Source organism: Nocardioides sp. F233, assembly GCF_057813895.1.
The window spans coordinates 1-45,279 of the sequence record NZ_JBVASH010000012.1 but is presented as its reverse complement, the minus strand read 5'-3'; the positions used below and the strand labels follow the sequence as shown (position 1 = coordinate 45,279).

At 72.0% G+C, this 45,279-nt stretch carries 45 protein-coding genes and 1 riboswitch; of the genes, 35 read left to right on the top strand and 10 right to left on the bottom strand.

Annotated features, from left to right (window positions below):
- Positions 1–142: 142 nt before the first annotated feature.
- A complete protein-coding gene (locus ACZYRU_RS26830; protein WP_488960164.1) occupies positions 143–817 on the bottom strand; it encodes a class I SAM-dependent methyltransferase in 675 nt (224 codons plus the stop codon).
- Between the two features lie 59 nt (positions 818–876).
- Here ACZYRU_RS26830 and ACZYRU_RS26825 point away from each other — a divergent pair, with 59 nt between their 5' ends.
- The gene (locus ACZYRU_RS26825) at positions 877–2,868 is read left to right on the top strand and encodes an acyl-CoA dehydrogenase family protein (RefSeq protein ID WP_488960163.1); all 1,992 of its coding nucleotides are present in this window, start codon (positions 877–879) and stop codon (positions 2,866–2,868) included.
- Here the strand turns inward: ACZYRU_RS26825 and ACZYRU_RS26820 are convergent.
- Positions 2,865–4,115, bottom strand: a complete 1,251-nt coding sequence (locus ACZYRU_RS26820) for an alpha/beta hydrolase fold domain-containing protein (protein ID WP_488960162.1) — start codon at positions 4,113–4,115, stop codon at positions 2,865–2,867. The two genes, ACZYRU_RS26825 and ACZYRU_RS26820, sit on opposite strands and share 4 nt — an antisense overlap.
- Before the next feature lie 65 nt (positions 4,116–4,180).
- On the opposite strand from ACZYRU_RS26820, the gene ACZYRU_RS26815 reads away from it, so the two are divergent.
- On the top strand, positions 4,181–5,614 hold the full coding sequence (locus tag ACZYRU_RS26815) for a WS/DGAT/MGAT family O-acyltransferase (protein WP_488960161.1): 1,434 nt from the start codon (positions 4,181–4,183) through the stop codon (positions 5,612–5,614).
- Here ACZYRU_RS26815 and ACZYRU_RS26810 read toward each other — a convergent pair.
- Entirely contained in the window at positions 5,574–6,491 is a 918-nt protein-coding gene (locus tag ACZYRU_RS26810; RefSeq protein WP_488960160.1) for an alpha/beta fold hydrolase, read from the bottom strand. The genes ACZYRU_RS26815 and ACZYRU_RS26810 overlap by 41 nt on opposite strands.
- A 33-nt stretch (positions 6,492–6,524) precedes the next feature.
- Here ACZYRU_RS26810 and ACZYRU_RS26805 point away from each other — a divergent pair, with 33 nt between their 5' ends.
- The 5 genes from ACZYRU_RS26805 to ACZYRU_RS26785 are packed head-to-tail and all read left to right on the top strand — an operon-like array spanning position 6,525 to position 11,137.
- Positions 6,525–8,684 (top strand): acyl-CoA dehydrogenase family protein, encoded by a 2,160-nt coding sequence (locus ACZYRU_RS26805; protein ID WP_488960159.1) that lies wholly within the window; start codon positions 6,525–6,527, stop codon positions 8,682–8,684.
- Positions 8,681–9,196 (top strand): FAS1-like dehydratase domain-containing protein, encoded by a 516-nt coding sequence (locus tag ACZYRU_RS26800; protein WP_488960158.1) that lies wholly within the window; start codon positions 8,681–8,683, stop codon positions 9,194–9,196. Before ACZYRU_RS26805 ends, ACZYRU_RS26800 begins: the two co-directional genes overlap by 4 nt.
- On the top strand, positions 9,193–9,582 hold the full coding sequence (locus ACZYRU_RS26795) for a Zn-ribbon domain-containing OB-fold protein (protein WP_488960157.1): 390 nt from the start codon (positions 9,193–9,195) through the stop codon (positions 9,580–9,582). The genes ACZYRU_RS26800 and ACZYRU_RS26795 overlap by 4 nt, the downstream gene beginning before the upstream one ends.
- Positions 9,579–9,968 (top strand): MaoC family dehydratase, encoded by a 390-nt coding sequence (locus tag ACZYRU_RS26790; RefSeq protein WP_488960156.1) that lies wholly within the window; start codon positions 9,579–9,581, stop codon positions 9,966–9,968. The genes ACZYRU_RS26795 and ACZYRU_RS26790 overlap by 4 nt, the downstream gene beginning before the upstream one ends.
- The gene (locus ACZYRU_RS26785; RefSeq protein WP_488960155.1) at positions 9,965–11,137 is read left to right on the top strand and encodes a lipid-transfer protein; all 1,173 of its coding nucleotides are present in this window, start codon (positions 9,965–9,967) and stop codon (positions 11,135–11,137) included. The genes ACZYRU_RS26790 and ACZYRU_RS26785 overlap by 4 nt, the downstream gene beginning before the upstream one ends.
- A 7-nt stretch (positions 11,138–11,144) precedes the next feature.
- On the opposite strand, the gene ACZYRU_RS26780 is transcribed toward ACZYRU_RS26785, so the two are convergent.
- A complete protein-coding gene (locus ACZYRU_RS26780; protein WP_488960154.1) occupies positions 11,145–11,639 on the bottom strand; it encodes a cupin domain-containing protein in 495 nt (164 codons plus the stop codon).
- 82 nt (positions 11,640–11,721) lie between these two features.
- A riboswitch (FMN riboswitch) is annotated at positions 11,722–11,851 on the top strand.
- Between the two features lie 123 nt (positions 11,852–11,974).
- Here ACZYRU_RS26780 and ribD point away from each other — a divergent pair.
- The 7 genes from ribD to ACZYRU_RS26745 are packed head-to-tail and all read left to right on the top strand — an operon-like array spanning position 11,975 to position 16,958.
- Complete coding sequence (ribD, locus tag ACZYRU_RS26775) at positions 11,975–13,003, top strand: bifunctional diaminohydroxyphosphoribosylaminopyrimidine deaminase/5-amino-6-(5-phosphoribosylamino)uracil reductase RibD (protein WP_488960166.1); 1,029 nt, start codon at positions 11,975–11,977, stop codon at positions 13,001–13,003.
- Complete coding sequence (locus tag ACZYRU_RS26770) at positions 13,003–13,617, top strand: riboflavin synthase (RefSeq protein WP_488960153.1); 615 nt, start codon at positions 13,003–13,005, stop codon at positions 13,615–13,617. The genes ribD and ACZYRU_RS26770 overlap by 1 nt, the downstream gene beginning before the upstream one ends.
- A 1-nt stretch (position 13,618) precedes the next feature.
- Complete coding sequence (locus ACZYRU_RS26765; RefSeq protein WP_488960152.1) at positions 13,619–14,857, top strand: bifunctional 3,4-dihydroxy-2-butanone-4-phosphate synthase/GTP cyclohydrolase II; 1,239 nt, start codon at positions 13,619–13,621, stop codon at positions 14,855–14,857.
- Between the two features lies 1 nt (position 14,858).
- A complete protein-coding gene (ribH, locus tag ACZYRU_RS26760) occupies positions 14,859–15,347 on the top strand; it encodes a 6,7-dimethyl-8-ribityllumazine synthase (RefSeq protein ID WP_488960151.1) in 489 nt (162 codons plus the stop codon).
- A gap of 45 nt (positions 15,348–15,392) precedes the next feature.
- The gene (locus tag ACZYRU_RS26755; RefSeq protein ID WP_141798548.1) at positions 15,393–15,656 is read left to right on the top strand and encodes a phosphoribosyl-ATP diphosphatase; all 264 of its coding nucleotides are present in this window, start codon (positions 15,393–15,395) and stop codon (positions 15,654–15,656) included.
- 10 nt (positions 15,657–15,666) lie between these two features.
- Positions 15,667–16,509, top strand: a complete 843-nt coding sequence (gene hisG, locus ACZYRU_RS26750) for an ATP phosphoribosyltransferase (RefSeq protein ID WP_488960150.1) — start codon at positions 15,667–15,669, stop codon at positions 16,507–16,509.
- A gap of 14 nt (positions 16,510–16,523) precedes the next feature.
- A complete protein-coding gene (locus tag ACZYRU_RS26745) occupies positions 16,524–16,958 on the top strand; it encodes a PH domain-containing protein (protein WP_488960149.1) in 435 nt (144 codons plus the stop codon).
- Here ACZYRU_RS26745 and ACZYRU_RS26740 read toward each other — a convergent pair.
- From ACZYRU_RS26740 to ACZYRU_RS26725, 4 genes are read right to left on the bottom strand one after another with little or no spacing between them, the layout of a single operon-like run.
- A complete protein-coding gene (locus tag ACZYRU_RS26740) occupies positions 16,955–17,842 on the bottom strand; it encodes an aldose 1-epimerase family protein (RefSeq protein WP_488960148.1) in 888 nt (295 codons plus the stop codon). The genes ACZYRU_RS26745 and ACZYRU_RS26740 overlap by 4 nt on opposite strands.
- 10 nt (positions 17,843–17,852) lie before the next feature.
- Positions 17,853–18,581 (bottom strand): hypothetical protein, encoded by a 729-nt coding sequence (locus ACZYRU_RS26735; protein WP_488960147.1) that lies wholly within the window; start codon positions 18,579–18,581, stop codon positions 17,853–17,855.
- Between the two features lie 44 nt (positions 18,582–18,625).
- Entirely contained in the window at positions 18,626–19,168 is a 543-nt protein-coding gene (locus ACZYRU_RS26730) for a uridine kinase family protein (RefSeq protein WP_488960146.1), read from the bottom strand.
- Entirely contained in the window at positions 19,146–20,384 is a 1,239-nt protein-coding gene (locus tag ACZYRU_RS26725) for an amino acid deaminase/aldolase (protein WP_488960145.1), read from the bottom strand. Before ACZYRU_RS26725 ends, ACZYRU_RS26730 begins: the two co-directional genes overlap by 23 nt.
- A gap of 34 nt (positions 20,385–20,418) precedes the next feature.
- On the opposite strand from ACZYRU_RS26725, the gene ACZYRU_RS26720 reads away from it, so the two are divergent.
- The 11 genes from ACZYRU_RS26720 to ACZYRU_RS26670 all read left to right on the top strand — a co-directional run bounded on the left by ACZYRU_RS26720 (position 20,419) and on the right by ACZYRU_RS26670 (position 33,405).
- Complete coding sequence (locus tag ACZYRU_RS26720) at positions 20,419–20,946, top strand: SseB family protein (RefSeq protein WP_488960144.1); 528 nt, start codon at positions 20,419–20,421, stop codon at positions 20,944–20,946.
- Positions 20,947–21,224: 278 nt separating this feature from the next.
- The gene (gene infC, locus ACZYRU_RS26715) at positions 21,225–21,899 is read left to right on the top strand and encodes a translation initiation factor IF-3 (RefSeq protein ID WP_488960165.1); all 675 of its coding nucleotides are present in this window, start codon (positions 21,225–21,227) and stop codon (positions 21,897–21,899) included.
- 31 nt (positions 21,900–21,930) lie between these two features.
- Positions 21,931–22,125 carry a 50S ribosomal protein L35 gene (gene rpmI, locus ACZYRU_RS26710; RefSeq protein ID WP_028654205.1) on the top strand — a complete coding sequence of 65 codons (195 nt, stop codon included), beginning with the start codon at positions 21,931–21,933 and terminating at the stop codon, positions 22,123–22,125.
- A gap of 42 nt (positions 22,126–22,167) precedes the next feature.
- A complete protein-coding gene (gene rplT / locus ACZYRU_RS26705) occupies positions 22,168–22,554 on the top strand; it encodes a 50S ribosomal protein L20 (protein WP_141798554.1) in 387 nt (128 codons plus the stop codon).
- A gap of 2 nt (positions 22,555–22,556) precedes the next feature.
- The gene (locus ACZYRU_RS26700; protein ID WP_488960143.1) at positions 22,557–23,360 is read left to right on the top strand and encodes a TrmH family RNA methyltransferase; all 804 of its coding nucleotides are present in this window, start codon (positions 22,557–22,559) and stop codon (positions 23,358–23,360) included.
- A gap of 53 nt (positions 23,361–23,413) precedes the next feature.
- Entirely contained in the window at positions 23,414–24,853 is a 1,440-nt protein-coding gene (locus tag ACZYRU_RS26695) for an MFS transporter (RefSeq protein ID WP_488960142.1), read from the top strand.
- Between the two features lie 8 nt (positions 24,854–24,861).
- Positions 24,862–25,899 (top strand): sensor histidine kinase, encoded by a 1,038-nt coding sequence (locus ACZYRU_RS26690; protein WP_488960141.1) that lies wholly within the window; start codon positions 24,862–24,864, stop codon positions 25,897–25,899.
- A 4-nt stretch (positions 25,900–25,903) separates the two neighbouring features.
- Positions 25,904–26,503, top strand: a complete 600-nt coding sequence (locus ACZYRU_RS26685; protein ID WP_488960140.1) for a DinB family protein — start codon at positions 25,904–25,906, stop codon at positions 26,501–26,503.
- 224 nt (positions 26,504–26,727) lie between these two features.
- The gene (pheS, locus tag ACZYRU_RS26680; RefSeq protein WP_488960139.1) at positions 26,728–27,825 is read left to right on the top strand and encodes a phenylalanine--tRNA ligase subunit alpha; all 1,098 of its coding nucleotides are present in this window, start codon (positions 26,728–26,730) and stop codon (positions 27,823–27,825) included.
- Position 27,826: 1 nt separating this feature from the next.
- Complete coding sequence (pheT, locus tag ACZYRU_RS26675; protein WP_488960138.1) at positions 27,827–30,304, top strand: phenylalanine--tRNA ligase subunit beta; 2,478 nt, start codon at positions 27,827–27,829, stop codon at positions 30,302–30,304.
- A gap of 194 nt (positions 30,305–30,498) precedes the next feature.
- Entirely contained in the window at positions 30,499–33,405 is a 2,907-nt protein-coding gene (locus tag ACZYRU_RS26670; protein ID WP_488960137.1) for an ATP-binding protein, read from the top strand.
- On the opposite strand, the gene ACZYRU_RS26665 is transcribed toward ACZYRU_RS26670, so the two are convergent.
- The gene (locus ACZYRU_RS26665; protein ID WP_488960136.1) at positions 33,387–34,220 is read right to left on the bottom strand and encodes an ABC transporter permease; all 834 of its coding nucleotides are present in this window, start codon (positions 34,218–34,220) and stop codon (positions 33,387–33,389) included. The two genes, ACZYRU_RS26670 and ACZYRU_RS26665, sit on opposite strands and share 19 nt — an antisense overlap.
- On the bottom strand, positions 34,220–35,227 hold the full coding sequence (locus ACZYRU_RS26660; protein WP_488960135.1) for an ATP-binding cassette domain-containing protein: 1,008 nt from the start codon (positions 35,225–35,227) through the stop codon (positions 34,220–34,222). The genes ACZYRU_RS26665 and ACZYRU_RS26660 overlap by 1 nt, the downstream gene beginning before the upstream one ends.
- 81 nt (positions 35,228–35,308) lie before the next feature.
- Between ACZYRU_RS26660 and argC the strand changes: the two genes are divergently transcribed.
- Genes argC through argH form a run of 10 tightly spaced genes read left to right on the top strand, consistent with a single transcriptional unit; the run spans position 35,309 to position 44,920 of the window.
- On the top strand, positions 35,309–36,355 hold the full coding sequence (gene argC / locus ACZYRU_RS26655; protein WP_488960134.1) for an N-acetyl-gamma-glutamyl-phosphate reductase: 1,047 nt from the start codon (positions 35,309–35,311) through the stop codon (positions 36,353–36,355).
- Complete coding sequence (locus ACZYRU_RS26650; protein WP_488960133.1) at positions 36,352–36,789, top strand: ACT domain-containing protein; 438 nt, start codon at positions 36,352–36,354, stop codon at positions 36,787–36,789. Before argC ends, ACZYRU_RS26650 begins: the two co-directional genes overlap by 4 nt.
- A 26-nt stretch (positions 36,790–36,815) precedes the next feature.
- Complete coding sequence (argJ, locus tag ACZYRU_RS26645; RefSeq protein ID WP_488960132.1) at positions 36,816–37,967, top strand: bifunctional glutamate N-acetyltransferase/amino-acid acetyltransferase ArgJ; 1,152 nt, start codon at positions 36,816–36,818, stop codon at positions 37,965–37,967.
- A complete protein-coding gene (gene argB / locus ACZYRU_RS26640; protein WP_488960131.1) occupies positions 37,964–38,902 on the top strand; it encodes an acetylglutamate kinase in 939 nt (312 codons plus the stop codon). The genes argJ and argB overlap by 4 nt, the downstream gene beginning before the upstream one ends.
- The gene (locus ACZYRU_RS26635) at positions 38,899–40,116 is read left to right on the top strand and encodes an acetylornithine transaminase (protein WP_488960130.1); all 1,218 of its coding nucleotides are present in this window, start codon (positions 38,899–38,901) and stop codon (positions 40,114–40,116) included. Before argB ends, ACZYRU_RS26635 begins: the two co-directional genes overlap by 4 nt.
- Positions 40,113–41,039: an ornithine carbamoyltransferase gene (argF, locus tag ACZYRU_RS26630; protein ID WP_488960129.1), complete on the top strand. Its 927-nt coding sequence runs from the start codon at positions 40,113–40,115 to the stop codon at positions 41,037–41,039. Before ACZYRU_RS26635 ends, argF begins: the two co-directional genes overlap by 4 nt.
- Position 41,040: 1 nt before the next feature.
- Positions 41,041–41,571 (top strand): arginine repressor, encoded by a 531-nt coding sequence (locus ACZYRU_RS26625; protein ID WP_488960128.1) that lies wholly within the window; start codon positions 41,041–41,043, stop codon positions 41,569–41,571.
- Positions 41,568–42,998 (top strand): argininosuccinate synthase, encoded by a 1,431-nt coding sequence (argG, locus tag ACZYRU_RS26620; protein ID WP_488960127.1) that lies wholly within the window; start codon positions 41,568–41,570, stop codon positions 42,996–42,998. Before ACZYRU_RS26625 ends, argG begins: the two co-directional genes overlap by 4 nt.
- Positions 42,998–43,474 carry an NUDIX hydrolase gene (locus ACZYRU_RS26615; RefSeq protein ID WP_488960126.1) on the top strand — a complete coding sequence of 159 codons (477 nt, stop codon included), beginning with the start codon at positions 42,998–43,000 and terminating at the stop codon, positions 43,472–43,474. Before argG ends, ACZYRU_RS26615 begins: the two co-directional genes overlap by 1 nt.
- 18 nt (positions 43,475–43,492) lie before the next feature.
- Positions 43,493–44,920 carry an argininosuccinate lyase gene (gene argH, locus ACZYRU_RS26610; protein ID WP_488960125.1) on the top strand — a complete coding sequence of 476 codons (1,428 nt, stop codon included), beginning with the start codon at positions 43,493–43,495 and terminating at the stop codon, positions 44,918–44,920.
- Positions 44,921–45,279 lie beyond the last annotated feature (359 nt).

Sequence of the window (45,279 nt, the reverse complement as noted above, 5' to 3'; positions counted from 1 at the left end):
AGACACCATCACCGAACCGTCACCACAACGGCAGCGGGTCACCGAAGCGAAGAGTCACGACCACAGCAGCAGAACCAAGGCCACCCTGCCAGCCAACCTCAGGCCGGCCACGAAAACCCTCACAGCGGAGCGAGCGCCCAACTTACAGAGCCTCTCCAGCCGCTCCTGAGGTGCGCTGCAGGACACGGAGGGAGCCGGTGACGGCGACCTCCGTGTACTGGCCGCTTGCCAGGGCGGGCAGGTAGATCTGCTCGTACGGTGGCCGCCCGCCGTCCGCGGGGTCGGGGAAGACGTCGTGGATGGCGAGGTAGCCGCCCGCCTCGACCCAGTGCGCCCAGCCGGCGAAGTCGGCGCGGGCCGGCTCCTCGCCGTGCCCGCCGTCGATGAACAGCAGCGAGAGCGGCGTGCGCCAGTGGGCGGCGACGGTCGTGGACTGGCCGACGACCGCGACGACGTGGTCCTCGAGGCCGGCGCGGGCGATGTTCTTGCGGAACTGCCCGAGCGTGTCCATCAGCCCGAGCTCGGGGTCCACGACGCTGGCGTCGTGGTGCTCCCAGCCGGCCTGGTTCTCCTCGGAGCCGCGGTGGTGGTCGACGGTGAACACGACGGCGGTCTCGCCCGTCGTGGCCGTGACCTGCTGTGCGGCTGCGCCCAGGTAGATCCCGGACTTGCCGCAGTACGTGCCGACCTCGAGCGCGGGCCCGTGGGGGAGTCGCTCGAGCGCGATCCGGTGGAGCAGGGCGCCCTCGTCCTCGGGCATGAAGCCCTTCGCGGCGCGGGCGTGGTCCAGCAGGTCGGACGGCATGGTGTCGGTCACCCGTGCACTCTAGTAGAGTTAGAACGCGTTCTAGTTTTCGTACTGGCGGGAGAACATCAATGTCGATCGGCATCACCGACGAGCAGGTCGAGCTCGCCGACAGCCTGCGCAAGTGGGCCGCGAGCCTGTCCCCGCTGGAGGCCGTCCGCGCCGCCGAGGGCGACGTTGCTGCGGACTTCGCGCCGATCTGGGCTGCGATCGAGGAGATGGGCGTCCACTCGATCGCGGTCCCCGAGGCGGCCGGCGGTGGCGGCGGCACGGTGCTCGACCAGGCGGTCGCGATCGAGGCCTGCGCCCACGAGCTGCTGCCCGGCGGACTGCTCGGCGCCGCGATCGGCAGCACCCTGGCCGGAGCGCCCGGGCGGCACGGCGTCCAGCTCGACGACGACGGCGTCGTGTGGGACGGCGGTACGGCGGGCCGCGGCACGCCCGAGCCCGGCATCGATCTCTCGGCGCGACACGCCCGCGGCACCGGTCCCGGGCTCACCGACCCCGCCGCGCGGCGCACCGCGATCACGTTCGCTGCCGCCGAGGCGGCCGGCGTGACCCGGTGGTGCCTGGAGGCGGCGGTCGACTACGCCAAGGTCCGCGAGCAGTTCGGCCAGAAGATCGGCGCCTTCCAGGCGATCAAGCACCTGTGCGCCCAGATGCTGGAGACGGCCGAGGCCGTCACCGCGGCAGCCTGGGACGCGGCCGCGGCGGCCAACGGGGCCGACGAGGAGCAGTGGGCCTTCGCGGTCGACGTCGCCCACGTGACCTGCTTCGACGGTGCCGTCGAGGTCGCCAAGGCCTGCATCCAGGTCCTCGGTGGCATCGGCTTCACCTACGAGCACGACGCCCACCTCTACCTGCGCCGCGCGCTCACCCTGCGCGCCCTCGTCGGTTCGGCCGATGCCGCGGCCGAGCGGGTGACGGCGGCTGCCGTCACCGGAGTACGACGCCGCGTGGACGTCGACCTCGAGGGTCGCGACCTCGCGATCCGGCCGCAGGCTCGCGCCACTGCCGAGCGGATCGCTGCGCTTCCTGCGGCTGAGCAGCGGGCGGCGCTGGTGGACGCCGGCTACCTGACGCCGCACTGGCCCACACCCTACGGCCTCGGTGCCGACCCGACCACGCAGATCGTCATCGACCAGGAGCTCGGCCGCACGGGCGTCGTACGCCCGGACCTGGTGATCGCGGGCTGGGCCGTCCCGACCATCCTCGCCCACGGCACCGACGCGCAGCGCGAGCGGTTCGTGCGGCCCTCGCTGCTCGGCGAGCTGACCTGGTGCCAGCTGTTCTCGGAGCCCGGTTCCGGCTCCGACCTCGCCTCGCTGCGCACCCGCGCGGTGAAGGTCGACGGCGGTTGGTCGCTGACCGGCCAGAAGGTGTGGACCTCGGTCGCCGAGCGTGCCGACTGGGGCATCTGCCTGGCCCGCACCGACGCCGACGTCCCGCAGCACAGGGGCATCACGTACTTCCTCGTCGACATGCGCGCCTCCGGGATCGAGGTCCGTCCGCTGCGTGAGATCACCGGCGAGGCGCTGTTCAACGAGGTGTTCCTCGACGAGGTCTTCGTCCCCGACGAGTACGTCGTCGCTGAGCCCGGCGACGGCTGGAAGCTGGCCCGCACGACGCTCGCCAACGAGCGCGTCGCCATGGCCAGCGCCCGGCTCACCAAGAGCGTCGAGCGCGCCGTCGAGCTCGCCGCCTCCCGTGACCTCGGCCCGGTCGAGCGCGTCGAGGTCGGCCGCCAGGTGGCGCTGGCGACGGTCTGCGCCCTCCTCGGCGTCCGCACCACCCTGCGTGCCCTCGGGGGCCACGGCCCCGGTGCCGAGTCGAGCGTCGCCAAGCTGCTCGGCGTACGCAGCCGCCAGGACTCCTCCGAGCTCGTGGTCAAGCTCCAGGGCGACGACCTCGCCCTGCTCGGCACGATCGGCAAGGAGTCCGACGACCCGCTCGCGGCCGACGTCTGGGAGCAGCTCAACACCCGCTGCCTGTCCATCGCCGGCGGTACGACGCAGATCCTGCGCAACGTCGCGGGCGAGCGGATCCTCGGGCTGCCGCGCTAGGAGACGGGCGCGGCCCGCTCCCGCCGCCAGCCGTTCCAGTGCCAGTGCAGGAACCGGTCGGTCGCGCGCACCAGGTGCTGCGAGCGGATCGACGGGAAGATGTCGAAGGCGTGCTGGGCGCCGGGCAGCTCGGCGTAGGTCACCGTCCGCTTGGACGTCGACCGCAGCGTCTCGACGAACGCGCGCGCCTGACCGACGTCGACGAGCGTGTCGCGCGAGCCGTGGATGACGAAGAAGTCCGGTGCGTCGGCCGTGACCCGCACCAGCGGGCTGGCCTCCTCGAAGACCTCGCGCTGGGAGCGCGGCGACTTCTTGAACACGATCGGGGCGAGGAACTTGTCGCGCATCAGCTCGGCGGTGCGCAGCCCGCTCGCGCCGGCGAGGTCGTAGACGCCGTAGTAGGGGACCGCGGCCTGGACGCTGGTGTCGGCCGACTCGAAGCCCGGCTGGAACTCCGGCGCGTTCGGGGTGACTGCCGCGAGGGCCGTGAGGTGGCCGCCGGCGGAGCCGCCGGTGATCGCGATGTACGACGGGTCGCCGCCGAACTCCGCGATGTGCTCGCGGATCCACGCGATCGCGGCCTTCACGTCGACGATCTGCGCCGGCCACGGGTCGCGCGGCGCGAGCCGGTAGTTGATCGCCACGCAGACCCAGCCCTTGGCGGCCATGTGCTGCATGAGCGGCAGGCCCTGCTGGTCCTTGTTGCCGATCGTCCAGCCGCCGCCGTGGACCTGCAGCAGCACCGGCGCCCCGGCGGCCGGGGTCACCTCGGACGTGTAGACGTCGAGCACCCCCCGCCGGCCGTACGGCGCGAACGGGATGTCGCGGTGCACCTCGATCCCGGCCCGGCGGGCCGCCTTCCCGAACGCGAACGGGTTGGCCAGCCGCCGCCACGGGGTGGCGAGGTCGGCCGGGGTCGGGCGCGCGTCGAGCTGCTCGACGTACTCCACCCCGAGACCTTCGACGAGCGCGTTCTCGGCGTCGTCGACCGCCTGCCGGCTCTGCTTGATCAGGTACGCCAGGCCCGCGCCGGACAGACCGGCCAGGGCCAGGCCCCGCCAGTCGCGCCGCGAACCGGTCGCGTGTGCGGCGGCATCGGCGGCGGTCAGGCCGAGGACGTGCGGTGCGAGCTCACCGGTCAGCCATCCGGCGAAGAAGGCCGGGATGCCGGCGCGGAAGCCGGGGACGGGGCGGATGGCATTGGCGGTCAACGCCGCCGTGACGAGCTGGCGCCGTACGAATCCCATGACGCGAGAGTATCCGGCTCGTTGTGAGAAACTGGTACCCGTTCTAGTTTTCATGGGGGTCAGCAATGGATCGGCTGTCGGGACTGGATGCGAGCTTCCTCTACCTGGAGACGCCCGCTCAGCTCATGCACGTGTGCGCGGTGATGGTGCTCGACCCGGCGACGATGACGACGCCGTACACGTTCGCCGCGATGCAGCGCGAGATCGAGGTCCGCGTTCGCGACGTCCCGGGGTTCACCCGCAAGGTCCGCGGCGTGCCGCTCGGCCTCGACCACCCGGTGTGGGTGCGTGACAAGAACTTCGACATCGAGCGCCACGTGCACCGCCTCGCACTGCCGACGCCCGGCGGGTACGCCGAGCTGATGGACCTGTGCGCCCACCTCGCGTCGTTGCCGCTCGATCGCTCGCGCCCGCTGTGGGAGATGTGGGTCATCGAGGGCTACCGGCCCGAGGGGGACGACGGCGAGCCCGAGGACGAGAAGGTCGTCGTCTTCGCCAAGATGCACCACGCGACCGTCGACGGCGTCTCCGGCTCCAACCTGATCTCGCACCTGTGCTCGCTCGAGCCCGACTCGCCGCCGCTGGTGCCCGAGAACACCCCGCACCCGCGCGATCCCGGTCGTGGCGAGCTGCTCGGCCGCGCCGTCATCGGTACGGCGACCCGCCCGGTCACCCTGGTCAAGGTGCTCAAGCCCTCGGCCCAGCTGGTCACCAAGAGCATCGGCCGCGCCCGGCAGGGGACCGCCATGGCAGCGCCGTTCTCGGCCCCGCGGACCTCCTTCAACGGCACCATCACCTCGCACCGCTCGATCGCGATGGCCGACCTCGACCTCGAGGAGATCCGCCGGATCAAGAAGGTCACCGGCACCACGGTCAACGACGTCGTGCTCGCCGTCTCCGGCGGCGCGCTGCGGGCCTACCTCGTGGAGCGCGACGAGCTGCCCGAGTCCTCGCTGCTGGCCACCGTCCCGGTGAGCGTGCGCGACAGCTCGCGCCGCTCGACCGGCGCCAACAAGGTCTCCGCGCTGTTCACCAAGCTCGGCACCGACATCGACGACCCGCTGGAGCGGCTGCGGATGCTGGCCGAGCGCAACCAGCACGCCAAGGAGCACCACAACGCGATCAGCGCCGACGCGCTGCAGGACTGGGCGGAGTTCGCGGCGCCCCGGACCTTCGGGCTCGCCGTGCGCGCCTACGCCAACCTGCGTCTCGCCGAGAAGCACCCGGTCGTGCACAACCTGGTCATCTCGAACGTGCCCGGCCCGCCGGTCCCGCTCTACTTCATGGGCGCCCGGATCGACGCGCTGTGCCCCCTCGGCCCGGTCTTCCACGGCGCCGGCCTCAACGTGACCGTGATGTCGAACGCCGGCCAGATGCATGTCGGCGCGATCGCCTGCCGCGAGTCGATGCCCGACACCGACGCGCTCGTGCGGCACTTCCCGGCCGAGCTGGCCCGGCTCACGGCTGCGGTCGACGGAAGTCCCGACGCCGCGCGTTGACGGTCGCGGCCGCCTCGACGAAGCGCGGCACGAACTTCCCGGCGCCGAGCACGCAGCCCGCGTGCCCGTCGTCGACCTCGTGCACGGTGGCGCCCGGGATGGCCCGGGCCAGCGCCAGCTGGCGCGGGGTCGGGATGACCCGGTCGCGCATCATCGCGACCACCGCGGTCGGTACGTCGATCCGCGAGAGCCACGGTCGCGAGTGGTGCTGGCCGAGTGCGGCGAGCGCCTGCCCGACGGCCCACGGGCTGGTGGAGCGGAACTCGCGCAGCGCCCACTCGTGCAGGTCGGAGACCTCGAGGTCGACGCCGCGGGCGGCGGCGCGGGCGGCGCGGACCGCCGTACGGGACCGCGACACGCCGCGCAGCGCGACCATCGTGGAGCCCATGCCGAGGAAGAAGCCGCGCTCGGCGGCGGTGAGCTGGAAGCGGTCGGTGGTCGCGCCGAGCACCAGGCCGTGCACGAGCGAGGGGTGCTGACGCCACACCCGCTGGGCGACGATCGAGCCCATCGAGTACCCGCCGACGATCACGTCCTGCAGGTCGAGCACGTCGATCAACGCGGCGACGTCGTCGGCGCAGTCGACCAGGCTGAACTCCTCGCTCTGGATGCCACGCCCGTGCCAGCGCTGGTCGAGCGTCACGACCCGGAAGCGCCGGGACAGCGGCTCGATCGCGGGGAACCAGGTCAGCAGGCCGGTCGTGCCGAGCGCGTGCAGCAGCACGATGGTCGGCGACTCCGGGTGCGGTCCCGGCGTGTCGGTCACGTACGTCGACCCGCCGCGCCCCGGGAGCTCGACCATCCGTCCGGACGGGATCCGGGTCGGCGGCAGCTCCACGCGCCGGCGCGCGACGTCGATCAGTGAGACGGCACCCATGCGGGCCAGACTAGAACACGTTACAGTTTCCCTGTGGATGCAGAGGCGATCAACGCAGTTCGTGCCGTCGTCGGCGAGGTGCTCGAGCGAGACTCCGACGCCCGGGACTGGGCGGCCTGGGCCGGAGCCGGACTGACCTCGCTGCCCGTTCCCGAGGAGCAGGGTGGCGAAGGACTGGGGCTCGCGGAGGTCGCCGTCCTGCTGCGCGAGACAGGCCGGGCCGCCGTTCAGGTGCCCGTCTGGGAGACGCTGTGCTGCGGCGCGCTCACCCTGGCCGACCACGGCACCGACGCACAGCGCAAGGAGCTGCTCCCGGGCATCGCTGCCGGAGAGGTCGTCGTGACGCCCGCGCTGCGCGGCGAGGCGACGTACGCCGACGGCGTGGTCAGCGGCCGCAAGCTCGCCGTCACCTTCGCCGAGCAGGCCGCCCGCCTCCTCGTGGTCGCGCGCGACGGGGACGACGAGCTCGTCGTACTGGTCGACCCCGCCGGTCCCGGCGTCACCCTGCTGCCCGCGAGCGCGTCCAGCGCCAGCCCCCAGCACACCGTCGTCCTCGACGGCGCGCCCGCCGAGCCGCTCGCGGACGGTGCCGCCGCACGCCTGCGCGACCTGGCCCGCGCGGGCCTCGCCGTCACCGCGGCCGGCGTGCTCGCCGGCGCCCGCGACCTGACGGCCGACTACGTCAAGGGCCGTCAGCAGTTCGGCCGCGCGCTCGCCGAGTTCCAGGCCGTCTCCCTGCAGATGGCCGATGTCTACGTCGCCTCGCGCACCCTCGACCTGGCCGCCGACAACGCCGTGTGGCGCGTCGCGGAGGGCCTGCCTGCCGAGGACGACCTCGCGGTCGCCGGCTACTGGGTGAGCCAGGTGGCGCCGTACGCCTTCCGCACCTGCCACCACCTGCACGGCGGCATGGGCGTCGACATCACCTACCCGCTCGTCGCGCTGACGACGTGGGGCACCGACCTCGCCCACGCGCTCGACACGACCGCGGCCGACGTCCCGGTCGAGGGCGCCGGCGCCAAGAACCTCGAGCTCACCGACGACCAGCGCGCCCTCAAGGCGCGGCTGCGCGACTACTTCGGCGGCGTCGCGGCCGAGTTCGACGGCATCCACGACCCCGACCCGGTCGAGGGCGCCTGGAACCGGCACGGACCGACGTACGAGCGGATGATCCGCCGGCTCGGCACCGACGGCTGGATGGGCGTCGGCTGGCCGAAGGAGTACGGCGGCCACGGACTCGGCGAGGTCGAGCAGACGATCTTCGCCAACGAGGCGCAGTACGCCGACGTGCACCTGCCGTCGGTCACCCTGCAGACCGTCGGGCCGACGCTGATCAAGTACGGCACCGAGAAGCAGAAGGACCTCTTCCTGGAGCGCATCCTCAAGGGCGACGTGCACTTCGCGATCGGCTACAGCGAGCCCGACGCCGGCACCGACCTCGCGTCGCTGCGCACGACGGCCAAGAGGGACGGCGACCACTACGTCGTCAACGGCCAGAAGATGTGGACCACCGGCGGTCATCAGGCCGACTACCTGTGGCTCGCGGTCCGCACCGATCCGGACGCCCCGAAGCACAAGGGCATCTCGATCCTGATCGTGGACACCAAGGACCCCGGCTACAGCTGGACGCCGATCATCACGGCCGACGGCTCCCACCACGTCAACGCCACGTACTTCAACGACGTCCGGGTCCCCGTCGACATGCTGGTCGGCGAGGAGAACCAGGGCTGGAAGCTGATCACCACGCAGCTCAACCACGAGCGGGTCATGCTCGGCCCCGCCGGCCGGATCGAGGGCCTGCGCGACCGGGTCGTGCGCTGGGCCGGGGCGGCCGGCGTGCTCGACCGCTCCGACGTGCGGGACGTGCTGGGACGGGCCACCGCGGTGTTCCGGATCAACGAGCTGCTCAACTGGGAGGTCGCCCGCGCGGCGGCCGCCGGCGAGATCAAGGTGGCCGACGCGTCCTCGTCGAAGGTGTTCGCCTCCGACCAGGTGCAGCACCTGCTCGCCGACCTCATCTCGCTCGTGTACCGCCACGGTGACGCGGGGGACACGGAGACGAAGGACGTGCTCGACTACCTCGACGCGCAGGCCAAGCGGAACCTCGTGCTCACCTTCGGTGGCGGGGTCCAGGAGGTCCAGCGCGAGCTGATCTCGATGTTCGGCCTCGGCCTGCCGCGGGTGCCGCGATGAGCGCCGAGCTGGTGGATGCCGCCGTCCACGAGAAGGTGATGGCCGAGGCCGAGCGGATCAAGGGCTGGGGCGAGGCCGCCGAGCGGGTCGCCCGCGACGAGGTCAACCAGCCGACGATCAACAACTGGCTGGAGGCGATGGGCGTCGACAACCCGCGCTTCAAGGCGGGCGAGGCGCCGCCGTCGATGGCCCAGGTGTGGACGATGTACGGCCTCGGCGGCAAGCCGTCCGAGGACGACCCCCTGCACTCGATGATGCGGGTGCTCACCGACGCCGGCTTCACCGCCGTGCTCGGCACCAACTGCGAGCAGTCCTACGACCGCTACCTGACGGTGGGGGAGAAGGTGCGCGTCACCACCGCGCTCGACTCCGTCGTCGGCCCCAAGGCCACCGGGATGGGCGTCGGGTACTTCGTGACCTCGCGCAACACCTGGTACGTCGGAGACGAGCGGGTCGCGACCATGCTCTTCCGGGTCCTCAAGTTCATCCCGCGCGCGAAGGCGGACGCGTGAGCGGCCCCGTTCGCCCGGTCGTCAACCGGGACAACGCCTACTTCTTCGAGGGTACGGCGGCGGGTGAGCTGCGCATCCAGAAGTGCAACGCCTGCGGCGTGCTGCGCCACCCGCCCGGTCCGGCCTGCCCGGACTGCGGTGCGTTCGACCGGGGCTACGTCGTCGCCGCCGGCACCGGCACCGTGTTCTCCTACCTGGTCCACCACGCCCCGCAGGTGCCCGGCAAGGAGCTGCCGCTGGTCATCGCGCTGCTCGACCTCGACGAGGGCGTGCGGATGGTGGCCGAGATGACCGGTCCCGTCGAGATCGGCGACCGTGCGAGCGTCGGCTGGAACGTGGTCGACGACGACCTGACCCTCCCGATCTGGACGAAGGTGGACCGATGAGCGCCGTGCTGAAGGTGGGGGACCGGCTTCCCGAGTGGAGCCTGCCCATCACGCCGACCCTCGTGGTCTCGACCGCGATCGCGACCCGCGACTTCCAGGACGTCCACCACGACCGCGACATCGCGCAGGGAGCCGGCTCGAAGGACATCTTCGTCAACATCCTCACCTCGACGGCGCTCTGCGAGCGCTACGTGACCGACTGGGCCGGCCCCGACGTGCAGATCCGGGGCATCGCGATCCGGCTCGGCGCCCCGGCGTACCCCTATGACACGTTCACCTTCTCCGGCGAGGTCACCTCCGTCGAGGACGGTGTCGCCACGATCAAGGTGGTCGGCGCGGTATCGCTCGGCGACCACGTCATCGGAACCGTGACGGTGGCCGCATGAGCGAGCGCACCCTCTCCGGCAAGGCCGCCATCGCCGGCATCGGCGCGACCGAGTTCTCCAAGGAGTCCGGCCGCTCCGAGCTCCAGCTCTCGGTCGAGGCCGTGCGCCACGCCCTGGCCGACTGCGGCCTCACGCCCGCCGACGTCGACGGCCTGGTCACCTTCACGATGGACACCTCGTCCGAGATCGCGGTGGCCCGCGAGCTCGGCATCCCCGAGCTGCGCTTCTTCAGCCGGATCAACTACGGAGGCGGCGCGGCCTGCGCCACCGTCCAGCAGGCCGCGATGGCCGTCGCCACCGGTGTCGCCGACGTGGTCGTCGCCTACCGCGGCTTCAACGAGCGCTCCGGCGACCGGTTCGGCCAGGTCTCCAACTGGGCCGCCGCGCAGGTCAACACCAACGGCCTCGACAATGCCTGGACCTACCCGCTCGGCCTGTCCACGCCGGCCGCCACGGTCGCCATGCAAGCCCGCCGCTACATGCACGAGTACGGCGCCACCTCGGCCGACTTCGGTCGCGTCGCCGTCGCCGACCGCAGGCACGCCGCCACGAACCCGGCCGCGTTCTTCTACGGCAAGCCGATCACCCTCGAGGACCACCAGGCCTCCCGGATGATCGCCGACCCGCTGCACCTGCTCGACTGCTGCCAGGAGTCCGACGGCGCGGTCGCCCTCGTCATCGTCTCGGCGGAGCGGGCCAAGGACCTCGCCCAGCGGCCGGCGTACATCGCCGCCGCCGCGCAGGGCTCGGGCAAGGACCAGTTCGTGATGACGTCCTACTACCGCGACGACATCGGCATCCCCGAGATCGGCGTCGTGGGCCGCGAGCTGTGGAAGCAGTCCGGGCTCACTCCGGCCGACATGCCGATGGCGGTGCTCTACGACCACTTCACGCCGTACGTCCTCATGCAGCTCGAGGAGCTCGGCTTCTGCGGACGCGGAGAGGCCAAGGACTTCGTGCAGGACGGCGCCATCGAGGTCGGCGGCCGGCTGCCCATCAACACCCACGGCGGGCAGCTCGGCGAGGCCTACATCCACGGCATGAACGGCGTCGCCGAGGGTGTGCGCCAGATCCGCGGCACCTCGGTCAACCCGGTCGCCGACGCCCACCACGTGCTGGTCACCGCCGGCACCGGTGTGCCGACGAGCGGGCTGATCCTCTCGGCCTGATCCGGGACTAGGCCTCCTCGACCCAGACGTTGTCGTGCTCGCGCATGAACGCGTCGTACTCCTCCGGCGTCCACTCCTCACCCCGGGCCAACCGGTCGAGACCCTCGAAGTAGGGCTCGCGCGGCGCACCCGGTGCGAAGTGCAGCAGCATCGACGCCGGGGCGCCGGACTCGTTGCGGAAGCCGTGGATGCCGCCGGGCGGCACGTGCAGGAAGTCGCCGGGGCGCGCGGTCATCCACTCGGTGCCGGTGTGGATCCGGACCTCGCCCTCGAGGACGTAGAAGGACTCGGAGATGCTGCGGTGGAAGTGGGGGCTCGGGCCGCTGACCGCCTCGGAGAACTCCCACCGGTAGAGCCCGAACAGCCCGCCGGTCGCCTCGCCGCGCGCGAGGTGGTGGACCCGGTTGCCGTTGGGGTAGACCAGGTCGGGGCCGTCGGAGTTGGGGCGGACCCAGGCCGAGACCTCGCCATCGCCGTCGTACAGGGGTGGGGGATACGACATGCGGCGACGCTACCCACGCCTCCCAGTGAGCGGACCCACAGCCCGCGGCGTGTCGTGATGTGCCACCATGGGTCCCAAGAGCTCGCGTGCTCTGGGGTCGGTGAGAATCCGAACCGGCGGTGACAGTCCGCGACCCGATCGCAGCCAGTGATCGGTTGATCAGGTGGAACTCCTGGACCGACGGTCAAAGTCCGGATGGGAAGTGCACGCACGAGTGTCCGACGGACGCCCCGCTGTGGGCGCCCGCCGTACGCCAGGCAAGCCCCGGAGTCCGCGTCCAGGACGACGAGAGGCGGTGGCCGGTGGCGGAGACGTTCACCCGTGAGTACGACGCGATGCGTCGTGCGCTCGCACTGGCAGTGACCCCCGGGGTGCCGTTGCACCCCAACCCGCGGGTGGGCTGCGTGCTGCTCGGTCCCGACGGCAGCATCGTCGGGGAGGGCTACCACCACGGCGCCGGTACGCCGCACGCCGAGGTCGAGGCGCTGAAGGTCGCCGGCGAGCGGGCCCGCGGCGCGACCGCGATCGTGACGCTGGAGCCGTGCAACCACACCGGCCGCACCGGACCCTGCTCGCAGGCGCTGATCGCCGCCGGCGTCGCCCGCGTGGTCATCGCGCAGCGCGATCCCAACCCGCAGGCCGCGGGCGGCATGGAGACGTTGCTGGAGGCGGGCATCGAGGTCGACGCCGGCCTGCTCGCCGACGAGGCTGCCGAGGTCAACCGGTCCTGGACGTTCGCCCACCGCAACGGCCGGCCGTTCGTGACGTGGAAGTTCGCCACCACCCTCGACGGGCGCAGCGCCGCCGCCGATGGCACGTCCCGGTGGGTCTCCTCACCGGCCGCCCGCCGCGACACCCACCTGCTGCGCGGTCTGTGCGACACGATGCTCGTCGGGACCAACACCGTCGAGGTCGACGACCCGCAGCTCACCGTCCGCGGCGACGACGACCAGCCGGTCGGCGAGCAGCCGCTGCGCGTCGTGATGGGGGAGCGCGACCTCGCCGAGGACCGCCGCGTCCTCGATGACGCCGCACCCACGGTGCACCTGCGCACCCGCGACCCCGAGCAGGCCCTGCGCACCCTGTACGCCGACCACGACCGCCACCACGTCTTCCTCGAGGGTGGGCCGACCCTGGCCGCCGCCTTCCTGCACGCGGGGCTGGTCGACGAGGTCGTCACGTACGTCGCCCCGATGCTGCTCGGCACCGGCCGCTCCGCCGTCGGGGACCTCGGAATCGGGACCATCGCCGACGCGTTGCACCTGCGGCTCGTCGACACGACCGTGGTCGGCGAGGGCGCCGACGCCAACGTGCGCATGATCATGAGGCCCACCACGGCCAGGAACAAGGAAGGAACCGCCTGATGTTCACCGGCATCGTCGAGGAGCTCGGTACCGTCACCGCCGTCGAGGACCAGGGGGACGCCATCCGGCTCACCATCGCCTCCGACGTGACGCTGTCCGACGCCGGCCTCGGTGACTCGATCGCCGTCAACGGCTGCTGCCTGACGGTCGCCGAGCGCACCGACACGACCTGGACCGCCGACGTGATGGCTGAGACGCTCGCCAAGACCAGCATCGGCAGCCTGACCGCTGGCGACCGGGTCAACCTCGAGCGCGCGGTCACCGCCGAGAAGCGGTTGGGCGGCCACGTCGTGCAGGGCCACGTCGACGCCGTCGGCGAGGTCGTGGCCCGCACCCCCAGCGAGCACTGGGAGATCGTCGAGATCAAGATGCCCGACGAGCTCGGCCGCTACCTCGTCGACAAGGGCTCGATCACCGTCGACGGCACCTCGCTCACCGTCGTCGAGGCCGGCGACCACACCTTCACCGTCAGCCTGATCCCCGAGACCCTGGCCCGTACGACGCTCGGCTTCCGCGCCGTCGGCGACCAGGTCAACCTCGAGGTCGACGTCATCGCCAAGCACGTGGAGAAGCTCGTCCGTGCCTACACCAGCACCAGCAGCAAGGAGAACTGACATGTCGGTGCGACTGGACCCCGTCGAGCGCGCGATCGCCGACATCGCCGCGGGCAAGGCCGTCGTCGTCGTCGACGACGAGGACCGCGAGAACGAGGGCGACATCATCTTCGCCGCCAGCAAGGCGACGCCGGAGCTGATGGCCTTCACGATCCGCTACTCCAGCGGCGTCATCTGCGCCCCGATGCCCGGCGCCATGCTGGACCGGCTCGAGATCCCGCTGATGACTCCGCACAACAAGGACGCCTACCGCACGGCGTACACCATCTCGGTCGACGCCCGCGACGGCGTCAGCACCGGCATCTCCGCCGCTGACCGCGCCCACACCGTGCGCGTGCTCGCCGACTCCGCGACCGAGCCGTGGGAGCTGACCCGCCCGGGCCACGTGTTCCCGCTGCGCTACCGCGAGGGCGGCGTGCTGGTCCGCCGCGGCCACACCGAGGCCGCCGTCGACCTGTGCCGTCTCGCCGGCCTGACCCCGACCGGTGTGCTGGTCGAGGTCGTCAACGACGACGGCACGATGAAGCGCGCCCCCGAGCTGCGTGCGTTCGCCGACGAGCACGGCCTGGCGATGATCTCGATCGAGGACCTGGTCCGCTACCGCCGCCGCGTCGAGACGCACGTGGTGCGTGAGGCCGAGACCAGCCTGCCGACCAGCCACGGCGACTTCACCGCCATCGGCTACACGATCACCGTCGACGGCAGCGAGCACGTCGCTCTCGTGTACGGCGACCCGGCCACCCTCGCCGAGGGCGGCCCGGTGCTCACCCGGGTGCACTCGGAGTGCCTGACCGGAGACGTGTTCGGCTCCAGCCGCTGCGACTGCGGCCCCCAGCTCAACGAGGCGATGGACCGCATCGTCGAGGAGGGCCGCGGCGTGGTCGTCTACCTGCGTGGCCACGAGGGCCGGGGGATCGGCCTGGTCGCCAAGCTGCAGGCCTACCAGCTGCAGGACGGCGGCCGCGACACCGTCGACGCCAACCTCGACCTCGGCCTGCCCGCCGACGCCCGCCACTACGGCGCGGCCACGCAGGTCCTCAAGGACCTCGGCGTCTCCGACGTGCGGCTGCTGACCAACAACCCCGACAAGGTCACCTCGCTCGAGGACTACGGCATCACCGTCACCGAGCGGGTCCCGCTCACGCCCCACCCCAACGGGCACAACCTGGCCTACCTCGTCACCAAGCGCGACCGGATGGGCCACGACCTGCCCGACCTCGACCTCGAAGGAGTCAACTGACATGGCCGGACACGGCGCCCCCGACATCGCCCCCACCGACTGCCACGACCTGCGGGTCGCGGTCGTCGCGGCGAGCTGGCACACCGAGGTCATGGACGGCCTGATCGCCGGTGCCCAGCGGGCGTTCGCCGACCACAGGATCGAGGCGCCCGTCGTCGTCCGGGTCCCCGGCACCTTCGAGCTGCCGGTCACCGCGGCGGCCCTCGCGCCGTCGTACGACGCCGTGATCGCGCTCGGCGTGGTCATCCGCGGTGGCACGCCGCACTTCGAGTACGTCTGCAGCGCCGCCACCGACGGCCTCACCCGGGTCTCGCTCGACCACCACACCCCGATCGGCTTCGGCGTGCTCACCTGCGACGACGAGGCCCAGGCGCTGGACCGCGCCGGGCTCGAGGGATCCCGCGAGGACAAGGGCTACGAGGCCGCCTCGGCCGCGCTGCAGACCGCGGCCACGCTGAAGAAGATCCGCTCGCGCGGTTACACGGGCTGAGACCGGCCACGGTCGGCCTGCGGCCACGCCGTAGGCTGACCTCCCGTGAAGACGTTCGACGAGCTGTTCGCAGAGCTCAGCGAGAAGGCACAGACGCGGCCCGAGGGATCCGGCACGGTCCGGCAGCTCGACGCCGGCGTCCATGCGATCGGCAAGAAGCTGATCGAGGAGGCCGCTGAGTCCTGGATGGCCGCCGAGCACGAGGGCAAGGACGCCACGGCGCTGGAGATCAGCCAGCTGCTCTACCACGCCCAGGTCCTCATGATCGCGAGCGGTCTCTCGCTCGACGACGTCTACGCACACCTCTGAGGTAACACACATGCTCAAGATCGCCGTCCCCAACAAGGGGGCCCTGTCCGAGGCTGCCTCCGGCATGCTCCGCGAGGCCGGCTACGCCCAGCGCTCGGACTCCAAGCAGCTCACCAAGATCGACCCCGACAACGAGGTCGAGTTCTTCTACCTGCGCCCGCGGGACATTGCGCTGTACGTCGGCGAGGGCACCCTCGACGCCGGCATCACCGGCCGCGACCTGCTCCTCGACTCGCACTCGACGGCCGCCGAGTCGCTCCAGCTCGGCTTCGGCCGCTCGAAGTTCCGCTTCGCGGCGCGTCCCGGCACTGCCGAGAAGGTCGAGGACCTGGCGGGCATGCGGATCGCGACGTCGTACGACGGCGTGGTCAAGCGCTACCTCGCCGAGCGCGGCATCGAGGCATCGGTCGTCCGCCTCGACGGCGCGGTCGAGACCAGCATCCAGCTCGGTGTGGCCGACGTGATCGCCGACGTCGTGGAGACCGGCTCCACCCTGCGCGCAGCGGGCCTGGAGGTCTTCGGCGACGTCATCCTCGAGTCCGAGGGCGTGATGATCACCCGCGAGGGCGCCGACGCGAGCGCGCTCGAGGTCTTCACCCGGCGCCTGCAGGGCGTCCTGGTCGCCCGCGCCTACGTGATGATGGACTACGACATCCGCGCCGAGAAGGTCGAGCAGGCGATCGCCCTGACCCCCGGCATCGAGAGCCCCACGGTCAGCCCGCTTCATCGCGAGGGCTGGGTCGCGGTCCGCTCGATGGTGCAGCGGGCCAGCGCCCAGCGGGTGATGGACGAGCTGTTCGCCCTCGGCGCCCGCGCGATCCTCACCACCGACATCCACGCCTGCCGGCTCTGACGATGTCGTCCGACGTGCCCACGTTGCCGCGGACCTGGCGGCCGTTCGGTCCCCGGATGGCCGCCGCGGTCTTCGCGGTGGTCCTCGTGGGTGCCTTCGCCTGGCTCTGGGTGAACTTCGACGACCAGACGAAGGCCGCCGTCAACAACCTGGAGAAGGCGACCGTCATCTTCTTCATCCTGCTCGGCCTGGCGCTGCTCAACGCGCTGGCCCGGTCCCGGGTCGTCGCCCGCGAGGACGGGCTCACCGTCGTCAACGGCTACCGCACCCGGCGCTTCGCGTGGGGCGAGGTCGGCACCGTCCGGTTCCCGCAGGGCGCACCGTGGCCGCACCTCGACCTCGGTGACGACGAGCGGGTCTCCCTGCTCGGCATCCACGCCTCCGACGGCACGCGTGCTGCCACGGCGATCCGCGAGCTGCGTGCGGTCGTGGCGGCCCACCAGGGCTAGAGGGCCCGGATCCCCCACGAGGCGGCGTACGACGCCCCGGGCGCCAGCACCACCAGGTCGTCACCGGAGTTGAACGCGTCCGGGGGAGCGGTCATCGGCTCGACCGCGACGCTCACCCGTGGGGTCGGGGTGTCGTCGCCGGTGTAGACCTGCAGCCACCGGTGGTTCTCGTCGACCCACAGCGCCACGCCGGTGTCGCCGGACAGCAGCGTCACCGTCGCCCGGCCGTCGGCGCCGCGGGCCAGGTCGGTGACCGCGTGGTTGAGCACGGTGCCGCCCAGCGGTGAGGTGACCAGTCCGTCGGCCGAGGCCCGGCCGGTGGGCAGCAGCCGCTCCGGATCCACCTCCAGCACCGTCGCCGCGTCGAGCTCGATCGTCCACCCGTCGCACGGCCCCGGCCCAGCCAGCAGGTACGGGTGGGCTCCCGACGCGTACGGCGCCGCCGTCGTCGCCAGGTTCGTCGCCGCCTGCGTCACGGTCAGCCCGTCCGGGCCCAGCGCATAGGTCGTCGTCAGCGCCAGCGCCCACGGGTAGCCCGTCTGCGCGGGCAGGAAGTACGACAGCTCGACCCGGTCCTCGGCCGCGGACACGGGCGTCCACGACACCCACCGCACCAGCCCGTGCGAGGCAATGCCCCGCTTCGGCTCGGTCAGCGCGAGCTGCTGCGTCGACCCGTCGAACGTGTAGCGCCCGTCCCGGATCCGGTTCGGCCACGGCACCAGCAGCTGCCCCCGCCCACCCGACGGCATCGCGTCCTGCGCGAAGCCGTCGACGAGCTCGCGGCCGTCGTACGTCAGCGACCGCAGCGCACCGCTGCCCTGCGTGACCACGGCGCGGTAGCCGTGGGAGGAGAGGACGTGCTGCTCGCCGGTGGGTGCGGTCACGCGGCCGAGCCTAGAGGGAGTAGTACGCCTTCAGGCTCAGGGCGTGCTCCACGCCCAGCCCCGCGATGCGGCGAGCGAGCTCGGGGCTGACGTCGACGACCAGCTCCCCGGACGCCGGTACGACGACCGGCCCAGCCACCGGCAGCACCTCCGTCGCCTGCTGGGACTCGCCCTCCCGCGGGTCGTTCCAGGCGATGCTCACGACGCGGACACTCAGGGGCACGGCCTCGGGATTGCGCAGCGCGACCTGGCTGAACCCGGCGGGGTAGTCGAGCTCGTCCCCGTTCTCGTCGAGGGGGACGGCCTCGACGTCGCCCACGACGGCCGCGAAGTCGACCTCCTTGACGTGGAGGCCGGACAGGCGGACGTCACGGACCTCGGCGCGACGCGGCCCCGTGAACATGAGGAAGTCGATGTTGGCGCCCGGGAGGACCACCAGGCCGCCTCGTTCGGTGCCGTAGACGCTCGTCGCCTCGACACCCGGGATCCGGCTGCCGGTCGCGTCGAGGGGGACGATCCGACCGGTCAGCACGACCGCGCTGTCCCGCGAGTTGTCGATGGTCAACGACTGGTCGATGAGGCCGGACCCGCCGATGCGCTCGTAGGTGAAGGTGATCGGCCGGTTCAGGACGTCCACGCCGGCTGGGGGACCCGCGTCGCGCTCGGCCGGCCCGCCGGCGCACCCGGACACCAGGAGGAGGGCGAGCAGGGCGGTCGCAGCGCGCAGCACGGGGAGCATCCCGGCACCCTGCCACGCCCGCGGCCGGTCCGTCGGGCACTCGCTCAGGTCCGCACGACCAGGTCCGCCCGCTCCCGCGTTCCCTCCCGTGCGTGCAGCGCCTCCTCGTCGGCCAGCCACGCGTCCCAGTGCGGCCGCATCTCCTCGCCGTCGCGCTCCAGCCACCGCGTCAGCCGTAGGTCGAGGTCCGCCTCGACCCACACGGTCAGCGTCACCAGGGACGCGTACGACGCAGCGGCGCTCCCCACCCCCTCGAGGACGAGCAGCGGGCCGGGCGCAACGACGAAGGTCCCGTCCCACGCGTCGTCGTACCAGTCCCACCGTCGCCAGCGCCCGGGCTGACCGGCGGCGAGAGGAAGCAGCAGTCCCTCCACGGAAGCGCCGAGGCCCGGCAGCCCGCGCCAGCCCTCGAGCATCTCGTCCGTGCCGAGCACGACCGCCTCCGGTGCCAGCGACGCAAGCCCGCGGGCCAGGGTCGTCTTGCCCGAGCCCGCGAGCCCGTCGATGCAGATCAGCCGCCCCGCGCCGAGCGTCGGCGGCCGCGACAGGGCGGCGGCGAGGACGTCAGAAGGCGAGGCCGTGGCCACGGTAGGTCGGGACCTCCTCGACGAACCGCTCGCCCTGCAGGAGCAGTGCGGTGCGGCCGTGCTCGAACGGCTCGCCGGACTTCGCGTGCCGGAACCAGACCAGGTCGCCGATCGCGAGCCGCCCTGCGTTGGTGCCGACCAGCGGGGTCTGCACCTCGCCGGCGCCCTCGAGTCCGGTCAGGCTCAACCCGGCCGGTGCCCACGGCGTCGGTGCCCGGTCGGCGCCGGTCGGGCCCGAGGCGATCAGGCCGCCGCCGTGCACCGTCGCCACGTCCGCCGAGGGCCGACGGGTGACGGGCAGGCCGAAGAAGGCGGCCGGGGTGGGGGAGAAGGACTCGTAGTGGTCGAACAGCGTGGGCGCCAACAGGCCCGAGCCGGCGGTCACCTCGGTGACGACCGGGTCGGCGGCCGACGACTCGATCGACCCCGAGCCACCGGCGTTCCAGAACTCGAGACCGGCGAACTCGCCGTACCCCTTGAGCGCGTCGAGCGCCTCGATCATCGCCGTACGACGCACGTTCAGCTGCGCGATGGAGAGCTGCTTGAGCTTGCGCACGATCGCCGACCTCGCCCGCTGGTGCGGCACCGCGTCCGGTACGCCGGCCACCTGGCCCTCGTAGGTCATCACCCCGACCAGCTGGAAGCCGGGCCGGTCGATCACGGCCCGGGCGAGCGAGGCGACCGCGCCGACGTCGTACAGGGGGGAGCGCTTCGGGCCCACCGCCTGTCCGCCCCAGCGCAGCCCGGCGTCGATGTCGAGCGCCACCCGCACCGGCACCGCGGTCGAGGCCCGCAGACTGTCGACGAGGTCGAGCTGGGCGGGGTCATCGACCATGATCGTGATCCGCGCGGCCGCCCGTGGCGAGGCGACGAGCGCAGACAGGGCAGCCCGGTCGACGCTCGGGTAGGCGACCACGATGTCGTCGCAGACGTCCTCGTCAGCCAGCCACAGCGCCTCGGCGAGCGTGTAGGCGAGCACCCCGGCGAAGCCGTCGGCCGCCAGCGCCCGGCCCACCAGCGCCGGCACCCGGATCGACTTCGACGCAACCCGGATCGGCGTACCACCGGCCCGGCGGGCCAGGTCGGCCGCGTTCGCGTCGAACGCGTCGAGGTCGACGACGAACACCGGGGTGGACAGGGGCTCGCGCCAGGCAGCGACTGCCTCGCGCAGGCGCGCAGCGAGCTTGTTGCGCGCGATCGACGACTGGTGCTGCATCTCGTCATCGTTCCACGGGTGGGATGATTCGCTGGTGACCGCATCGCCGAACGAGCGCCCCGACGCCCGCCGCCTGCAGGGCTCGGAGTACGTCGACGACGACGGCAGCGCCGATGCCGCCCTGGCCGGGGCGCTGGAGGCGCACGAGGCCGGCACGGCGTCGTACCCCGAGGTGCTCGCGGCCCTCGCCCCGTCCCGCCTGGTCGTCCCGGTCGTCGCGATCCTCGGTGAGGCCGAGGTCGGCGAGGACGGCCTGGCCCGCGACAAGTCGAGCGACATGGCCGCCGTGCTGCTCACCGGCGCCGACGGCCGGCTCGCGCTACTCGCGTTCACCGACCTCGCTGCCCTGGCCGCCTGGGACCCGCAGGCCCGGCCGGTCCCGGTCGCCGCGAACCTCGCTGCCGCGACCGCCGTCCAGGAGGGCGCGCACGCGCTCGTGGTCGACGTCGCCGGCCCGCACACCTTCGTCCTCGCCGACGACGACCTGCACCGGATCGCCTCCGGCTGGACCCCCGTCCGGCTCGAGGACGGCGACTGGGCCTGGCTGGGCTCCGCGGATTAGCACCGCGCGGAACAAACGGGATAGCATCGGGCGTTGACCTATCCGTCATGCCTGCGCACGCAGGTGGTGGCAGATCCACAAGCGGGGACCAGCATCATCGTCTCCCACCCGCAACGGCCGCCAGGTCGTCGGGTCCGGTCCGTGGAAAGCCCTGCCGGGGCCGTCGTACGACGACACCGGGGTCACGGGGCCCATGACTGGCTTCCGCTTGTACCAGCGGGAGCCTCTTCTCATTTGCAGGGCTGAAGACCTCCCGACACACCTAGTTTGGAGGACACATCAGCACCGAGCTGCGCATCAACGAGCGGATCCGGGTTCCCGAGGTCCGTCTCGTGGGACCCAACGGCGAGACCGTCGGCATCGTCCCCACCGACCAGGCCCTCAAGCTCGCGCAGGAGGCCGACCTGGACCTGGTGGAGATCGCCCCGATGGGCAAGCCCCCCGTCTGCAAGCTCATGGACTACGGGAAGTTCAAGTACGAGAACGCCCAGAAGGCCCGTGAGGCGCGACGGAACCAGACCAACGTCATCATCAAGGAGATGAAGCTCCGGCCGAAGATCGACGCGCACGACTACGAGACCAAGAAGGGTCACGTCGTTCGCTTCCTCAAGGCCGGCGACAAGGTCAAGATCACGATCATGTTCCGCGGCCGCGAGCAGCACCGCCCCGAGCTGGGCTACCGGCTGCTGCAGAAGCTGGCCGAGGACGTCCAGGAGCTGGGCTTCGTCGAGTCCAACCCCAAGCAGGACGGCCGCAACATGGTCATGGTGCTGGGCCCGCACAAGAAGAAGGCCGAGGCCAAGCTCGAGGTGAAGGCCGCGAAGCAGGAAGCTGCTGCCGAGCGCGCCGCCGAGCAGGCCGCCGAGCACGCCGAGCGGACCGCGGTGCAGCCCTCGACCATCAAGAAGGCCAAGCGCGCCAACGAGGCCCTCGACCCCGACATCGACCTGTAAGACGAACGAAGAGACAGAGCGGACACAGCAGATGCCCAAGAACAAGACGCACTCCGGCGCCAGCAAGCGGTTCAAGGTGACCGGCAGCGGCAAGATCCTTCGCGAGAAGGCCGGCAAGCGACACAACCTCGAGAAGAAGGCCTCCAAGGTCACCCGTCGCCTCACCGGCACGGTCGAGGTCGCCAAGAACGACGTCCCGCGCGCGAAGAAGATGCTCGGTCTCTGACCGGCCGTCCGCCCCTGAACCTGAGCAACAAGGAGTAACAAGATGGCACGCGTCAAGCGCGCAGTGAACGCGGCGAAGAAGCGTCGTACCACCCTCGACCGGGCCAGCGGCTACCGCGGCCAGCGCTCGCGGCTGTACCGCAAGGCCAAGGAGCAGGTCACCCACTCGCTGGTCTACAGCTACAACGACCGCAAGAAGAACAAGGGCAACTTCCGTCGCCTGTGGATCCAGCGCATCAACGCCGCTGCCCGCGCCGAGGGTCTGACCTACAACCGCTTCATCCAGGGCCTCAACCTGGCCGGCATCGAGGTCGACCGCAAGATCCTCGCCGACCTCGCCGTCAACGACGCCCCCGCCTTCGCGGCGCTCGTCGCGCAGGCCAAGGCCGCGCTGCCCGAGGACGTCAACGCGCCCAAGGTCTCCGCCTGAGCATGACTCCTCTGACCGCGGGCAACACTCGCGTCAAGGAAGCACGCAAGCTGCACCGCCGTCCGGAGCGATCCGGGCGGCGGTGTTTCCTTGCTGACGGCCCGAAGGCCGTCGAGGGCGCTCTCGGCGCCGGGGTGGTCGTCGAGGTCTTCGCCACCGCCGACGCCGCCCACCAGTACGCCGGCCTGCTCGCCGACGCCCCCGTCACCCTGGTCGACGACCGCGCCATGGGCGGCCTCAGCGACAGCGTCAACCCGGCCGGCCTCGTCGCCGTGTGCCGGTTCCTCGACGTCGACTGGGACTCGGTGGTTGAGGTGCGAGCGCCAGCGAGCCTCGAAACCCCGCGGCTGCTGTCGATCTGCGCCGACGTGCGCGACCCGGGCAACGCCGGCACGGTCATCCGCACCAGCGACGCCGCGGGTGCCGACGCGGTCGTCCTCGCCGGCGACTCGGTCGACCCCTACAACCCGAAGACGGTCCGGGCCACCGTGGGCAGCCTGTTCCACCTCCCGGTCGTCGTCGAGCGCGACCCCGCGGCCGCCGTACGACGGGCACAGGCGGCCGGGCTCACCGTGCTCGCCGCCGACGGCGGGGGAGAGGTCGACCTGTTCGCCGCCGACGAGCTGCTCGCGCGGCCGACGGCGTGGCTGTTCGGCAACGAGGCCTGGGGCCTGCCCGAGGAGCTCGCTTCGCTGGCCGACCACCGCGTCAGCATCCCGATCCTCGGCGGCGCCGAGTCCCTCAATCTCGCCACGGCCGCGGCGGTCTGCCTCTACGCGTCGGCGCGCGCACAGCGCTCGCTCTGAACGTCCCCGATCGAGGCCTGCCGACTGTCGGCGGCTGGTGCCATGCTTCGGACATGAGCACTCTCGACAGCGACCCACGTCGCTGGAAGGCACTGGGCGTCCTCGGACTGATCCAGTTCATGCTGATCCTCGACGTCACCGTCGTGAACGTCGCGCTCCCGAGCATCAAGGTCGACCTCGACATGTCGGAGGCCAGCCTGGCCTGGGTCGTCGAGGCCTACGTCCTGGCCGCCGGCGGCCTGCTGCTGCTCGGCGGCCGGCTCGCCGACCTCGTCGGCCGGCGGGCCATGTTCCTGGGAGGCGTCGCGCTGTTCGGCCTGGCGTCGATCACCTGCGGCTTCGCGCAGTCCGGCCTGATGATCGACATCTCCCGGTTCGTGCAGGGCATGGGCGAGGCGATGGCGGCGCCGGCCTCGCTCGGCATCATCGCCGTGCTGTTCACCGACCCGGCCGAGCGGATCAAGGCCCTCGGCCTGTTCGGCGGTCTCGCCGGCCTCGGCGGCACGTCGGGCACCGTGATCTCCGGCTTCATCACCCACGTCGACTGGCGCTGGATCTTCTTCATCAACGTGCCGGTCGCGGTCATCGCGCTGCTCCTCGTCCCGCGCCTGGTCGACGAGAGCAAGTCCGCCCAGGCCCACCGGCCCGACTTCCTCGGCGCGATCACCGGCACGTCCGCCCTGCTCGCGGTCGTCTACGGCCTGCTCCGTGCGGCCGACCACCCGTGGGGATCGGCAGGCGTCCTGGTCCCGATCATCGGAGGCGTCGCGCTGGTCGGCCTGATGGTGCTCATCGAGGCGCGCTCGAGCGACCCGCTGATCCCGCTGTCCTTCTTCAGCAACCGCACCCGGGTGGTGACCAACGTCGTCACCCTCTTCTTCGCCACCGCGTTCTTCTCCTACTTCTTCCTGCTCACCCTCGTCGAGCAGCAGATCCTGGGGTGGAGCTCGATCAAGAGCGGCCTGTCCTACCTGCCGTTCGGCCTGTGCATCGGAGCCGGCATCGGGATCGGCACGGCACTCATGCCCCGCCTCGGCGTGAAGCGGCTGCTCGCGGCCGGCTTCCTCCTCGACGCGGTCGGCATGGCCCTGGCCTCCATGATCGGGTCCGGGACGAGCTACGCGACCCATATCCTTCCGGGCATGGTGCTGCTCGCGTTCGGGTCCGGGCTCAGCTTCCCGGCGATCGGCAACGCCGCCCTGCACGGCGTGACCGGTGAGGACTCCTCCCTGGCCTCCGGCATCCAGCAGGCCGTCCAGCAGATCGGCGGCGCCCTCGGCCTCGCGACGCTGGCCAGCATCGCGGTCAAGTACGCCGCCAACCACCAGGGCGACCTGCCCGGCGGCACCCAGATCACCTACTGGATCGGTGCGGTCTCGCTCGCGGTCGGCGGTCTCCTCGTGCTGGCGCTGATGGAGCACGTCGACGCGGTGCCCCGCAACCCGATGGCCGAGGCACTGGGCCCCGCCGACGCGACCCCCGAGCCCGCCTGAGCCCGGCCGTGGACCTCGACCCCCTCGACCTCCTGCCGGACGGCGTCGTCCTCGCCGGCGCCGACGGCACAGTGAGTGCGGTCAACGCGGTCGCGGCCGCGATGCTCGGTGTCGATCCGTCGGCTGCCGTCGGCCGCCCGTTCGCCGAGGTGCTGGCGCTCGCCGACCACGACGCGCAGACCTGGGCCGACGCGAACGCGCCGTACCGCGGGCTCTCGACGCGCAGCGGCATCCCCGAGCAGTCCTGGCTGCTGCCCGACGGCACCGAGGTGCTGGTCACCGCCCGCCTGCACCGCGAGGTGCGCAACGGCCCGGTCACCGCCGTGGCCGTCGACCTGCGCTCCGGCCGGGGGCGGGCCCGCCTCGACCGCGACCGCTCGGACCTCGTCGCCACCCTGGCGCACGAGCTGCGCTCGCCGCTCACCGGCGTCAAGGGCTTCGTGCAGGCCCTCCTCAACCGCTGGGACAAGCTCAGCGACGAGCAGAAGCGGCTCATGCTCACCACGGCGAGTGCTGACGCCGACCGGCTGAGCAGGCTGATCACCGAGCTGCTCGACGTCGCGCGGATCGACACCGGCCGGCTCCAGCTGCACCGGCGCCCCACGGACCTCGGGCACAAGACCGAGCTGGTGCACCAGTCGATCACGGTGGTCACCTCGACCCCGATCGAGCTCGAGGTGGAGCCGGACCTGCCGCCTGTCGACGCCGACCCCGACAAGGTGATGCAGGTGCTCACCAATGTCGTCGAGAACGCCGTGCGCCACGGCAGCGGCACCGTCCGTGTCCACGTCGGCCGGTGGGGCGAGGACGACGACCACGTCGCCGTCACCGTCACCGACGAGGGCAACGGCATCGCCCCGGAGCTGCGCCAGCGGATCTTCACCAAGTTCTGGACCGAGGGCACCGGAGGCGGCTCGGGCCTCGGCCTCTACATCGTGCGCGGCCTGGTCCGTGCCCACGGCGGCACCATCGTCGTCGACGACCGGCCCGGGGGCGGCGCGCGGATCGTCACGACCTGGCCGGTCGCACGGACCGTGGCAGCATGACCCCATGACCGACGCCGACCAGCCCGTCGACGTGCTCCGTCGCTACCTGAGCGGTGTCCGCGAGGCGTTGCTGTGGAAGCTCGAGGGCCTGGGGGAGCGCCAGCTCCGGCTGCCCCGCACCCCCACCGGCACGTCCTTCCTCGGCACGGTGCTGCACTGCGCCAACGTCGAGATCGGCTACTTCGGCCCGACCTTCGGCCGGGTCTGGCCCGAGCCCGACCACCCCGCGGTCATCCCGATGGACGTCTACGACAGCGACCCCCAGGCCGACTGGACCGTGCCCGTCGACCTCCTGGCCGACGAGCTGATCGCGTTCTACGGCCGGGTCGGCGCCTTCACCGACGCCGCCCTGCTCGAGCTCCCGCTCGACACCCCCGGCCGAGTGCCGTGGTGGCCCGAGGAACGCGCGGCGACCACGCTGCACCACATCGCCGTCCACGTGCTGTGCGACCTCCAGCGGCACGCCGGCCAGCTCGACATCCTCCGTGAGCAGCTCGACGGAGCCGCCGGGCTGCGCCCCGCGATGACCAACGTCCCGGACGGCGTCGACTGGCCGTCGTACGTCGCGGGGCTGACCGCGATCGCCGAGCAGTTCCCCGAGTAGTGGTCATCCCCGGAGGTTGTGCGGGGGTGGCCTGTGCTCCGGGTGCGTGCATCGCAAGGCGCCGGCGCGCAGCCATACCGTGTTGTCTAGCAAGCGGCGGCAACGCCGCGAGGTGCGTGCCCGGGGTGCAGGGCACTCGCAGAACCTCCGGGGATGCCCACGGGTGCCCACGGGCGAATACCGGTTCGCGGGGGAGCGGCCCGGGTTCCTAGACTGGCGCCGATATGTCTGGCCCGAACAGTGACTACGACCCCGTGGAGGTCGCCGCCGTGAGCCCTGCCGAGCTCGAAGCGGCGCGCGACGCCGCCCTGGCCGCGATCGCCGCCGCCACCGACCTGGAGCAGCTCAAGGCGGTGCGCACCGACCACGCCGGCGACCGCTCGCCGCTCGCCCTCGCCAACCGCGAGATCGGCGCGCTGCCTCCCCAGGCCCGCAAGGAGGCCGGCCAGCGGGTCGGCCAGGCCCGCGGCGCCGTGAGCAAGGCGCTCGCCGCGCGGCAGGAGGTGCTGGAGGCGGAGCACGAGGCGCGGATCCTCGTCGAGGAGGCGGTCGACGTGACGCTGCCGACCGACGAGTTCCCGCTCGGCGGCCGTCACCCGCTGACCACCGGCGCCGAGCTGATCGCCGACATCTTCGTCGCGATGGGCTGGGAGGTCGCCGAGGGCCCGGTCATCGAGGCGGAGTGGCTCAACTTCGACGCCCTCAACCTCGGCCCGGACCACCCGGCTCGCACCATGCAGGACACCTTCTGGACCGAGCCGGCCGACAACCACGTCGTGCTGCGCACCCACACCAGCCCGGTCCAGGCGCGCACCATGCTGACCCGCACTCCGCCGATCTACGTCGTGTGCCCCGGCCGGGTCTTCCGCACCGACGAGTACGACGCCACGCACTCGCCGATGTTCCACCAGGTCGAGGGCCTCGCCATCGACGAGGGCATCTCGATGGCGCACCTCAAGGGCACCCTCGACCACTTCGCGAGCCAGATGTTCGGCGAGGGGATCACCACCCGGTTCCGGCCGTCGTACTTCCCGTTCACCGAGCCGTCCGCCGAGGTCGACCTGGTCTGCTTCGTGTGCCGCGGTGTCGACTCCGATCAGTGCCGCACCTGTCGCGGCGAGGGCTGGATCGAGTGGGGAGGCTGCGGCGTCGTCAACCCGCGCGTGCTCCAGGCCTGCGGCGTCGACTCCGAGCGCTACTCGGGCTTCGCCTTCGGCATGGGCATCGACCGGACCCTGATGTTCCGGCACGGCCTCGAGGACCTGCGCACCCTGTTCGAGGGCGACGTGCGCTTCACCACTGCATTCGGAAGCGAGCTCTGACATGAAGGCCCCCGTCTCCTGGATCCGGGAGCTCGTCGACCTGCCCGCGTCGGTCACCACCGAGGTGCTGACCGACCGGCTCACCGCGCTCGGCCTCAAGCTCGAGGCCATCGAGGCCGCCGACATCACCGGCCCGCTCGTCATCGGCCGTGTCCTCACCCAGGACAAGGAGCCGCAGAAGAACGGCAAGGTCATCAACTGGTGCACCGTCGACGTCGGTGACGCCAACGGCACCGGCGAGCCCCAGGGCATCATCTGCGGTGCGCACAACTTCGGCCCCGGCGACCTCGTCGTCGTCGTGCTGCCGGGCGCCGTGCTGCCCGGTGGCTTCGAGATCTCCGCGCGCAAGACCTACGGCCACGTCTCGGCCGGCATGATCTGCTCGGCCCGCGAGCTCGGCATCGGTGAGGACCACGACGGCATCATCGTGCTGCCGGCCGACGCCGGTCAGCCCGGCGACGACGTGTTCGCGCTGCTCGGCCTCGACGACGAGGTCATCGAGTTCGAGATCAACCCGGACCGCGCCTACGCCCTGTCCCTGCGTGGCGTCGCCCGCGAGGCCGCGCTCGGTTTCGAGGTCCCCTTCACCGACCCGGCCGAGCGCGACCTGCCCGACGTCGACGGCAAGGCTTGGGAGGTCGTCGTCGACGACCCCGCCGGCTGCCCGGTCTTCGCCGCGCGCCTGGTGAGCGGCTTCGATCCCGCCGCCCCGACCCCGGAGTTCATGAAGCTCCGCGTCGAGCAGGCCGGCATGCGCTCCATCTCGCTGGCCGTCGACGTGACCAACTACGTCATGCTCGAGCTCGGCCAGCCGATCCACGGGTACGACGCCGACAAGGTCGCGGGAGCCCTCGGCGTCCGCCGGGCCCGGGAGGGCGAGAAGCTCACCACGCTCGACGACGCCGTGCGCGCGCTGTCCACCGAGGACCTCGTCATCACCGACGACTCCGGTCCGATCGGCCTCGCTGGCGTGATGGGTGGCGCGACCACCGAGATGTCGGGGACCACCACGCGGATCCTCGTCGAGGCCGCGCACTGGGACGCCGTCTCGATGTTCCGCACGGGCAAGCGTCACAAGCTGACCTCCGAGGCCGGCAAGCGCAACGAGCGCGGCGTGGACCCGCTGCTGCCCGGCATCGCCGCCGACCGCGTGGTCGAGCTGCTCGTCGAGCACGGCGGCGCGATCGCCGAGCCCGGCTACACCCTGGTCGGCACCGCTCCTGAGCGGCCCGCGATCACCATCGCCACCGACCTGCCCGCCCGGCTCAGCGGCATCGACATCACCGCGATGACCACTGTCGAGAACCTCCGTGCGGTCGGCGCGACGGTCACCGAGCAGGACGCCGACACCATCGAGGTCGTCCCGCCGACCTGGCGCCCCGACATCAACGACCCCTACGACCTGGTCGAGGAGGTCGTCCGGATCGTCGGCTACGACCAGGTGCCGAGCGTCCTCCCGCGGCGCGCGACCGGGGGCGGCCTGACCCGCACCCAGCGGCTGCGCCGCCAGATCGGCCGCACCCTCGCGGGTGCCGGCCTCGTCGAGGTGGTCAGCTTCCCGTTCGTCGGCGAGGCGACCTTCGACAAGCTCGGCCTGCCCGCCGACGATCCGCTGCGCGCCACCGTCGGCCTGGCCAACCCGCTCTCCAGCGAGGAGCCGGCCTACACGACCACGCTGCTGCCGGGGCTGCTCGAGGCCGCCTCCCGCAACGTCGGCCGCGGCGCTCCGGGCGTGGCCCTGTTCGAGACCGGCACCGTCGCGTTCCCGGCCGACAACGGCCCCGCGCCGATCTACGGCGTGCACACCCGGCCGTCCGAGGCGGAGCTCGAGAAGCTGGTAGAGGCCCTGCCCGTCCAGCCCCAGCACCTCGCCGTCGTCCTCGCGGGCGAGCGGCGCCGTGCGGGCTGGTGGGGTGCCGGCGCTGACGCCGGCTGGACCGACGCGCTGGCCGTCGTACGACGCCTCGCTGCCGACCTCGGCGTCACCGTCCAGGTCGCCTCGGCGGGCCGGATGCCGTGGCACCCCGGTCGCTGCGCGCTGATCAGCATCGACGGTGTCGAGATCGGCCACGCGGGCGAGCTCCACCCCAACGTGTGCCGCGCCTACGGCCTGCCTGTCCGCAGCGCCGCCGTCGAGCTCGACCTCGACGCGCTGATGGCCGCCGCCACCGAGGTCGTCCCGGGCCCGGAGTTCTCCACGATGCCGCTGGCCAAGGAGGACGTCGCGCTCGTCGTCGACGCCGGCGTCACGGTCGCGGCCGTCGAGACCGCACTGCGCGAGGGCGCGGGCGAGCTGCTGGAGTCGATCCGGCTGTTCGACGTCTACACGGGCGAGCAGATCGACGAGGGCCAGAAGTCGCTCGCGTTCGCGCTGCGCTTCCGGGCACCGGACCGCACCCTCACCGAGGCCGAGACCGGTGCCGCCCGCGATGCCGCGGTGGCCCGTGCCGCGGAGCTGACGGGAGCGGTGCAACGCTGAATCGCGGCAGGCCGGGGCCGCGGCTGCGGCTGGCCGACGAGGTCACCTGGGACGGCGTCGCCGTTCCGGGTGACCGGACGCGCACGCTGCTCGCGGCCCTGGCCGACGCCCGGGGCAAGACGGTCGGGGAGGAGTCCCTGATCGACACGATCTGGGGCGACGAGCCGCCGGCCAGCCCCACCAAGGCGCTCCAGGTGGTCGTGTCCCGTGCGCGGGCCGCGACCGCGCCCGGCGTCGTGGAGCGTGCCGGTCACGGCTACCGCCTCGCCCTCGACACCGGCGACGTCGACGTGTGGGCCAGCGACCAGGCGGTCGAGTCCGCCCGCCGGGCCGTCGCGGCCGGAGCCTGGAGCGAGGCGGCGGCGTACCTCCCGCAGCTCGACGACCATCCCGTCCTCGCCGGCCGGATCCTCGCCGCGCTCGGCCGCCACGACGAGGCGCTGCCCCTGCTCGAGACGCGCGGCACCGATGGCGACGACCTCGCCCTCGCCGCGCTGCTGCGCAGCGAGGCCGCAGTGCGCGGCGCGCCGGCCGCGCTCACCCGCTTCGAGGACCACCGGGTGCGCCTCGCCGACCGCCTCGGGGTCGATCCCGCCCCGGAGCTGCAGGCCCTCCACCACGAGCTGATGCTCCTCGACCGCCCTGTCCGCTCGGGCCTGGCCCACTACGCCAGCAGCCTGGTCGGCCGTACCGACGACCTCGCCCGGCTGCGCGGGCTGGTCGGCTCCCACCGCGTCGTGTCGATCCTCGGCCCCGGCGGGCTCGGCAAGACCCGACTGGCCCAGCTCGTCGCGGCCGAGGCCGACCAGCCCGTGGTCCACGTCGTCGAGCTCGTCGGCGTCGTCGACCCGGCCGATGTCGTCGCCGAGGTGGGCTCGGCGCTCGGCGTCCGCGACTCCCTGATCGGTCGGCACGGCCTCACCGTCGAGCAGCAGCGCGACATCCGCTCCCGGATCGCGCAGCAGCTCGACCAGGCCCCGACCCTGCTGGTCCTCGACAACTGCGAGCACCTCGTCGAGGCGGTTGCCGACCTGGTCGCCTTCCTCGTCGCCGTCACCCCGGCGCTGCGGGTGCTCACCACCACGCGGGCTCCGCTCGCCATCGCCGCTGAGCACGTCTTCGAGCTCAGCCGGCTCGGGCCGGCCGACGCCGCCGACCTGTTCCGCCAGCGCGCCCTCGCGGCCCGACCGGGTGTCGTCCTGCCCACGGCTGCCGTCGACGAGATCGTCGAGCGCCTCGACGGCCTGCCGCTCGCGATCGAGCTCGCGGCCGTCAAGGTGCGCGCGATGTCCGTCGACGACATCGCCGCCCGCCTCGAGAACCGCTTCGCACTCCTGCGCGGCGGTGACCGCAGCGCTCCCGACCGTCACCAGACGCTGCTCGCGGTCATCGACTGGTCCTGGAACCTGCTCGCCGAGCGCGACCGCCGTGGTCTGCGCCGGCTCTCCGTCTTCCAGGACGGCTTCACCCTCGGGGCGGCCGAGCGCCTGCTCGGCGACGACGCGCTCGCGTCCGTCGAGGAGCTCGTCGCCCAGTCCCTCCTGACCGTCCTCGACCCCGGCGCCGGCGGGCCGCTGCGCTACCGGATGCTCGAGACGGTTCGCGAGTTCGGCCGGATGCAGCTGGTCGACGCGGGGGAGCAGGCCGAGGCGCAGGCGGCCCACCAGGCCTGGGCGGTCGCGTACGCCGACCGGTTCGGACCGGCGATCTTCTCGCGCGAGCAGGTGGCCACCATCGACGCCGTCGCCGTCGAGGAGAACAACCTCGCGGACGCCCTGCGCAAGGCGCTCGCGGCTCCCGACCCCGACGCCGCCGTCGCGCTGATGGCGCTCCTCGGCGGCTTCTGGAGCATCCGCGGCGAGCACGCCCGCGTGATCATGCTGTGTGAGCCGCTCGCCGCTGCCGTCGCCGGCTACGAGCCCGGACCCGAGCGCGCCGACCAGACCCGGGCGGCGCTGTCCCTCACCCTGGTCAACTCGTGGGTCGCCCAGCTCGACGTGCTCACCGAGGTGCACGCCCACCTGTCCGCCCTCGGCCCCGGTACGACGAGCCCGCGGATCGCAGCGATCGTCACCGTCGTCCTGGGCGCCCGGGACTCCGGCAACACCCACGACGCCGCCGAGGCGCTGGAGTCCGCCGACCCGATGGTCCGTGGCGTCGCCCTGCAGTGGAGCAGCCACGCTCGCGAGAACACCGGCGACATCGAGGGCGCCATCGAGGCGGCCGAGCAGGCGCTCGAGGTGGTCACCGAGGACACCGGCCCGTGGAGCCGCGCGGTGCTGCACACGCAGCTCGCCGGTCTCTACAGCCAGCTCGGCGTGGTCGACCGCGCCGAGCCCCACGCCCGCGCGGCAGCGCCGGTCCTCTCCCGCCTCGGCGCCCGCGAGGACGCCCTCCAGGCGATGACCGTGTCCGCGGTCGCCGCCCTGATGCGTGACGACCCCGACGCCGCCGAGCGGGTCCTCGACGACGTGGCGGCGTACGCCGACGGCGACTACAGCGGTGGCATCGGGACGGAGGGCACCGTCCTCGCCACCCGCGCCGAGATCGCCTTCGCCCGGGGCGACCTCGACGAGGGCTGCCGGATCGTGCGCCGGGCGGCGACCACGATGAGCGCGCTGCGGTTCCCGGGCATGGGCCGTGACGCCGACCTGGCGCCCTGGACGATCTACGGCAACGGCGTCGCCGCCGTCGCCCTGGCCGCCCACGGCCGCGACGACGACGGCGCCGACCTCTACGCCTGGCTGACCGCCGCGGCGCCGCGCGTGCTGGGCCGCGAGCAGGGCTACGTCGACATCCCCGTCGTCGGGCTGCTGCTGCACGCGATCGGCATGTGGGCCCTGCGCAAGCGGGCCCTGGCCGACGCGGACGCCGTACGCCTGCTGGTCCTCGCCGAGCGCTGCGCCTACCCGCGCTTCATCCCGACCCTCGACTGGAAGCACGCCGTGACCCTCGCCGAGGAGCGCGAGCCCGGCCTGCTCGCCACCATCGACGCCGGGTACGACGAACGTCGCGGGCTCGACCTGCTGGACGAGGCCCGCGACGTCGTCGACCGCCTGTTCGGACCGGCTGTCGGGAGCGCTCAGAACTTCCGCGAGTAGGACCGCACCGCCAACGGCGCGAAGATCGCGACGACCGCGGCGCAACCCAGCAGCGCCCAGCCGACCTCGGCGGTGACCTGGCCCTCGTTGATCAGGTCGCGGCACGCGGTGACCACGTGCGAGACCGGGTTGACCTTCACGAACGCCTCCAGCCAGCCGGGCAGCGACTCGGCCGGGACGAACGCGTTGGACAGGAAGGTCAGCGGAAACATGATCAGCATCGAGATGCCCTGCACCGCCTGCGCTGACCGGGCGACCGTGCCCAGCCAGGTGAAGATCCAGGCCAGCGACCAGGCGGCCACGATGGTCAGCAGCCAGCCGCCGAGGGTGCCGAGCACACCGCCGCCGGGACGGTAGCCCATCGCGAGGCCGACCAGGATGGTCAGCGTCGAGGCGATCGTGTAACGGATGACGTCGGCCAGCGCGGGACCCGCGAGGGGAGCGATCCGGGCGATCGGAAGCGACCGGAACCGGTCGAAGACGCCCTTGTCCATGTCCTCGCGCAGCTGCGTGCCCATCGCCATGCAGGACGTGAGCGCGGTCTGGGCGAGGATGCCGGGGATGATCAGCGGCAGGTACGCGCTGACGCTGCCGGAGATCGCGCCGCCGAAGATGTAGGCGAACATCGCAGTGAACAGCAGCGGCTGGATGGTGACGTCGAAGAACTGCTCCGGGTTGCGGCGCATCTTCTTGGTCGAGCGCCACGCCATCGCCAGCGTCTGGTCGACGGTGTCGCGCAGGGTGGGGCGGGCGGAGAGCTCCGCCGGCGACAGCGGTACGGCGGCCGCCGGGTGGGTGTCGATGAGCGTGGTCATCACGCCACCTCCTCGGTCTCGTCGTCGTTCTCGTGGGTCTCGCTGTGGTGACCGGTCAGCGCCAGGAACACCTCGTCGAGGGTGGGCTGGCGCACCGTGGCGGTGGTGATCGACAGCTCGGCCTGACGCAGCGCGATGAGCACGTCGCCGGCCTGGTCCGCATGGGTCAGCGGCACGTTGAGGCCGCCGGCCTCGGGGGTGAGCACCGGGGCCTCGCCGAGCACCCGCTCGACGACCACGGCCGCGGCCGCGGTCTGGTCGCGATCGGCCAGCCGCAGGTGCAGGGTCGAGGATCCGACGCCGGACTTGAGCTGCTCCGGCGTACCCTCGGCGACCTTGCGGCCCGCGTCGATGACGGCGATCCGGTCGGCCAGCTGGTCGGCCTCGTCGAGGTACTGCGTGGTCAGCAGGATGGTCGAACCCTGCGCCACCAGCTCGCGGATGGTGTCCCACATCTGGCCGCGGGTGCGCGGGTCGAGGCCCGTGGTCGGCTCGTCCAGGAAGATGAGGGGCGGCCGCGCGATCAGCGAAGCGGCCAGGTCGAGCCGGCGTCGCATGCCGCCGGAGAAGTTCTTGATCTGCCGGGTGGCGGCCTCGGTGAGTCCGAACCGCTCGAGCAGGTCGGTGGCGATCGTGTACGCGCTCTGCCGCCGGTGCCCGAGCAGCCGGGCGAAGAGCACCAGGTTCTCGGTGGCGGTGAGGTTCTCGTCGACCGATGCGTACTGGCCCGTCACGCCGAGCAGCTGCCGCACCCGGTGCGGCTCGCTGGCGACGTCGACACCGAAGATGGAAGCGCGGCCGCTGTCGATGGGCAGCAGCGTCGCGAGCATGGACAGGGTGGTGGTCTTGCCGGCGCCGTTCGGGCCGAGCACGCCGAAGACCTCGCCGCGGGCCACCTGCAGGTCGATGCCGTCGACGGCCCGGAAGTCCCCGAAGGACTTCACCAGGCCGCTGGCATCGACCGCGAGGTCGCGTCCCGCTGCGGGAGGGTGGAGGATGTCGTTCATGAGGCCGAGCGTGCCGGGCACCGCTTTCACTCCGGTTTCAGTGGACCGGTGTCGCGGTTTCATGCACTACCCTGTATGTTCATGCACATGAGCAAGGTGAGGGTCGCCGTCGCCGGCGCCAGCGGGTACGCCGGGGGTGAGGTGCTGCGGCTGCTGCTGGGCCACCCCGACGTCGAGATCGGTTCGGTCGCCGCAGGCAGCAACGCGGGGGAGCGCCTCGGCGCCCTCCAGCCCCACCTGCTCCCGCTCGCCGACCGGGTGCTCGAGCCGACCACCGTCGAGGTGCTCGCCGGCCACGACGTCGTCTTCCTCGGCCTGCCGCACGGCCAGTCCGGCGCGCTCGCCGAGCAGCTCACGGCGCAGAACCCCGACGTCGTCGTCATCGACTGCGGCGCCGACTTCCGGCTCGAGGACGCCGCTGCCTGGGAGCAGTTCTACGGCAGTGCCCACGCCGGCACCTGGCCCTACGGCCTGCCCGAGCTCCCCGGCAACCGGGCGGCGCTGCAGGGGGCCAAGCGGGTCGCCGTACCCGGTTGCTACCCGACGATCTCCTCCCTGACCCTCGCGCCGGCCGTCGCCGCCGGTCTGGTCCTCCCCGACGTCGTGGTCGTGGCCGCCTCCGGCACCAGCGGCGCCGGCAAGGCAGCCAAGACCCACCTGCTCGGCAGCGAGGTGATGGGCAACACCAGCGCGTACGGCGTCGGCGGGGTCCACCGGCACACGCCCGAGATCACCCAGAACCTCGGTCGGCTCACCGACGCCGAGGTGAAGGTCAGCTTCACGCCGCTGCTCGTCCCCATGTCCCGCGGCATCCTCGCCACCTGCTCGGCACCGCTGGCAGCACCGGTCACGGCCGAGGAGGCACACGTCGCCTACGTCAAGGCGTACGCGGACGAGCCGTTCATCCACGTCCTGCCCGCCGGCCAGTGGCCGCAGACCCAGTCGGTGCTCGGCTCGAACGCCGTGCACCTGCAGGTCACCGTCGACGAGGCCGCCGGGAGGCTGGTCGCCGTCGGCGCCATCGACAACCTCGCCAAGGGCACTGCCGGCGCCGCCGTGCAGTGCATGAACCTCGCCCTCGGTCTCGACGAGACCACGGGCCTGAGCACCGTAGGACTGGCCCCGTGACCGAGCAGACCGAGACCGAGCAGACCGAGACGACCGAGCAGGGCACCTACTCGCTGTCCCGCTTCCCGGAGACCCTCGCGGTCGTCCGGCTCGCCCCCGGGGCCGAGATCCCGCTGTGGGCCGAGTCCTCCTCGGTGTTCTCGATCACCGCGACGGCGACCGAGACCTCGCTGGTCTGCGCCGGCCGCAGCGTGCCGAAGAAGGCGCGCCACCAGAAGCCGCTCACCGCCTTCTGCGTCGACGGCGAGCTCGACCTGTCCGCGGTCGGCATCCTGGTCGCCCTGCTGACCCCGCTGGCCGAGGCGGAGATCCCGGTCTTCACCCTCTCCACCTTCGACACCGACTGGATCCTCGTTCCGACCGGGATGGCAGACAAGGCCGAGGAGGCCTGGCGACGATCGGGGCACACCGTCGCCCCCGCCGTCCCTGCCTGAACCGTCCCGAAGGAACCCCAGAACCCATGAGCGTCACCCACCCCGCCGGCTTCGTCGCCGCCGGCGCCGCGATCGGCCTGAAGTCGACCGGCAAGAAGGACTTCGCCCTCGTCGTCAACCAGGGCCCCACGTTCGACTCCGCCTCGGTCTTCACCAGCAACCGCTGCAAGGCCAACCCCGTGCTGTGGAGCGAGCAGGTCGTCAAGGACGGCGTCGTGCGCGCCGTCGTCCTCAACTCCGGCGGCGCCAACTGCTACACCGGCCCCGAGGGCTTCCAGACCACCCACCAGGTCGCTGAGAAGGTCGGCGAGCTCGTCGGCATCGCTGCCGGTGACGTGGTCGTCTGCTCCACCGGCCTGATCGGCCTGGTCAACGACCGGCAGACCCTGCTCGACGGCGTCGGCACCCTCCACGCGCAGCTCTCCGCCGAGGGCGGCAACGACGCGGCCGAGGCGATCATGACCACCGACACCGTCAGCAAGCAGGTCGTCGTCGAGGGTGACGGCTGGTCCATCGGTGGCATGGCCAAGGGTGCGGGCATGCTCGCCCCGGCCCTCGCCACGATGCTCGTCGTGATCACGACCGACGCCGTCGTACCCGCTGCCGACCTCGACGCCGCCCTCCGCGCCGCCACCCGGGTCAGCTTCGACCGGCTCGACTCCGACGGCTGCCAGTCGACCAACGACACCGTCACCCTGATGTCCAGCGGCGCGTCCGGTGTGACGCCGGGCCTGTCCGACTTCACCGCTGCGCTCACCGAGGTCTGCCGCTCGCTGGCGGTCCAGCTGCTCGCCGACGCCGAGGGCGCCGACCACGAGATCGCGATCACCACGCTCAACGCCGCGTCCGAGGACGACGCGGTCGAGGTCGGCCGCAGCGTCGCCCGGAGCAACCTGTTCAAGGCCGCCGTCTTCGGCAAGGACCCCAACTGGGGTCGGGTCCTCGCCTCCGTCGGTACGACGCAGGCCGCGTTCGACCCCGCGAACCTTGACGTCGCGATGAACGGCATCTGGGTGTGCCGCAACAGCACGCCGGCCGAGGATCCGTCGCTCGTCGACCTGTCCGACCGGAAGGTCACCGTCACCATCGACCTGAAGTCCGGTGACGCCGAGGCCACCGTGTGGACCAACGACCTGACCCACGCCTACGTCCACGAGAACAGCGCGTACTCCTCATGAGCGACGACACCGAGTCCCACGAGCCCGGCAAGCCCGACCAGTTCAAGGCCCACACCCTCGCGGGGGCGCTGCCCTGGCTGAAGGCGTACCACGGAAAAATCGTGGTCATCAAGTACGGCGGCAACGCCATGACCGACGAGACCCTCAAGCGCGCCTTCGCCGAGGACATCGCGTTCCTGCGCTTCGCCGGCTTCCGCCCGGTCGTCGTGCACGGCGGCGGCCCCCAGATCTCCACCATGCTCGACCGGCTCGGCATCGAGTCGGAGTTCCGCGGCGGCCTTCGGGTCACCACGCCCGAGGCGATGGACGTCGTCCGCATGGTGCTCGTCGGCCAGGTCCAGCGCGAGCTGGTCGGCCTGATCAACGAGCACGGCCCGCTCGCGGTCGGTCTGTCCGGCGAGGACGCCGGCCTCTTCACCGCCGAGCAGACCGGCACCATCGTCGACGGCGAGGAGGTCGACCTCGGCCTGGTCGGCGAGGTCGCCCAGGTCCGCCCCGAGGCGGTCCTCGACCTGATCGAGGCCGGCCGGATCCCGGTCGTGTCCAGCGTCGCGCCCGACGTCGACGGTGTCGTCCACAACGTCAACGCCGACTCCGCCGCGGCCTCGCTGGCCGCCGCCCTCGGCGCCGAGAAGCTGCTCGTCCTCACCGACGTCGAGGGCCTCTACCTCGACTGGCCGGACCCCGAGGAGGTCATCGGCGAGATCAGCCCAGAGGCGCTGGAGGAGATCCTCCCCTCGCTCGCCAGCGGCATGATCCCGAAGATGAGCGCCTGCCTGCAGGCGGTCCGCGACGGCGTGAAGCGCGCGACCGTCGTCGACGGGCGCCAGGCGCACGCCGTGCTGCTCGAGCTGTTCACCGACGAGGGCGTCGGCACGCAGGTGCTGCCCGGAGTCACCACCAAGACCCGCAAGGCCCGGGAGGCCCTCAAGTGACCGCCACCGAGCCCGGCAACCGGGAGTGGACCGAGCGCTACGCCGGTGCGCTGATGAACACCTTCGGCCCGCCCAAGACCGTCCTGGTCCGCGGCGAGGGCGCCCACGTCTGGGACGCCGACGGCCGTGAGTACGTCGACCTGCTCGGCGGCATCGCCGTCAACGCGCTCGGCCACGGCCACCCGCGCTTGGTCGCCGCCGTCACCGAGCAACTGCAGACCCTCGGCCACATCTCGAACTTCTTCGCCAGCGGCCCGCAGATCACGCTCGCCGAGCGGCTCGTGGGTCTCCTCGGCACCGAGGCCCGGGTGTTCTTCACGAACTCCGGCGCCGAGGCCAACGAGGCCGCGTTCAAGCTGACCCGGCGCACCGGCCGCACCAAGATCGTCGCCACCGAGGGCTCGTTCCACGGCCGCACCATGGGCGCGCTCGCCCTGACCTCGAAGCTCGCCTACCGCGAGCCCTTCGAGCCGCTGCCCGGTGACGTCGTCTTCGTCCCGTACGGCGACGCCGCCGCTCTCGAGGCCGCCGTCGACCGCGACACCGCGGCGATCCTGGTCGAGCCGGTGCAGGGGGAGGCCGGCGTCATCGTGCCGCCGCGTGACTACCTGCCGACCGCGCAGCGGATCGCCCACGAGAACGGCGCACTCCTCTGGCTCGACGAGATCCAGACCGGCGTCGGCCGCACCGGCACGTGGTTCGCCCACCAGAACCCCGCCCTCGTCGACGCCCCGGTCACGCCTGACATCGTCACCCTCGCCAAGGGCCTCGCCGGCGGGATCCCGATCGGGGCCTGCCTGGCCACCCACGGCGCCGGCAAGCTCTTCGACCCGGGCAACCACGGCACCACCTTCGGCGGCAACCCGGTCGCCGCGGCCGCGGCGCTCGCCGTGCTCGACGTGATCGCCGAGGAGGACCTGCTCGCCCGCGCGACCGCCCAGGGCGCCGCGCTGCGCAAGGTCGCCGGCGCCGATCCCCGCGTCGTCGAGACGCGCGGCGAGGGCCTCCTCGTCGGGTTGACCCTCGCCGAGCCGAAGGCCGCCGAGGTCGTGACGGCCGCTCAGGATGCGGGCTTCCTCCTCAACGCCGCCACCCCCGAGCGGGTCCGGATGGCCCCGCCCCTCAACCTCGCCGACGCCGACGTCGCCGCGTTCGCGGCGGCCTGGCCGGCGATCCTCGACCACGCCTTCGACCCGGCCGGAGTGACCGCATGACTCGCTCGTTCCTCCGCGACGACGACCTGACCCCGGCCGAGCAGGCCGAGGTCCTCGACCTCGCGGCCAAGCTGAAGGCCGAGCCCTACGGCCACCAGCCGCTGGCCGGTCCGCGCACCGTCGCGATGATCTTCGACAAGCCGACCCTGCGCACCCAGGCCTCCTTCGCCGCCGGCATCGCCGAGCTCGGCGGCCACCCGATGCTCGTCGACGGCACGCTCGCCGGCATCGGCAAGCGCGAGTCGGTCGCCGACGTCGCCCGGGTGCTCGGCCGCCAGGCCTCGCAGATCGTGTGGCGCACCTACGCCCAGACGAACCTCGACGAGATGGCGGCCTACGCCGGCGTACCGGTCGTCAACGCCCTCACCGACGAGTTCCACCCCTGCCAGCTGCTGGCCGACCTACTCACCATCCGCGAGCACAAGGGCGACCTGGCCGGTCTGACCGCTGCCTTCCTCGGCGACGGCGCCTGCAACATGGGCAACTCCTGGCTGCTCGCCGGCGCCACCGCCGGCATGCACGTGCGGATCAGCGGGCCCGACGGCTACGTCCCGGACGAGGCCATGTTCGCCCGCGCCAACGAGATCGGCGCTGCCACCGGCGGCTCCGGCGCCGCCGTCGCCGACCCGCGCGACGCCGTCGCCGGTGCCGACATCGTCATCACCGACACCTGGGTCTCGATGGGCAAGGAGGACGAGCGCGATGCCCGCCGCGCGGTCTTCGGTCCCTGGGCGGTCACCTCCGGGCTCGTCGCCGACGCGGCGCCCGACGCCGTCGTCATGCACTGCCTGCCGGCGTACCGCGGCATGGAGATCGCCGCCGAGGTCCTCGACGGTCCGCAGAGCGTCGTGTGGGACGAGGCCGAGAACCGCCGCCACGCCCAGAAGGCGATCCTCACCTGGCTCGAGGGCAAGCGGTCCTGACATGAGCGAGCACGCCCTGACCCCGATGACGAAGAGCGCCCGGCAGGCGATCGTCGTCGAGCTCCTGGAGACCCGCGAGGTGCGCTCCCAGCCCGAGCTCGCCGACCTGCTGGGCAGCCGGGGCGTGCACGTCACCCAGGCCACCCTGAGCCGCGACCTCGTCGAGCTCGACGCGGTCAAGGTCCGCTCGACCACCGGCACCCTCGTGTACGCCGTCCCCGCCGAGGGCGGCAACCGCTCCCCGGTGACGGGGGAGAGCGCCGCCTCCCAGCACCGCCTCTCCCGGCTGGCCTCCGAGCTGCTGGTCAGCGCCGAGGGCAGCGCCAACCTGGTCGTTCTCCGCACCCCGCCCGGCGCGGCCCAGTTCCTGGCCAGCGCGATCGACAAGGTCGAGCTCGCCGACGTGCTCGGAACCATCGCCGGGGACGACACTGTGCTCGTGATCGGGCGCGATCCCGCCGGGGGAGACGCCCTGGCCCACAAGTTCACCGCACTCGCCGAGGGCGACACCCGAAAGGATTCACAGAGTTGAGCAAGGTCCTGACCTCCCTTCCCCAGGGAGAGCGCGTCGGTATCGCCTTCTCCGGCGGCCTCGACACCTCCGTCGCGGTGGCGTGGATGCGCGACAAGGGTGCGATCCCCTGCACCTACACCGCTGACATCGGTCAGCCGGACGAGCCCGACATCGCGGGTGTCCCCGCGCGTGCGAAGCAGTACGGCGCCGAGATCGCCCGTGCCGTCGACATCAAGCCCCAGCTCGTCGAGGAGGGCCTCGCCGCCCTGGCGTGCGGTGCCTTCCACATCCGCTCCGGCGCCAAGGCGTACTTCAACACCACCCCGCTCGGCCGCGCCGTCACCGGCACCATGCTGGTCCGCGCGATGCAGGCCGACGGCGTCAACATCTGGGGTGACGGCTCGACCTACAAGGGCAACGACATCGAGCGGTTCTACCGCTACGGCCTGATGGCCAACCCCGAGCTGCGGATCTACAAGCCGTGGCTCGACGCCGACTTCGTCAACGAGCTCGGCGGCCGCCACGAGATGAGCGAGTGGCTCGTCGAGCACGGCCTGCCCTACCGCGACTCGACCGAGAAGGCCTACTCCACCGACGCCAACATCTGGGGTGCCACCCACGAGGCCAAGGTCCTCGAGCACCTGGACGTCTCGCTCGAGATCGTCGAGCCGATCATGGGCGTGAAGTTCTGGGACCCGTCGGTCGCGATCGAGACCGAGGACGTCGCCATCACCTTCGAGGCCGGTCGCCCCGTCGCCATCAACGGTCGGCGGTACGACGACGCGGTGGCCCTGGTCACCGAGGCGAACACCATCGGCGGTCGCCACGGCCTCGGCATGTCCGACCAGATCGAGAACCGGATCATCGAGGCCAAGTCCCGCGGCATCTACGAGGCGCCCGGCATGGCACTGCTGTTCGCGGCGTACGAGCGCCTGCTCAACGCGATCCACAACGAGGACACCCTCGCGAACTACCACCTCGAGGGCCGCAAGCTCGGCCGCCTGCTCTACGAGGGCCGCTGGCTCGACCCGCAGGCGCTGATGCTGCGGGAGTCCATCCAGCGCTGGATCGCCTCGCTCGTCACCGGCACGGTCACCCTGCGCCTGCGTCGCGGCGACGACTACACGATCCTGCGCACCGAGGGCGAGAACTTCTCCTACCACCCGGAGAAGCTGTCCATGGAGCGCGTCGAGAACGCCGCCTTCGGCCCGACCGACCGGATCGGCCAGCTGACGATGCGCAACCTCGACATCGCCGACTCGCGCGCCAAGCTCGAGGCGTACGCCGGCCAGCCGCTCGACCAGGGCACCGTCCTCGTCGAGAACGGCACCCTGTTCGGTGAGCTCCCCGCGGGTGGCTACGAGCAGATCACCGCCAACCCCGAGGGCGGCGACGAGGGCGAGGCGATCCTCGAGGACGTGGCGATGGAGCTCGGGACCGACTGATGCACCACGAGCCCACCAGGCGCACCGTGGCCCGGGTGCTCCCGGTCAGCAGTGAGGACAAGGTCCTGCTGCTGCTCGGGTGCGACCCGGCCGTGCCGGAGGTCCGGTACTGGTTCACCGTCGGGGGAGCCGCCGACGCGGGGGAGTCCCTCGCCGAGGCGGCGGCCCGCGAGCTGCGCGAGGAGACGGGTGTGGTCGTCGCGCCCGCCGCGCTCGGTGAGCCGTACGGCACCTTCGAGGTGGAGTTCTCGTGGGACGGGCGTGACTACGTCAACGAGTCGACGCTGTTCGCGGTCGCGCTCGACGAGACGGATGCAGGAGCGATCAGCTTCGCGGGCCTGGACCTGCTGGAGTCGCAGTCGATCTTCGACGCGGCCTGGTGGACCCCCGAGGAGCTCGACCGTGACGGCCGCGCGGTGGACCCGCGGCTGATCGACCAGATGCGGGCGGCGATCGCGCACGTCCGGCAGAACTGACAGGACGGAACCAGCGCAATGAGCACCAACACCGGCAAGCTGTGGGGCGGACGCTTCGAGGGCGGACCCTCGCCGGAGCTGGACGCGCTGTCGCGCTCGACGCACTTCGACTGGCGGCTGGGTCTGTACGACATCGCCGGCTCCCACGCCCACGCCAAGGCGCTCGGCGCCGCGGGCCTGCTCACCACCGACGAGGAGGCCGAGCTGCACCGCGGCCTCGACGTCCTCGCCGCCAGGTTCACCGACGGCTCCCTGCAGCCGGACCCCTCCGACGAGGACGTGCATGGCGCCCTCGAACGGCTCCTCATCGAGGAGGTCGGTCCCGACGTCGGCGGCAAGCTCCGCGCCGGCCGCTCGCGCAACGACCAGATCGCCACCCTCTTCCGCTGCTACCTGCTCGACCACTCGGTGACGGTGGGTGAGCTGGTCCTCGACCTGGTCGACGCGCTCGCCGGGCAGGCCGAGCAGCACCTCACCTCGGTCGACGGGGGACCGGCGATCATGCCGGGCCGCACCCACCTCCAGCACGCCCAGCCGGTGCTGCTCTCGCACCACCTGCTCGCGCACGCCTGGGCCCTGCTCCGTGACGTCGAGCGGCTCGGCGACTGGCGCCGGCGCGTGGCCGGCGACTCGCCTTACGGCTCCGGCGCGCTGGCCGGCCAGAGCCTCGGCCTCGACCCCGAGCTGGTCGCCCGCGAGCTGGGGTTCACCGGCTCCACCGCCAACTCCATCGACGGCACGGCGTCGCGCGACTTCGTCGCGGAGTTCGCCTACGTCGCCGCCCAGACCGGCATCGACGTCAGCCGGATCGCGGAGGAGGTCATCCTCTGGGCGACCAAGGAGTTCGGCTTCGCGACGCTCCACGACTCCTGGTCGACCGGGTCGAGCATCATGCCGCAGAAGAAGAACCCCGACGTCTCCGAGCTCGCCCGCGGCAAGGCCGGACGCCTCGTCGGCAACCTGACCGGCCTGCTCACCACGCTCAAGGCCCTCCCGCTCGCCTACAACCGCGATCTCCAGGAGGACAAGGAGCCGGTGTTCGACTCCGTCGACACCCTCGAGGTGCTGCTTCCCGCCTTCACCGGCCAGGTCGCGACCCTCGTGTTCGACACCGACCGGATGGGGGAGCTGGCTCCCCAGGGGTTCTCGCTCGCCACCGACATCGCCGAGTGGCTCGTGAAGCAGGGCGTGCCGTTCCGGATCGCCCACGAGCTCGCCGGCGCCTGCGTCCGCGAGTGCGAGGGCCTCGGGATCGAGCTCGACCAGCTCAGCGACGAGCAGTTCGCCGCCATCTCGCCCCACCTGACCCCCGAGGTCCGCACCGTCCTGACCGTCGAGGGATCGGTCGCGTCGCGCGACGGCCGGGGCGGCACCGCTCCGGTCCGCGTGGCCGAGCAGCTCGCTGACCTGCGCAAACGCGTCCAGGAGACCCGCTCCGCAGGCTGAGCGGCACCCCGATTTGCAACGACCAGGACGCGTCCTGTTAATGTTCCACTCGTTGCGGGGAACGCAGCGAGAACCTCCGGGGCCAGGCCCCAAACACGAGGATCTCGGCGCGTCCGCAGCACGGTTCAGACCCGGTCTGAGGCTCCGGTAGCCCGGAGTTGACGAGCGGAAGACGAACCACTAATGTTTCACAGGTTGCCCCGCGACCGAAGCCCGATGGGCCGAAGCGCGAGTGCGTGTGATGTTTGAGAACTCAACAGTGTGTCATGCATAGATTGTTGTGACGTTTGTGTGCACTCGATCCGTAAGGGTTGGGTGTGTGTTTTCGGCAATGATGATTCTGATGACAAGTTTGTCAG

Coding starts and splice junctions, on each gene's coding strand:
- ACZYRU_RS26825 (WP_488960163.1), top strand. CDS start 877: ATGTCGATCGGCATCACCGACGAGCAGGTCGAGCTCGCCGACAGCCTG.
- ACZYRU_RS26820 (WP_488960162.1), bottom strand. CDS start 4,115: ATGGGATTCGTACGGCGCCAGCTCGTCACGGCGGCGTTGACCGCCAAT.
- ACZYRU_RS26815 (WP_488960161.1), top strand. CDS start 4,181: ATGGATCGGCTGTCGGGACTGGATGCGAGCTTCCTCTACCTGGAGACG.
- ACZYRU_RS26810 (WP_488960160.1), bottom strand. CDS start 6,491: ATGGGTGCCGTCTCACTGATCGACGTCGCGCGCCGGCGCGTGGAGCTG.
- ACZYRU_RS26800 (WP_488960158.1), top strand. CDS start 8,681: ATGAGCGCCGAGCTGGTGGATGCCGCCGTCCACGAGAAGGTGATGGCC.
- ACZYRU_RS26790 (WP_488960156.1), top strand. CDS start 9,579: ATGAGCGCCGTGCTGAAGGTGGGGGACCGGCTTCCCGAGTGGAGCCTG.
- ACZYRU_RS26785 (WP_488960155.1), top strand. CDS start 9,965: ATGAGCGAGCGCACCCTCTCCGGCAAGGCCGCCATCGCCGGCATCGGC.
- ACZYRU_RS26780 (WP_488960154.1), bottom strand. CDS start 11,639: ATGTCGTATCCCCCACCCCTGTACGACGGCGATGGCGAGGTCTCGGCC.
- ribD (WP_488960166.1), top strand. CDS start 11,975: ATGCGTCGTGCGCTCGCACTGGCAGTGACCCCCGGGGTGCCGTTGCAC.
- ACZYRU_RS26770 (WP_488960153.1), top strand. CDS start 13,003: ATGTTCACCGGCATCGTCGAGGAGCTCGGTACCGTCACCGCCGTCGAG.
- ACZYRU_RS26765 (WP_488960152.1), top strand. CDS start 13,619: ATGTCGGTGCGACTGGACCCCGTCGAGCGCGCGATCGCCGACATCGCC.
- ribH (WP_488960151.1), top strand. CDS start 14,859: ATGGCCGGACACGGCGCCCCCGACATCGCCCCCACCGACTGCCACGAC.
- hisG (WP_488960150.1), top strand. CDS start 15,667: ATGCTCAAGATCGCCGTCCCCAACAAGGGGGCCCTGTCCGAGGCTGCC.
- ACZYRU_RS26735 (WP_488960147.1), bottom strand. CDS start 18,581: ATGCTCCCCGTGCTGCGCGCTGCGACCGCCCTGCTCGCCCTCCTCCTG.
- ACZYRU_RS26725 (WP_488960145.1), bottom strand. CDS start 20,384: ATGCAGCACCAGTCGTCGATCGCGCGCAACAAGCTCGCTGCGCGCCTG.
- rpmI (WP_028654205.1), top strand. CDS start 21,931: ATGCCCAAGAACAAGACGCACTCCGGCGCCAGCAAGCGGTTCAAGGTG.
- rplT (WP_141798554.1), top strand. CDS start 22,168: ATGGCACGCGTCAAGCGCGCAGTGAACGCGGCGAAGAAGCGTCGTACC.
- ACZYRU_RS26700 (WP_488960143.1), top strand. CDS start 22,557: ATGACTCCTCTGACCGCGGGCAACACTCGCGTCAAGGAAGCACGCAAG.
- ACZYRU_RS26695 (WP_488960142.1), top strand. CDS start 23,414: ATGAGCACTCTCGACAGCGACCCACGTCGCTGGAAGGCACTGGGCGTC.
- ACZYRU_RS26685 (WP_488960140.1), top strand. CDS start 25,904: ATGACCGACGCCGACCAGCCCGTCGACGTGCTCCGTCGCTACCTGAGC.
- pheS (WP_488960139.1), top strand. CDS start 26,728: ATGTCTGGCCCGAACAGTGACTACGACCCCGTGGAGGTCGCCGCCGTG.
- pheT (WP_488960138.1), top strand. CDS start 27,827: ATGAAGGCCCCCGTCTCCTGGATCCGGGAGCTCGTCGACCTGCCCGCG.
- ACZYRU_RS26665 (WP_488960136.1), bottom strand. CDS start 34,220: ATGACCACGCTCATCGACACCCACCCGGCGGCCGCCGTACCGCTGTCG.
- ACZYRU_RS26660 (WP_488960135.1), bottom strand. CDS start 35,227: ATGAACGACATCCTCCACCCTCCCGCAGCGGGACGCGACCTCGCGGTC.
- argC (WP_488960134.1), top strand. CDS start 35,309: ATGCACATGAGCAAGGTGAGGGTCGCCGTCGCCGGCGCCAGCGGGTAC.
- argJ (WP_488960132.1), top strand. CDS start 36,816: ATGAGCGTCACCCACCCCGCCGGCTTCGTCGCCGCCGGCGCCGCGATC.
- argB (WP_488960131.1), top strand. CDS start 37,964: ATGAGCGACGACACCGAGTCCCACGAGCCCGGCAAGCCCGACCAGTTC.
- argF (WP_488960129.1), top strand. CDS start 40,113: ATGACTCGCTCGTTCCTCCGCGACGACGACCTGACCCCGGCCGAGCAG.
- ACZYRU_RS26625 (WP_488960128.1), top strand. CDS start 41,041: ATGAGCGAGCACGCCCTGACCCCGATGACGAAGAGCGCCCGGCAGGCG.
- ACZYRU_RS26615 (WP_488960126.1), top strand. CDS start 42,998: ATGCACCACGAGCCCACCAGGCGCACCGTGGCCCGGGTGCTCCCGGTC.
- argH (WP_488960125.1), top strand. CDS start 43,493: ATGAGCACCAACACCGGCAAGCTGTGGGGCGGACGCTTCGAGGGCGGA.